The organism is Nocardia pseudovaccinii NBRC 100343 (genome assembly GCF_001613225.1).
In the GTDB taxonomy this organism is placed as follows: Bacteria; Actinomycetota; Actinomycetes; order Mycobacteriales; family Mycobacteriaceae; genus Nocardia; species Nocardia pseudovaccinii.
On record NZ_BDBY01000018.1, the window covers coordinates 1 to 45,315 of the forward strand.

Sequence of the window (45,315 nt, forward strand, 5' to 3'; positions counted from 1 at the left end):
GCGCCTACGGCGCATGCGCTTCGAGGACTCGGACTCGGGACGGGCCGCGAACGGTCGCTCGTAAGACTCGCTCCGTCGTGGTTGCGATCGCGATATTCGTTGCTACCTGGGCTTATTCGCGCGACTTGCTAAGTGGTCAGCTGTTCCACCAACTCGGCGGCGGTATGCACACCGTCGAGCAGCTTGCCGACGTGGGCCCGGGTGCCGCGGCGCGGTTCCAGGGTGGGGATGCGCACGAGCGAGTCGCCGCCCAGGTCGAAGATCACAGAATCCCAGCTCGCCGCTGCGATATCGGCACCGAATCGACGCAGACATTCGCCGCGGAAGTAGGCGCGGGTGTCGGTCGGCGGCTTGGTCATCGCGTCGAGCACCTGCTGCTCGTTGACCAGGCGTTTCATCGAGCCGCGCGCGACCAGGCGGTTGTAGAGGCCCTTGTCCAGGCGGACGTCGGAGTACTGCAGGTCCATCAGGTGCAGTTTGGGCGCGGCCCAGCTCAGACCCTCGCGCTTGCGCATTCCCTCGAGCAGGCGCAGCTTGGCGGGCCAGTCGAGCAGATCGGCGCATTCCATCGGATCGCGTTCCAGCAGATCCAGCACATTGGCCCAGTTCTCCAGGATGTCCTTGACCCGCTCGTCGTCGTTGCCGCTGCGGGCCACGAACTTCTCCACCCGGTCCAGGTAGATGCGCTGCAGCGCCAGCCCGGTGAGTTCACGACCATCGGTGAGCGCGACGGTGGCGCGCAGGGTCGGGTCGTGGCTGATCTGGTGGACGGCGGTGACCGGGCGAGCCAGCTGCAGATCCGACAGATCCTCGCCTGCCTCGATCAGATCCAGTACCAGCGCGGTGGTGCCGACCTTGAGGTAGGTGGACATTTCGGCGAGGTTGGCGTCGCCGATGATGACGTGCAGGCGGCGGTATTTGTCCGCATCGGCGTGCGGTTCGTCGCGGGTGTTGATGATGCCGCGCTTGAGGGTGGTCTCCAGACCGACCTCGACCTCGATGTAGTCGGCGCGCTGGGACAGCTGGAATCCGGCGTGATCACCGGACTGGCCGATGCCGACCCGGCCGGAACCGCAGATCACCTGGCGCGAGACGAAGAACGGGGTGAGCCCGACGATGATCTGGTTGAACGGGGTGTCGCGGCTCATCAGGTAGTTCTCGTGGGTGCCGTAGGAGGCGCCCTTACCGTCGACATTGTTCTTGTACAGCTGCAGTCGCGGCGCACCCGGCACACTCGACGCGTGCCGCGCGGCCGCCTCCATGACCCGTTCGCCGGCTTTGTCCCAGATGACCGCATCCAGCGGATCGGTGACCTCGGGTGCGGAGTACTCCGGATGGGCGTGGTCGACGTAGAGCCGGGCGCCGTTGGTGAGGATCATATTGGCCGCGCCGACCTCGTCGGCGTCGATCACGGGGGCCGGACCGTTCATCCGGCTCAGGTCGAAGCCGCGGGCGTCACGCAGCGGCGATTCCACCTCGTAATCCCAGCGCGTGCGCTTCGCGCGCGGTACCCCCTCCGCGGCGGCATACGCGAGAACCGCTTGGGTGGAGGTGAGAATCGGGTTGGCCGACGGCTCGGTGGGTGTGGAGATGCCGTATTCGACCTCGATACCGATGATGCGCTGCATACCGTCGAGCCTAGGCGACGCGTGCCTGCCGCCGGTCGCGACCGGCGGCATCGGCGATCTCGGGTGATCTCGATGTCATACCGATGGTCGTACTTCCGGAGGATACGGGCAGGCCGCGGCGGCCGGGATATTCGGAATATGACCGATTCGATCGCCGAAATAGCGGAGCGCCACCGCAAGTCGGATGAACCGAGCGTCACCCAGCCGAAGAATCCCGCGCGGTTGGCCGCCCTGGACGTATTGCGCGGCATCGCGATCCTCGGCACGCTCGGCACCAATATCTGGATCCTCACCCATCCCGAAGGCATCGTCGGATACATCGACGAATTGGGCAGCCCGGCGACCGGCTGGATGTGGTCGGAGCGAGTACTGCAGCAGCTCGCGCAGGGCAAGTTCCTCGGGCTGCTGACCATCATGTTCGGCATCGGCCTGGCCATCCAGCAGGGCTCGGCGGTGCGGGCCGGTCGACGGTGGCCGGGCAGCTATCCGTGGCGGGCCGGGCTGCTGTTCCTCGACGGTGTGCTGAACTTCGTGTTCGTCGCGGAATTCGATGTCCTGATGGGTTATGCGGTGACCGGATCGGTCGTCGCCTTCATTCTCGCGACAAGTGAACGCGCGCAACGTCGTTGGCTGACCATCGCAGCCGGATTCCATATTGCCGTACTGACACTCATCGGCATCGCGATGACCTTTGCGAACCAACGGGATTCGACCCCGCGAGCGCCGCTGGATCCGAATCCCTATGCGGACGGGTCGTTCTGGGATCTGGTGCTGTTCCGACTGCAGAACGCGGGCATGTTCCGGTTCGAGCCGATCTTCATCTTCCCGATGTCGATCGCGCTATTCCTCGCGGGTGCGCAGTTGTTCCGGGCAGGAGTGTTCGGACCGGAGGGTGCGCGGATACGTGGGCGGCTCATGATCATCGGATTCGCTGTCGCCGCGCCGATCGATCTGGCGGGCGGTGTGCTCGGCGGCGATCTGGTCTTGCTGACCAGGTACGGCACCGCCCCGTTCGTCGCCTTCGGCCTGCTCGCGCTGGTCGCGGAGTTCTACCTGCGTCGTCCGCGGGTCGGATTCGTCGGCAGGCGGCTCACCGAAGTCGGGCGGACGGCCCTGAGCTGCTACATCCTGCAGAATCTGGTCGCTTCCGTGTTGTGCTACGGGTGGGGTTTCGGGCTTGCGGCTGGCGTCTCCCCTGACGCTCGGGTGCCGTTCACCGTGGGTGTCTACCTGCTGGTCGCGCTGATCATCGTGACCCTCGCGCACCTGTGGTTGCGCCGATTCGAGCGCGGTCCGGTCGAGTGGGTGTGGAATCTCAGCTACCGCGCGCTGGCCCGCGAACACTGAGCCACCGCCCATTTGCGCACATCGCCGCAGTTCAAGACCCGAAACCGGTGCGTATGCGACCCGATGCGGCCGAGGAGAACACGAGTAGCGGACTACTCGTGTTCTTTCCGCGTCGGTGCTGGATGCTGACGCGACGTCACCGAACTGCGTCGGCGTATCGATTTCAGATGCACAGGAGGTGCGTGGTGTCGGAACCGGCCCGAGCAATGAGTAAGGACCACGCGTTCGCCGAACTCGAACGTCTCGCGAACGATGACCTGATCCGTTTCGACGGGCCCGCGTCACCGACTCTGGTCGGATTCGCGGGTTTCGACCCACACTCCGGTCGGCCGCTACCGGGCAGTCTCGCCGGGGTGGTCATCCGCCACGGCAACACCCCGCGGGCACCGCAACATCTCGATTCGCGAAATGCGTTGGCACTGGTGCGATTCTGCCGATTCCTCTCGGCGAATTTCGGCGTCACCGAGTTGCACACCCTCGGGGTAGACGGCCGCGGATCGCATTCCGACGACTGCCACGGCCAGGGCCGCGCCGTGGATTTCGCCGGTGTCACCATGCCGGTCGGGGACGTATCGCGCAGAATCACCGTGGCAGCGCATTGGGGCACCGTCGAGACCGCCCTGACACCCGGCGGAACATGGCCGCGCGGCACCGGATCCCGGGTGCGCTACCGGCTCGACGAACCCGATGCGAGTCCGCTCGGCGATCCCGACGGCGATCTGTTCGTCGCCGACTTCTTCCGCAGCGTCTACGATTTCGCGGCGGGTGAATGGCAGGACTGCTCGGACAGTCCCGATCCCGCGACTGCCATCTCCGGCATCGGCGATCCGAGTTTCATCCTGCACCCCGACCATCCGGACGACCATCCGCTCCCGGCCACGTCCGGTCGCGCGGCCCATATCGATCACGTCCACTTCCAGATCGGCAAGTCCGGGACCGAGTAGGTCGACTAGCGTCGTCGGCGTGACACTCGCCGACCGATATCCGTTGCTGCACACGCCAACCCGCTGGGAATGGGGTGGTCTGGATGTGCGGTTCTCCACCGAGTTGCCGCCCGACGAACTGATCACCAATATCCACGTCATCTGCTTCGTCGGCGCCGATATCGTGCTGTGTCGCGACGATCGCGATATCTGGATCGTGCCCGGCGGCACCAGGGAGGCAGACGAAACTGTCGACGCCTGCGTGCGACGCGAACTCATGGAGGAGGCCGGTGCCCGCCCGGTCGGATCGGTGCGGCCGTTCGGCGCTCACCACACGACCACCGATCGCCCTGCACCGCACTTGCCTTGGCAGCCGCACCCGCACAAGGCGTGGCTGTGGTGCACGGCGGATGTGGCGCTCGAATCCGCGCCGACCAATCCCGAGGATGCGGAGAATATTCTCGAGGTCCGCGCCTTCGCACCCGAGGAAGCAATGCACCTGTCACGCACCGACGGTGATTACATGGCCGAATTACTCGCCCTCGCAATCGAATTCCACCGGGGCTGATCAGCCGAGGGCGGTACGGAATCCGGTGAGCAGTCGCGCGATATCGATCGGCGCCCGCTCCGGTCGCAGCGGTGCGTGTTCGACGAGCAGGCGGTACCAGAACGGTCCGAAGATCAGATCGGTCGCGTACTCGATATCCAGGTCGGCGGCGAGTTCACCGCGCGCCACACCGCAGATCACTATGCGCGCCACTACATCTCGCCGAGTCCGCACCCAGTCGCGGAACGGTCCTGCGAAGTCCGGGTCCAGCTGAGCCTCGGCCATCAATCCGCGTAATGCCTTGACCCGCAACGGATATTCCACGACACCGTAGAGCGCCTCGAGGAAGACGGTCAGGTCCTGTTCGACCGATCCGGTATCCGGATCCGGCATGCGCTGGGTGACCACCATGCCTTGGGCGTCCATGACCAGGACCGCCTTCGATTTCCACCAGCGGTAGATCGTGCTCTTGGCGACGCGCGAGCGCGCCGCGACGCCTTCGATCGTCACCTTGCCGAAGCCTTGCTCCTCCAGCAGTTCGGCCGTCGCACGCAGTACCGCGTCGCGTGCGGATTCGCTGCGGGTTCGACCGCCGGACCGCGGTGTCGCGGCACTTCCCGTCGCCATGGCGGTCAGTGTATTCGTCTGCTATCGTTTTGCGAAACGCTACGTAGCGTTTCGATTTAGGAGATGAGTGACAGTGAGTGCGATCGTGGTGAACCACGGCCTCGGAGCCCGCGCAGACAGCGTCTGGTTTCCCCATTTCACGGCGGAGTTGACCGCGCTCGGTCATTCCGTGACGATCCCGAACCTGCCCGATCCGGACGCACCCCGACTGGACCCGTGGCGCAAAGCCTTCGCCGAAGCGGTGGCCGCGGCGGGCCCGGCCGGCGATACCGTTCTGGTCGGCCACAGCATCGGCGGGGTCAATGTGCTGCGCATGCTCGAGCAGCACGATGTCGCCGCGGCCGGGCAATTCGCCGGAGTGCTACTGGTGTCGACCGCAGCACATGAGGTCGGCTATGACCTGTTGGCCGAATTCTTCGCCGAACCGCTCGACTGGGCACGCATTCGTGGTGCGGCGCGCGAGTTCCGGGTGCTAGCGGCCGCCGACGATCCGGTCAACGTGCCCGATCCGGTCGAACACGTCGGACTGCTGGTGCGCGGCCTGGCGGCCACCGCGGTACTCACCGCCACCGGAAGCCACCTGGGCAACTTCCCCGACGATCACATCGAACTGCCCGAGGCCGTTCGGCTGGTCGATGAAATCCATACGGCCACACGATGACTCGGCAACAGGCAGAGGAAAGCCGCAGCTCTGCCGCGCAACCCGCGGCTCCGGCCAAATGGAAGCTGTGGCTGTTGACGGTCATCGGCATCTATCCGCTGCTCACAGTTCTGGTGACAATCTCAGGACCCCTGCTCGAACCGCTGGCACCGCCACTGCGGCTGGCGGTTATCGTGCCGATCGCCGTCGCGGCCATGGTGTGGGTCGTGATGCCATTGCTCACCCGCCGATGTGCGGGGTGGCTGATGCGGTGACAGATTCTATTGGGACCGTACGGGTTCCGCGCGGCTCAGCAGGTCTTTGACAATAGTGTCGCGTTCCAGCGGAACTCCGAGGCTGCGCGCATTGCCTTCGAACAGCGCCAGCACCGATTCGGTCAGGATGCCTTCGACTTGATCGCAGGACAGTGTGGTCCCGGCATCGGAGCGCCAGTTGTTCACGAAACCGTCGATGAAGCCGATGATGCCGAAGGCCGTCGGGCGGGCGCGATTCGGATCGATTCCGAAGCGCGCCAACGATATTGCGAACATGTCGGCGAGCCGACCACCGATGCGATCGCGCGCACCGGCCAGCGCCTGTGACGAATCCCCGAGCGGTGCGGCATCACCCAGGAATCGGTGCAGATTCGGATGACGCCCGACCCAGCCGATATAGGTACCGATCGCGCCCCGTACGGCATCGCGCAGGGTGCCGTCGGGCTGCAGGGTCGGCATCAGTGCGGTCAGTAGTGAATTCAGGATCTCCCGACGAATCTGCTCATCCAGATCGGCGCGTCCGTCGAAATGCCGGTACACCACCGGACGCGGCAGCCGCAGCCGGTCCGCGATCGCCTGTACGGACACTTCGACACCCTGCTCTTCGATCACCGTGATCGCGGCATCGATGACGTCTGCGCGGCGGCGGGCCTTGTGGCCGCGCCATCGGGTGCTGCGACCGTCCGACGCGGCGGGATCGCGCTTTCCCGCGGTACTGCTCACCAGCTCACGATACCTGGAACAGCTATTGACCGTGACAGTCTGTCTCACTAATCTGAGTGTTACAGCTTGTATCAGGTATTCGAGAGTTGGAGCCGACATGGGCAACGAGGCCGCAGTCATCCCACAGGAATCCTTCGCACAGCGCCTGCTGACCGGTTCGGTGAAGAAGTCGTACGAACCTGCCATCGACATGGACTGGGACGCGCCGCTCGATCCCGACAAACTGTTCCTGCCGCCGGAGGTGGTTTCGCTCTACGGCACCGCACTGTGGGAATCGATGACCCCGCAGCAGCGCCGGGAACTGTCGCGCCAAGAGTTGGCCAATGTATTGTCCGTCGGCATTTGGTTCGAGAACCTGCTCAACCGCCTGCTGCTGCGGGAACTGATGCGCGATGATCCGACCACCCGGCATTCGCACTACACCCTGACCGAAGTGGGTGATGAGTGCCGGCACATGATGATGTTCGGCAAGCTCATCGACCGGATCGAGGCGCGGCCGTACTGGCCGCGGCTACCCGGCCGGCTCGCCATCGGGGCCCTGCCACTGTTCCTGCGCGGGTCGATGACCTGGGTGGGCGCACTCGTCGGCGAGGAGATCTTCGACGCGCTGCAACGGCGCACCCTCGACGATCCGGAGTTGCAGCCCTTGGTTTCTCGGGCGATGCGGATCCACGTCACCGAGGAGGCGCGCCATATCGGATTCGCCCGCGACGCACTCGCGCGTCGGGTGCCGACCATGTCGCGGGCCGAATTGGCCTACACCCGCTTATGTGTCGCGGTGGCCGCACCGCTGTTCGTCTACCTGATGACCAACCGGCACATGTACGACCGGGCCGGGCTGGACGGACACACGGCACGCCGGATCGCGACGAACAACCCCTATGCCAAGAAGGCGCTCGGCATCGGCGCCGCGAATCTCGGTGCGTTCCTGGACAAGCAGGGCTTGATCGGTCCGTTGGGCAAGCGAATCTGGCGCTGGCGGGGACTCTACGCATGACCGAACCCGAAATCGTCATCGTCGGAGCCGGTTTCGGTGGTATCGGCATGGCGATCGAGCTGCGCAAATCCGGTGTCGACGACTTCGTCGTCCTGGAGAAGGCCGAGCCGGAGATACCGGAGTATCTGCGTCGCGCCGTGGACAAGTTCGATATTCGCAGGCATATTCGGCTGCGGTCCGACGTCGTCGCACTCGACTTCGATGACGAGAGGGACCGCTGGCACGTGCGGACAGTGGACGGGCGGCATTTCCAGCCGCGCGCAGTGGTGCTGGCGCCGGGGCCTCCGCACGAACCGAGCGTGCCGGACTTCCCGGGCCGGGATGTGTTCCGGGGATGCAGCTTTCACTCGGCGCAGTGGGATCACGATTTCGAAGCAACCGGCAAGCGGATCGCCGTCATCGGAACCGGCGCCAGCACAGAGCGATTCGTACCGCAGATCGTCGAGCAGGCCGAGCAGGTGACGGTATTCCAGCGAACACCACAATGGATCGTGCCTCGGCCGCTATCGCCGGTGGCGCATCGGATGTTCCGGTATTTGCCTGGGGCGCAACGGCTCTACCGCTGGGCGGCCTATCGGGATTACGAGTCGTCGACCACGGCGCTGCAGCGGGAGAATGTCGCGCTGGTGACCTCACCGATCGCCGCGATCACCGAGTCCGGGATCGTCACCGCCGATGGTATCGAGCAGGAATTCGACGCCATCGTCTACGGGACCGGGTTCGAGATCTCCGACTGGTTCGCCGATCAGCACATCGTCGGCGCGAATGGGCTCACTCTCCAAAAGGCGTGGCGCACTGGGATGGGAGGGTTCCTCGGTGTCACCGTGCACGGTTTCCCGAACCTGTTCCTCATCATGGGCCCGAATTCCGGTGGCGGAAATCAGTCCATCGTCTTCATGATCGAGGCGCAGTCCCGCTATATCCGCCGATGCCTGGAGCTGCTGCGCAAGACCTCCAACAGTCGGATCGAGGTCCGTGCCGCGACCCAGCACGAATTCAATCGGCGGGTGCAGTCGAAACTGGCTGGCGTCTCCTACTGGCGCACCATGCGCCGACCCGACCCCGGCCACTACGACCTGACCGTGCCAGCGGATCGTGAACCGGCACACGAGTATTCGGGTCCGGCGCTGCTCGACGCCCCGGGCGTCGAGGTTCCGGTCGAGGTCACCCTCGGCGGGCATCCGGATCCGATCGACGGCCGCTACCACTGGTACGGACGCGTCGCCCCGAGCGACGGCCACGAGTTACCCGATCCCGGACGCGCCGCGGTACTGCTCACCCTGCCCGGCGGCGTGCCGACCGCTGGTCGCCTCCAGGAGCGCGACCCCTGGGGCAACCTCCGCATCGTCGGCACCGGCACCCCACCCTATCCGCTGACTGCTGTCCGAGTGGCCGGGCGCAGCAGCCAGGCGCGCAATGCCTCGGTGACCTCGTCGGGGCGTTCTTCCATGATGAAGTGATTGCCGCCGTCGATGCGGACCAGCGTGGCGTAGGGGATTGCTTCGGCCAGTTCCCGGGCGGTGCGGAACGGGATGGCCGGGTCGCGGTCGCCCCAGATGACGGTCGTCGGGCAGCTGATGGCACCCAGTCCGGCAGCCAGTTCCGGGCGGATCCGGACGCGATAGCCGGACCAGAAGTGGGCGTTCCAGCGGCGACCCGCCCCGGTGTCCAAGACGGCGAGGTACCGACGCAGCTGTTGGCTGTCGAAGGATCCGTTGCGCACATACGGTGCGAGACCGACTCGATGCACCCATTGGATTGCCCGTGCGGTGACGAGCGGCCGCAGCAGTGCGGTCCGTGCCAGCACCGTCAGCAAGCCGAACAACACGTAGTACGGCGGCGTGAAAATGCCCTGGCCGCGTGAATTCAGGATCGCGAAGCGGCGCACCCGTTCCGGATGACGCTGCAGAAACCCCAGTCCGAGGAACCCGCCGTAGTCGTGACACGCCAGATCGACGCGCTCCAAGCCGAGCGCGTCCAACATGCGCCCGATCCGCTCTACCTCGCTGTCGTAATCACAACTCAAATTCGTGTCCCGATCGGAAGCACCCCAACCGAGCCAGTCCGGTGCGATGACCCGCCGCGACAAAGCGAGCGGCCCGATCTGGTGCCGCCATGCGGCGTGGCTCTCCGGCCAGCCGTGCAACAGCACCAGCGGATCACCCTGCCCGACATCGACATAACGCAGCCGCGCGCCGTCGACCGTCACCTCCCGCAGCTCGAAGGTCGATTCCGCCTGCCCGTCCAGCTTCATCCTGATCTCCCGTCTGTCCTGCGACTTTCTGTATCGTCGCGGATATGGCGCGGTCAGCACTTCCAGAAACGTGCGCTCCCGAAACGGCGGTCACCTCCGCCCGGCTCTGGCTGCGACTCGGACACGCGGTCTACATCGGGCCCGGGATGGCCCTGGGCGCGCACTCCACCGCGATCGCCGGTCTCGGGGTCGGACTCGACGCCCCGTTCCGGGTCCGGGTCGCGGACGCTGCGGATATCACCGCCCGCAGTTTCCTGTTCCGGGCCCGCGTCACGCACCACATCCTGGACACCGACGTGCCCAAGCTCTTCTGCTTCTTCGACCCGACCTCGGAGAATATGGCCCGCTGCCTCGGCGGTATGCGCCGCACCGTCAGCGGATACAACACCGACCATCGCAACGAGGCCGAACTGATCGAACTGTGCGCCGACCCGGCACCGGATATCGACCGTCTGCTCGAGCTGGCCAGTATCCCGGTCCCCACTATCCGCGATCCCCGCATCGCCGCCATCGCGACGGCCATTCGCGCCGACCCGACCCAGCAGCAGCGCGCCGCCGAAAAGGCAAGTGCCGCAGGGCTGTCCACCTCATACTTCCTGCGCACCTTCGCCGAACAGACCGGCACCAGTTTCCGCCGTTACGTGCAGTGGGCTCGGATGCTGCGCGTCGGCAGCGCCTATGCCGCGGGCCACGACCTCACCCGCGCCGCTGTCGACGCGGGTTTCGCCTCCCCGTCACATTTCAGCGATACCTTCCGCGCCATGTTCGGCCTCACCCCCACCGCCTTCCTCACCATCAACGGCGAGCTGCACATCGGCTGACCTATACGTCGAAGTAGAGATCGAATTCGTAGGGGTGCGGGCGGACATTGATTTCGGAGATCTCGGTATCGCGCTTGAGCCGGATCCAGGTTTCGAGCAGGTCGTCGGTGAAGACATTACCTTCGGTCAGGTAGTCGTTATCGGCTTCCAGTCGGTCGATCACGCTATCGAGGCTGGGTGGGGTCTGGGTGACCTCGGCGGCCTCCTCCGGGGTGAGCTCGTAGAGGTCCTTGTCGATCGGGACGGGGGGTTCGATCTTGCGGCGGATGCCGTCCAGACCGGCCATCATCATGGCGGCGAAGGCCAGGTACGGATTGCCCGAGGAGTCGGGGCAACGGAATTCCAGACGCTTGGCCTTCGGATTCGCGCCCGTCACCGGAATGCGCACGGCCGCTGAGCGATTGCGCTGACTGTAGACCAGATTGACCGGTGCCTCGAACCCGGGCACCAGGCGCTTGTACGAGTTCACGGTCGGATTGGTGAATGCCAGCAACGATGACGCGTGCAGTAACAGTCCGCCGATATAGTGCCGGGCCAGATCGGATAGACCCGCATAACCGGCTTCGTCGTAGAACAGCGGTGTGCCGTTCGACCACAGGGATTGGTGCACGTGCATTCCGGAACCGTTATCACCGAACAGTGGCTTGGGCATGAAGGTGACGGTCTTGCCCTCGGCCCATGCGGTGTTCTTGATGATGTACTTGTACAGCTGCAGGTCGTCGGCAGCGGCCAGCAACGTATTGAACTTGTAGTTGATCTCGGCCTGGCCCGCCGTACCGACCTCGTGGTGCCCCTTCTCCAGTTCGAAACCGGCGTTCTGCAGATTCGTGCACATCCGATCGCGCACATCGACGTCGGCGTCGTACGGGGCCACCGGGAAGTAGCCGCCCTTCGGGCGCACCTTGTACCCGCGGTTGATCGTGCCGTCGGGATTATATTTGACACCGGTGTTCCAGTCGGCGGAGGACGAATCCACCTCGTAGAAGGCGCCGTTCATCTTGGTGTCGTAGCGCACGGCGTCGAAGATGTAGAACTCCGCCTCCGGCCCGAAGTACGCGGTATCGGCGATGCCGGTGCTCTTCAGATACTGCTCCGCCTTGCGTGCGATATTGCGCGGATCACGGCTGTAGGCCTCGTGCGTGTGCGGATCGTGCACGAAGCAGTTCAAATTCAGGGTCTTCGCGGCACGGAAGGGGTCCAATTGCGCGGTGCGCAAATCCGGGAGCAGCAACATATCCGATTCGTGGATCGACTGGAAACCGCGCACCGACGAGCCGTCGAAGGCGATCCCGTTGTCGACCAGATCCGCGCCGAATGTGACGGCCGGTATCGAAAAGTGTTGCTGCACACCGGGAACGTCACAGAATCGAATATCGACGTATTCGACTTCCGCGGCGCAGATGTATTCCAGAATTCCGTCGGTGGTGGCAGTCAAGGCTGCTCGCTCGTCCAACACGGCTCCTCGCTTTCGCGGCGCAGGTCTATCCGCGGGTGGCGAGGCGACCGTCCCTGACGACCGCACCCGTCCATAGGGGCACGGCCGGTCCTGCTCGCCGAGTCTCACGATACGACTTGGACATCACTGACGGACCCGAATCCGGACGATAACGGACCATCCGGCGTGTCCGCAGCGCCCCGGGCAGCCACACAAAGATCACGTGCGAGCTTCGGCTGCCGAGTCGAGCCGAACCCGGCCTGTGCGCGCGGCCGCCGCGCCCGGCGGAATGATACGGAGGCAACGCTTTTCAATGATCGCGTTGGGCCACTGGCGGGACTTCGACCCCGGATTGGATCCTCGATATCGGCGGTGGCCGCCTGAACAGCGTGGGCCGAAACTACCCGTCCCCCAACGCTGCCGAATTCCGGTCACCTCCCCGTCGCCGGATTGCGACTGAGCGGCGTTATCCGAAAGGATGGCTTGTCGATTTGTCACAGCTGACGTGAGCCAGCACGTCAGCTGTGGTGTTATCGACCTGTCGACCCACGATCTTTGGTCAAATGCACAAGGTGAGGCCTTGCAGTCTGCTCGTTTGTCGCTAGCGCCACGGTTCGTCGACGCGTTGTGCTGATAGGTGACGACGAGATTGCCTGCGCTGCGGTGTGATCTCGACACCATTGAGCAGAAGGTTGGGTCTTGGTTTCATCGACAGTCCCGGCGAGTAAAGCCCGTCCGGACACGCTGTGCGCGGCCTTCCGAGCGAATGCCGCGAAGTATCCGGACGTGGTCGCGCTGCGCACCATGGGCGGCGCGGTGGCGATCACCTGGCGTGAGTACGCCGACCGGGTACGCGCCATCGCGACCGGCCTGGCCGCCCTGGGTCTGCGCCCCGGCGACACGGTGGCCTTGATGATGACCAACCGACCCGAATTCCACCTCTGCGACTCAGCGGTACCGCACGCGGGCGGCACCCCCTTCTCGGTCTACAACACCAAACCCGTCGAGCTGCTCGCCTACCAGTTCGGCAATGCGGGCAACAAGATCGTTATCTGCGAGCGCCGGTTTGCCCCGCAGATCCTCGAGGCCACGAAAAAGGCGGCGGCCCAAGGCAGTCACGTCGAGCACGTGCTCTGCGTCGATGAGGCACCGGCGGGCACGATCGCGCTGTCGACGGTGGAAGCGGCCGAGGCGAACGGCTTCGACTTCGAAACCACCTGGCACAGTGTGAAATCCGAGGACCTGCTGACCATCGTCTACACCTCCCGGTACCACCGGACCGCCGAAAGGCGTCGAACTCACCCACACCAACTTCATCGAAAACGCCCGCGTCATCCAGACATTCGGCGGTGGCAGCGGCCACGATCCCCGGATATGGGTGAAGGTGAAGGGCGCGCTGGAGGAGCGCTTCGCCGCCGAACCGAATCCGATCAAGCGCGCCCTGGTCCGATGGGCGGTGCGCACCGGCCGCACCAACGCGCGGGCCACTTCCGACGGCCGTGCAGCGGCGGCTTTCGCCCAGCGCAACCGCCTCACCCCGACCACCGTCGCCGAATTGGCGAAGAATCCGGAGGTCTTGGCCGCAATCGAGCAAGGTGTGGCCGCCGCCAATGGCAAACTCTCCCGGGTGGAGCAGATCAAGATGTACATCGTGCTACCCGAGGTGTGGGAGCCAGGAAGCGATGTTCTGACGGCGACCGGCAAACTCGAGCGCACCCCGATCGCCACCCGCTACGCCGACACGATCGAGAGCTTGTACTCGTAGTGCGGGACGGAGAAGTTCAATGACGCAAACGCGGAACCGGGTCGTCGACGATCTGCACCGAAGAGCCGCGTCACTGGTCGACGGGTTCTACGGGAGCCTGCCGCCGTACCCGCGGATACCTCAGTCACTGGTCGAGACCGATTTCGCGCACGGCACGAAACTCAATGTCGACCTGTTCTTCGAATATCTGCGCCGGGGCACCGACCCCTCCGAAGAGGACACCAGGGAACTCGTCGAGCTGGCCATGGACCGGCTTCGCGACGGCACGCCACTGACCGAGGTGCTGGACCGATATCGGCTCGGCTCGGCGTTCATCTGGGACCGGCTGCGCGAAGCGGCCTCCCCCGCCGAGCAGGAACTGCTGCTCGACGCCTCGCTGGTGCTGCTGAAGTACATCACGCTGGTCATGACGCGCATCGCGGGCGCGGCCACCCAGCGCTCGCACGATCCGCGCTGGGAACTGCTGGAGCGTCGCCGAGGTATCGCCGACGCCCTGCTCACCGGGCGCGATCCGGTGGAGTGGGCCAATGATCCGGTCATTCCGGTCGCGGACGACTTCCTCGTCGCGGTATTCCGCCTCTGCGGCACCCGCGGCGGGCACGCTTCGGCGCTGCGGCACCGGGTCGAGGCGATTCCGGGCGTCTTCCTGCGGCTGGACGCGGGCGGGTGGACCGCATTGATCCCGCTGCAACCCGGCGATGACGGTTCGGCCGCGATCACCGGTCTCACTGCGCGACTACCGGCACAGCAGCCCGATCGAACGCCGCCCTACTGGGTCGGTATCGGTGCCGCGGCGAGCAGGGCGGAGATACCGGCGATCTTTGCCGAAGCGCGGGTGCTGGCCGAACTGGGGCGGTGCCTGACACGTCGCGAAATACTCTGCCGTAGAACGGATTTGCAGTTCGAATACACGGTGGCGGTCAGTGACGCGGCACGGCCCGGGCTGGCGTCGGTGCTCGCGCCCCTCGATACACAGCCCATGCTGGCGGAGACCCTCGAGGTGTTCGTCGACAGCGGTTTCAACCAGTTGGCGACGGCGCGTCAGCTCAGCGTGCATCGGAATACGGTCACCTACCGCCTGTCCCGCGTACACGAACTCACCGGCCTCGACCCGCATCGCCCCGCCGACGCCATGACCCTATCCGCGGCACGACTGGCCCGCCGCCTCGAATCCGCTGTCTTCGCCCCCTGAGTTAGGGCGACCTTTGATCACCGGGTTCGGCGATCGCGTCGCCGTTACCCTGACAGCGGCCGTGCGCCCGGGATAGTCTCCGTGACGGATCCGATTCGGGATTCGCAGTCACCCGGGAGCATCCGATGATGAAGGCTCTGGTTACCGACGGGGCATCCACCTCGCCCCGATCCGTGCACTATGTCTCCGGGTCGCCCGGTGAATTGCGTTGGGAGGGTACCGCATTGCTGCGCGCGGGCGTGCTCGCCTTCGGCGGCAGCATCGGCCCCACCGCATTGCACGCCCATCACGCCGTCCAAGTGGTCGCCGCATGTACTCCCGTGGTCGTGGTGGACGCGAGCGGTATTCGGCATCGCGGCACCCATGTCATCGTGCCCGCCGACGCACCGCATCGCATCGCCACCGGAGCCGAGCGCGGCACCGCGATCTATCTCGATCCGGAGTCCGTCGCGGGCGCGGCCGCCGACCGCAGAGCCCACACCTACGGGTGGGCCGATTGTGAACATTCCCTGCCCATCGATCCGGAGCGGGAAACACTCGCCGAACTGGTCGCCGAGGTCGTCGATGATCTCGAACGCGACAATTCGCACAGCATCGAGGACGAGCGCCACGAGGCGGTGACCGAGGTGCTGCGGCTCTTGCCTTCCATCGTCGGCGACGGTCCGATCCGCGGCGCGGATGTCGCGCGCCGGGTCGGCATTTCCGCGACCCGACTCACCCATCTGTTCACCGAACAGGTCGGAATTCCATTGCGACCCTATATTCTCTGGCTCCGACTACATGTGGCGATCACCCGCGTCCGCTCCGGCGACGACCTCACCGCCGCCGCCCACGCCGCCGGTTTCGCCGACAGCTCCCACCTGACCCGTACCTGCCGTCGCACCTTCGGACTACCGCCCTCGGCCCTCAACCGAGGCGTCGATTGGGATCTCGGCGACGCCCCCTAGGTCCAGCCGAATCGTTCAAGTCATTCCGGGCACGGCCGACCAGGCTTGCCCCCATGACCACCATTACCCGCACGCCCGCACAGCGTCTCGCGCGCTACGGCTATGCGCCCTTCATGCTGATCGGCCTCAACGGCGCCGGTATTGCGCTGAGTTCCTCTGGCGCGCCGAAATTCTCGTTATTGCTCGTACTGGCGGTCGCGATCGTCGTCTCGTTTCTGGTGGAGCGGCTGATTCCGTACCAGGCCGACTGGAACCACGATCTCGATGACACCGTGCGCGATCGCATCCATGCCTTCGTCAACGAAATTCTCATCCTGCTCAGCGTCGCGGCGATTCCGCTGCTGGCGGTCATCGTGCCCGCTCCGGACAGCTGGCCGATCTCGTGGCCGTTCCTGTGCCAGGTTCTGCTTGCCATCCTGGTCGCCGATTTCGGCATCACGACGGTACATCTGGCCAGTCACAAAATCGGACTTCTGTGGCGCTTCCACGCGGTGCACCACAGCGTCAAACGCTTCTACGGCCTCAATGGTTTGATGAAACATCCGCTGCACCAGACCATGGAGATGGCCGCCGGTGTCGCACCGCTCATCCTGATCGGCCTGCCATCGAATGTCGCGGCCACCCTTGCACTCTCGGTCGCCATCCAGCTGCTGCTGCAACACTCCAATGCCGACTACCGGATCGGGCCCGCCAAATATCTGCTGGCCTCGAGCGAGGGCCATCGCTTCCATCATCTGAAGTCAGCTGGTATCGGCGACGTCAATTTCGGCCTGTTCACCCTGATCTGGGATCACCTTCTCCGCACTTACTCCTACGATCCGGCTCGACGCTTCGGCACCGACGATCTGGGTATGGCGGCCAAACCCGACTACCCAACCGGCTATATCGACCAGTTCGTCTATCCGTTCACACCGGACGGCGGCTGTGCAATGTAGTCGGTAAGCTCTTGGCATGTTCTCGCGGGTACACCTCATGGCGTTTGCGGTCTTCGCACTCGTCGTACCCGCGCTCGCCCTGGCCGCGGCACCGTCGAATGAACCGGCGGCACTGGCCGTCTTCGGCGTCATCGCCGCGTCGCTGACCTTGACGCTGCTCGCCCTGCAGAGCACTCGACGTATCCCGATGGCCCTGGCCCACTCGGGTCCGCCGCCCTCGGCGCAGCGTCGCCGACGGGGTTCCTTCCTGCGTCAGAGCAATCCGGACACCGCTGGACGTCCGCGCCCACGAGCACCTGGTTCGGTCACCGCTTAGCGATCACTCGCCGCCTGGTCTCCAGGCGATTCGGCTGACCTTTCCCATCGACGTGCGTATCCGCGCGTTCCCACAGTCAGGTGCTCTCATGCTCGACTTCATCTATTACCCGGTGTCCGCCATTCTCTGGGTATGGCACACCGCCTTCGCCGCCGTCCTGGGTCCCGCAAGCGGACTCGCGTGGGTACTCGCGGTGATATTCCTCGTGCTCACCCTCCGCGCCGCGCTATTCCTGCCATTCCTGAAACAAGCGCGCACCCAGGCGGCTATGCAGCGGCTGCAACCACGCGTCAAAGCCATGCAGCAGAAATACAAAGACGATCCGGTCCGCAGGAATACCGAAATCCAGCAACTCTACAAGGACAACGGCGTCAATCTCTTCGCGAGCCTGATTCCGATGATCGCCCAGGTCTTCGTGTTCATCGGCCTGTTCCATGTGCTGCGTTCATTCGATCGCACCGGGACCTTCGATTACCTGCCGTTCGGACGCACCGCGGCAATGACGCCCGAACAGAACGCCGCGACCGCGAATTATCTCTTCGGCCCGAGTGATGTGCAGTCGTTCCTGCGTGCCGATCTGTTCGGCGCACCCCTCTCGGCAACACTCGCCGGTGCAGGCGAACTGGCGTCGACCGTGGCGCTCGTCGCCCTTCCACTCATGCTGATCGCCGCTGTCGCAACGCATTTCACCGCGCGCGCGTCAATGGATCGGCAGACCGGGGCGACGCAGTTGCCCTTTATGCGCACGCTCAGCCTGTGGGTCTTCCCGGCGGCCGCGATTCTCGGCGGCGCATTGCTGCCGGTGGCGATCCTGCTGTACTTCGTCACGAACAATGCCTGGACGCTCGCGCAACAGCATTTCGTCTACCGCCGCCTCGATGCCGAAACAGCCACCGAGGCAAAGCGAGTCGCCGCGACCCGGGCGAACGCCGCCCCCAAACCGGGCGTGAAACCGAAGCGGCGATAAATCATTCGCGTACCCGTACCGCGAACCCTATGGTTGTTCCAGGTCGAGTCAAGGGGCGCAGCGGAATCTCCGCACCCGCGTTCCCCGTGTCGGGCTCGGTCTCGCACCTGGCGAAGGGCTCCAAGCCTGGATGGGTTCGATTCCCACTGCGATGTCACCCGGTTCCGGTCGGATACGGCAAACGGCTCTGCGGGCTCCGCGGCTACGGCCGCGGGACGCCCCCGCCGCGAACCCGTGACCGGAACCGGGTGACATCCGAAACAATCAGGTAGCCAACGACACACGGTACGGGAGGAGTGAAACATGTACACGACGGTCATGGAGTGGCAGCGAACGCTGCTGTACCGCGACGGCACACTCGAGCGAGTACTCGAGCCGGGACGCCACCGCTACGACGCCAAGCGCTGCACGCTGATCGTCGTCGACATGCGGCCCCGGCTGCTGAATGTCGGCGGCCAGGAACTGCTCACCCGCGACGGACTCTCACTGCGGGTCAGCTACGCACTGAACTGGCAGGTCACCGATCCAGAGGCGTTCACCACCGGTGCGCAGTACCCGGAAAGCGTGCTGTACGCGGCGGTGCAGGATGCCGCCCGCCGGGCCGTGGCAAGCCATTCCCTCGACGAACTCGTCACCGACCGCACGCTACTCGTCGGGGACATCGCCGAAATCACCACGACCGTAACAGGACTCGGCATGCGCATGGACGCACTCAACGCCCGCGACCTGATGCTGCCCGGCGAACTCCGCAAGGCAGCACTGGAAACCGTGCTCGCCAAGGAACGCGGCCGGGCCGAGCTCGAACGAGCGCGGGCGGAAGCGGCCGCACTACGGTCACTGGCCAATACCGCGCGACTGCTCGAGGAACACCCGACACTGCTGCGACTGCGCACCCTACAGGTCGCAACCACTCCGGGAACACAGGTCGTGCTCGACCCGCGCGAGCGCACGTGAGCTGAAAGCCCTTATGGGGCGCCGGAATGGACAAGCGGGCAGCAGCCTGTTCGCGGCCACCCTACACTCGACGCACATGGATGCTCTCGACGGAGGTGATCGGCGGTTGAACCCCAGGGACCCGCGCGACCAGCACACCGCACATTACGAAGCGGGTTATCAGCCGGGGAACTACCGTGACCCCGCGTACGGCCAGGATCACGGATACAGCCCAGACCATGGATACGGCACGTATCAGCAGTCCGATTATCCGGACCGGCAGTCTCGGCCACAGCAGGGGCCCGACGTCAACATCGGAATGTTCGTCGGTGGTGTGTTCGCGGCGGCGGTCGTGACCGCGCTCGCGGCTTGGCTGTGCGCCTGGATTATCGAGATCATCGCCACCCGGGTTACCGAGACCGGCAGTTTCGGGGTGTGGAACCCGATGTCCCAGGACGCGTACTGGTTCGCGGCGGTGGCCTTCATCTGCACGCTGCTGGCCGGGGTGCTCTGGTATCTGCTGCGCCTGGGCACTCCGTCACCGGAATTGTTCTTCAACTGGATCGTCGGAATCCTCACCGCCGCAGCGGTGATCATTCCACTCGCGCTGTCGAGCCACCTCTGGGTGGGTATCTCCACGGCGGTCGAACATTTGGTGATCGGGCTCCCCATCCTCAGCATGGTGGGCATGGTGGGGGCCAAGAGCGTCGTAAACCAGCGATGACCGGTCCGCTTGAAATGCTGAAATCCCTTGCAGTACAAGGGATTTCAGCATTTTTATTTACATCGCCAAAGGGACGCCGCAGCTGATCGTCTTACCCGGTCGGCTACCAGCTGTACTGCGCCCCACCTCCATCAGGCTGCGTCGAGGGCCGCGGTGATCTTGCGGGCCATCACCGCCGCGGCGGGGCTGGTCTCACCCTTGCGGGGCCCGGCGGCGGCTTCGACGGCGACCAGGACCGTGTCGCGGAAATTGCCGGCCTCGCGCAGGTCCTGCTTGCCAAGCAGGCTCGCGGCCGCGGTCAGGGCGGGCAGCACCTGGTCGGCGAGTTCGGCGACGGATTTACCTTGCAGGTGGATGTCTTTGGACTTGGCGGCGAGCACGTGTCCGACCAGCCCGGTCGCCGAGGTCAGGGCGATCGAGGCCTGCGCGATGCCCTTGTGCGGCGCACCGGAGGCGGCCATCAGCGACACGGCGCCGTAGGCGGCGGTGCGCAGGGTGCTCTTGTCCTGGTCGGTCAGGGTGATAGTGATCGACATGTCGTGTACTCCTCGAAATCGGTTGTGGCGCCGACTGGAACCCTGTCGGTGCCGGTCGTCTTGTTCGATGTGAACACTGTCGCCGGGCTGGCTGACACCGACCTGACACACACCTGACACTCCCACTGACACCGCGATCGAGCAGTTCCTCATGCTCGAGTACTGCTCGTCGGCGCCGCTCCCACCTTCACACAAGATTCGGCAGCGCCGCGGGAAGCATCGAATCATCAAATGGCTGAAGGGGTTTGATCAGCGGTGCGAGCAGCTCACCGGCACGCTGAGCGGTGAGTACCTCTTCGGGGGCGAGTTCGATGAATTCTCGCTCGGATGTTTCGAACTCCCACACATCCTCGCCGATCAGCCTGCAGCGATCGTCATAGGGCCACAGCATCATGCTGGAGGTGCGAACCAAATACATCGCATCGGGGTCGATGCCGGAAAATCCCTGAGCAAGTTCGGCGCCGACGGTCTGCTGGTAGATGATGGCCCGCGAGACGACCATGTGGTCACTGACAGCGACCTCTTCGTTCTCTGCATAGAAGACGCATTGGTCGGTTTCGGTCCACGCCCGGTACACGGCCCGCACCTGATCGACGCCCTCGAGTCGCAACTTCTGCCCCAAAAGATCGAATCGGTAGACAGGGTTGCCGACGGTCATCTCCGGCTCGAAGATCTCCTCGAAGCGCCCGGCCATCTCCAGATAGCGATGCCGGTTGTACGCCTCCAGCAGGTAACGATGCCTCGGGTTCTCGGTCGACGCGAGAGCGCGATCGACCGCGACATTCGTCTTGGTGATGTCCATATCGAGCATCGATGGGGTCCTTCTGTTGCTGGGTTCTGATGTGAAGCGATGCCGGTGAACTGGACGGCTGACGAGTGCCCTGCCGCGTCGTCCGTGACGTGTCCGCGGGTACCGCCGTGCCAGTCGATCGCTGATGTCGAAGGTAGGAGACTTGGCTCACATCCTCTCGGCCCACCGCGACAACATTGCGGGCACCATTTGTGGCGCCAGCACAGTTCTCCGGCCACCACCGCCGAGGTTCTCACGCCGCTCGTCGGCGTCGCCTGTGCCTCGGATGGATGTCGGGGAAGCCTCCGACGAGTCCGACTCCAGCGTGGTCGACCAGCAGATCCACATCGTCGAATCGAGCGCGGGCGGCCACGGCGAACTCGTTCATCTGATCGGAATCCGACACGTCCACCCGAGAGGTGACGACCGCACGCCCGACGCGCCGAATGGCGTCAGCGGTATCTGGCCAGGCCCGCCTCGTTGATGTCGCACAGTGCGAGGTTCGCGCCCCGATGGGCACACAGGAGAGCGAGTTCGCGGCCGGATACCGCTGCCGACGCCGGTGATGGCCACGACCCGGCCGGTGAGATCTGAGGTATCGATCCGCGATGGAGAGCCGAGCATGTTCGGAGGCTAGGGCGCAGCCGCGGCGGTCTGCTCGTATGCCAGCACCAGGATTTTCGCTGCTCGTTGTTGCGGGGCGACAATCGCGCGTACATCCTGCCGTCATGGAGGTCGAATGGCCACCGGCACGTGAACCAACCGGGCAGCGGGCCTGGCGGGATGTGCTGCGACCGGTTGCGGTCGAGATGACCGCAACTGCCGGTGATCTCGCACAGCGCGCGGTCGCACGGATGCAGGCCGAGTGCCCGGAGCTGTACCCGGACGCGCAGACGGTCGAGGAGAATCTGGGTCAGCACCGAGGCGAGCATTCGGCAGCTGGCCGACATCATGGAACTCGCCAAGGATCCGCGGCGGGTGGAGCTACTGCCGGACAGCGCGCCGACCGGCCGCTGGATCTTCCGCGCGGCCTCCGGGTGGCGGTCGGCGAGTCGGACCGAGGACTGGACGGCTTCCGCCGCACCTACATCGAGGCCATCCACGCGCGGCGGGTTGCGTCGCTGATCGGGCCGCGTGCAGACACGCTCACGCACTGTCGCAGCGTGGCCGTCGCGGCGCTCGGTACCGCCGATCCCGAACTCGCGCTGGCGTTCGTCACGGATGTGCTGGGGTCGTTGGCCGACAACGACGACGCCACCCGCCGCATAGCGATGACGCTGTCGGCCTATCTGGGAGAGAACCGCAGCCGAAACCGTGCCGCCGATCGCCTCTCGATCCATCCGAACGCGGTCAGCTACCGAGTTCGCCGAGCCGAGGAACTCCTCGGTCGCAGCGTCGACATCGACACCCTCGACCTCCGGGTGGCCCTGGCAATGCTGCCCGGCCTGACCCGGCCCCGGGCGACCGAACTTTGACAGACCGCCCGGCGTCCCCCGGCTGGCCAGACCCTCGCGCCCACTGTCCTGGCAGGAAATCCCTGGTCGGGGCTCACCGCCATGACAGACTGCATCTTGGAGATGCCTTCTGGGAAGGACCGGAGGATCGGAGCGGAGTTGGAACCGACGACGAATGAGTCGGATGCTGTCCACCGAACTCGCACCTTGCTGGCATCGGTTGTCAGGCGGTTCGCCGACACCTGGGATGAGACCGGTGCACCGCCGGACCTCGCGGAATATCTGCCGGATGCGCCCGGATTGCGGCGGATGTGTCTGATCGAGCTGATCAAGGTCGATCTGGAGTACCGATGGCTGCGCTACGACCATCCGAAGCGGCTCGCCCAGTACTGCGCCGAATACGCCGAACTGAGCACCGGGCCGACGCCACCCGATCTGGCCTACGAGGAATTCCATGTACGACGCCGGTCCGGACGCGACCAGGATCCCGACACGCAGCCGACCGAAGTGGATGCCACTGCGCCGACCGGGTCCGATATCAACTACCGCAGCACACTGATCGCCCCGCCGCGGTCTCTGGAAGCGCTCAGCGGGATCAGCGCCGGTGCGAGCGTGGACGACTTCGACCTGCTCGTCGGACTGGGCAGCGGCGCCTTCGCACGGGTATTCCTGGCGCGGCAACGGTCGATGCAACGGCTGGTCGCGGTGAAGATCTCGTACAACCGCGGCACCGAGCCGGAGACGCTGGCGCAGCTCGATCACGAATACATCGTGCGGGTCTTCGATCATCGGCTGATCGAGAACGGCGAGCTCAAATTGATGTACATGCAGTACCTTCCGGGCGGCACGCTGCTCGGGGTGCTGAATCTGGTGCGCGCCCGATCACCGGACCTCCGCAGCGGCGCCCTCCTACTCGACGCCGTCGATCACGCCATTCAGGACCGAGGCGGCATCGTCCCAAGTGAGACGGGTATCCGCGGCGATATCGCCGGATACTCGTGGCCGGAGACGGTGGCGTGGCTCGGCAGTAGGCTCGCCGAAGCACTCGACTACGCCACACGCAGCGGGGTGTTGCATCGCGATATCAAACCCGCCAATGTGCTGCTGACCGCGGAAGGCATTCCGAAGCTCGCCGACTTCAATGTCAGCTTCAGCAACCACGTGGCCGGAACCAATCCGATGGCGTACTTCGGTGGGTCACTGGCCTACATGTCCCCCGAACAACTCGCCGCCTGCCATCCGGAGCTGCCGACCACCGCCGAAGATCTGGATCTGCGCAGCGATATCTACGCGCTCGGCGTCATGCTGTGGGAACTGCTGACCGGCCGCAGGCCCTTCGACGACGAACCACTGGCAGGTGAATCCGAAACCTCGCTGGCACGCATGCTGGAGCTGCGGCAGCAAGACATCGAACCACGATATCTGTCCGAGCTGCCGCCGGACTGCCCGCCGACCCTGCGCCGAGTGTTGTTGAAATGCCTTGCGCCACAGCGGGACAACCGCTGGTCGAGCGGCGCCGAGCTGGCACAGCAGCTCGAGCTTTGCCTGGACCGTCGCGCCCGCGATCTCGTCGATCCGCAAGGAAGCAGTCTGCGTTCGAAAGTCGGTCCCTGGTCGCTGGGGGCGATCGTCACCCTGGCCAGCGCGACCGGAGGGTTCCTCGGTGTGCTGTACGGCAACGTGCACAACAGAGCCTTGATCGAGGCGTGGATTCCGGACGACCAGCGACAGTCCTTGCGGGCCATCAACCCGGTGCTCGAGCTGATCATCCCCCTGCTGGTCCTCATCGTGACGAACTACCTGTGCCGCAGGGTCTTTCTGGTGGTGTGGCGCGGACTGAGAAAGGGCCGGACGTTCACCCCTGAGATTCTGGCACTGGCACGAAGGGACACCCTGTCGGTCGGTGACCGAGTCGCCTGGGTCGCATTCGCCGGGTGGAGCGTCAGCGCGATCGTGACCACGATGGCACTGCTCAGCGACACCGACCTGTCCCTCGGCCAGGTGGTGCACTTGTCCGCTTCACTGCTCGTCTCCGGCGCGATCGCCGTCGCCTACCCGTTCTTTCTCGTTACCCTGTTCGTGGTCCGCGCCATCTACCCCCGTCTTCTCCCGTACGGCAGCACACCCGAGGACCACGACAACCTCCGCGCCCTCAGCCGCCGCAGCACCCGCTACCTCGTAGTCGCCGCATCTATTCCATTGATCGGCGTCATCCACGGCCTGATGTTCCTGAAACCGGACGAGGTCGCCCTGGTCACCGATTCGATCCGCTGGCTCGCCATCGCAGGTGTCTTCGGCTTCATCGGCAACTATTGGCTGCACCGGAAACTCGAGGATGACCTGCAAGCATTCCAACGCACCCTGTCCGGCAGCTCGCGGCAGAACCAGCGCTGACCACCGTGCCGATACGCCAGAACAGCGCAGCGACGCCGCCAGTCCTATAGCACAGCAGGTGAGAGACGAGAGCGGTTTGCGAATGTTTCCCGCCGTCGCTCGGCGCGACACCTCGCCAGGTAACGCCGGATCGCCGTGATGCCAGCGAGCCCCGAGCGCGTCGGCGGCTCGAGGTCGCGCCGTGCCGGGATCGAAGGTCCGCTGCGAGATCGGGTCCGCCGCACGCCATTACGCGGCACCCTCGATGAAATCAACCGAATTTGATCATGGAATTCACCGCCGGAATGAAGATCAAATGTGTTACATCGGTATTATTTATCGTTAGCCGATTATTAACGGTGATTATTCACACAATGAGAGAGGTGGATTTGCAGATTTCTTCTTCATAACATTTGTGGTGCACGCCGTGATGGCGTCGTTATCCATCTGTGAAAGGAAGCTCCGTAGATGTTCTCTCGCAAGGCCCTGGTCGCCGCCACCACCGTCTCCGCCGCCGCCCTGTTCTTCGGCCCGGTCGCGATGGCCTCCGCCGCTCCCTCCGCCCCCTCGGCTGGCACCGGCTCCGCTGGCACCGGCTCCGCCTCGGGTTCGGCCGACGGCGGCTCATCCTCGGGTTCGGCCGGCTCGTCCTCCGGTTCCGCCCTGTTCGACTCGGGCAGCTCCGCCGTCGACCACGGCACCACTGCCATCCTCAACATCATCAATTCGATCACCGGCGCCAGGGACCTGACCCAGCCGAAGCCCGCCTCCTGATTCGGTCTCGGTAGACCACCGCTTCGTCCGAGTCGCCTCTCGAGGCCGGGATTTCCTTCGTGCCGCTACGCTACACATCGGCGTGTACGCGCTATTGCAGTGAATTTGCCGGAATCAAACCGTTCATTCGCCGTGTCGAGTAGCCACGGCTGGGTGAACTGTGACTATTCCTTTTGCCTGCCAACGAGATAGCCCTCCGCGCGGTGCGTGCGGGGCTTCCTTGAACACCGGGTTTCGTGCCGTTCGGAGAACTCGCCGGACGGCCCGAAATTTCCGAAAGAGTTCGAAACGCAACACATCGTGGAGGGACGCGCGTCCCGCTCAGCGGTATCCGCGCGCTCGCCTGTTGCGGTGCCGTCAATCCGAGTTCCGCACCTGGGTGCCCAGCACGGTTGTGGGGACACCGTAGGGCAGGAACCGCACGCGACGGCGTTCGTCGGTATTGTCGCGATGCGCACGCAAAGCCTCGAGCTCGCTCGGAAAAACCTGCTCGACCCTGGCCTCGCTGGCATCATCGATGCTGTAGATGACCCACACTCCACTGTTGGTCTCGCCGGTGGTCTCGCCCTCCGGCTTCGGTGGCCGCGTGCGCTCCGGCTGAACAAACTGTCCCAGCAGCGACGCCAGGGTACTCCCGCTGGTGCGATCGATGTATTCGCTGGCCTTTCCGAGCAGGTCACGGAATTCGATCCCCGCCTCTCGCAACGCGCGCTCGAATTCTTCCGGATCGAACCCAAAAGGCCTGTCGGGTGCCATCACATTGCTCCTGGAGTCGACTTCGGCGCTACGCCTTCAGTGTCCTCGCGTAATTCCGACTTCGCCACGTCCGGCGATGATCACCGCGCGACGCGGCGAACTCGTCCCACCGGATCGGCTGTACCAGGCCGTGTGTTCGAGGTCGCACGGATTTGCTTCGGCACGCCCGCATTATCGCCCGCGCTCCGTAGACTTCGGCCGTGACCGATATCGCGGACTTCGCTCGGCTGATCGCCGGTGATCGTGGCCTTTGCGTCGTCTCGACGTCGCGGGCCGATGGCACTGTTCAGTCCTCGCTCGTCAACGCAGGAGTGTTGGCGCACCCGCGGACCGGTGAGCCCGTAGTGGGCATGGTGATCCGCGGTGGTACACGCAAATTGGACAACCTCCGTGTTCGGGCGCGGATGACGGTTGTCGTCCGTGTCGGGTGGGTGTGGGCGACTGTTGAGGGATCGGTGTGGATCGCCGGTCCCGACGACCCGGTGCCGGACATCGACGCCGAACGGCTGCGGCAGTTGCTGCGGGAGGTTTTCACTGCGGCGGGTGGCACCCACGACGACTGGGACGAATATGACCGGGTCATGGCTGCCGAGCGCCGCGCAGTCGTTCTCGTCGTCCCGGATCGCATCTACGGCAACGGCTGAGGCGCTATCCGCTGCCGCCGCGGTAGATAGTCGGCATGGAGCCCAGGTCGGCGAAGTTGAGCTTGTTCTGGCCGTCGGTGCCGAACCAGGCGACGTAGGTGATCCCGTTGACGGTCGCGACCGCGGGTGGCCACGGGCTGGTATCGGCGAATTTCCACCGCTGCGCTTGCCCCTCGTTCAGGTTGTCGATATCGAAGAGCATGTAGATATTGGTGTTCTTGCCGGTGTAGCCCGCCACGTAGCGGCCGGCGAGGGTGAAAAGGTTCGGGCCACCGATGAGCCGATCGCTGAAGGTGGCCCGACCGGGCGGGACATTGACGCCGATGTAGCGCGCGTTCAGATTGTTCGCGCTGTCCATACCCGTCCATGCCAGGAGCACCCCCTTGGCCGGATGGATCACCAGCCCCGGAGTATCCACGCTTTGCTCGGCGGGTTCCGGGGTCATCCCGTAATAACTGAACGGTGGATTCTGCGATTTGACCGCGCTGAGTACCAGGTTGCGCTGTGCGGTGTAGCTCAACCACAGTGAGACGTTGTCGGACTGCATCGCAGGCCCGCCGATCGATGGCTCCAGCCACTCGCGTCGATCCTGGTAGTCGACGCCATTGTTCGACCACGCGAGCCACATCCGACCGTCGGTGCGCGTATAGCCGAGGTAGAGCAGCCCGGTGTGGGCATGCGAAGCCAACGCTGGGCGCTGCAGGCTGAAGTCCGACGGCAATGGCTTCGCATTGACAACTCCGTCGGCTTCCATCCCCGACGCTACATACATGGTGCCGCTCTGTGTCGCCCACACCAGTACCAACTTGTTGTTGTATACCGTCAACGCGGGCGCGGCTGTCGGCTGATCAGACGGCCACAGTGTGCGTCCTGTGAACATGAGTTCCCCCAATACATTTCCGGAGTCCGAACCACTCATGGGGCAGCGTAGGTTCCGCTGCGTGCGAAGTCAGGATTTCGTGTCGGCCAGCGGACCGCATTCATGGAGAGAGCGGTCGACATCGGCAATCCGCACCGTCGGTGCGGTCGGCGAGCAGCAGCGCCGTCGCTCGGACTATTCGGTCGAGCACGACCTTGCGGCTTGCAGGGTTGACCATGATCGGGTGCGGCCAGTTCGCGCCGACCGAACTTTCCTTGACACAGCAACATTTCAGCATCATCGGTTTAGGTGAGTCGTGCGTGTGTGGTCGCGTGACAAGACGCGCCCGCACGGAACAAGCCAGCACGACGTCACCGGCATTTCGGGTCACAGATTGGTGTCGACTGTGTACTTCTGCTGAATTGCGTACCAGCACCGCCGGATTCGGAGGCAGCAACCTCGATCCCGTGCGACGCTGTAGGCCCCCGAGGCTCGAGCCGGGGAACTATCGCAGTGTTCGAAAGGGCAGACAATTATGACAACGACCGACGACCGGGCGCACACCACCGACGACGCCGAGGAGGAGACGACAGCTACCGACGGCGAGGTGGCGGTGACCGAGCCGGAAACGGCCACTTTGGCCGAGGTCGAAGTGCCCGCAGCGGGCGAAACCGCGCTCGCTGGGGATGAAACGGCGGCTGAGAGCGAAGCGGCGGATGCTGAAGCTGAAGCAGCCCAGGAGATTACGGTCTCGGTTGCCGAGCACGATTCGGCAGCCGAGCGGGAGCCCGCAGCTGCGACCGAGGGTACCGAAGCGCCGCAGGTCGAATCCGCATTTGCTGAGAGTGAACTGGCGGAGGGTGAGACCGTTGCCGACGCCGAGGCGGAACCCGTAGCTGAGGCACCCGAGGCCAGTGAATCCTCCGCCGAGAGCGATCTGGTTGCCGAGGGTGAGGTGGTCACCGAAACCGCGGCAACCGAGGGTGAGGCAGCCGAAGACGAGTCCACAGCCGAAGACGAAGTGCCGCAACCCGACTCGACAGACGAGGCCGGAGACGAGGTTACCGACTCGGAAACGGAGGCGACCGCCGACGAGGGCGCAGCCGCCGAGGCTCAACCTGAAGCTGAGGCCGAAGCTGCGGCGTCGGTGGCGGAAGCCGAGGGTGAGGCAGCCGCCGAAGATGAAGTGCCGCAACCTGACTCGACAGACGAGGCTGGAGTCGAGGCTGCCGACTCGGTCCAGGAAACGGCGGCGGCCGAAGACGAAGCCATCGCCGAGGCTCAACCTGACGCTGAGGCCGAAGCTGCGGGGCCGGTCGCGGAAGCCGATGCTGTTGCCGACGAGGCTGAAGCTGAAACAGCAGGCGAAGATGAAGTGCCCCAAGTCGAGGCCGCGGATGCGGCTGAGGAAACGGCGGCGGTGGACGCCGAAGACGAAGTCGCTGCCGAGAGTGAAGCCGACGACGCCCAACCTGACGCTGAAGGATCAGCCGACGGTGCGGAGTCGGTCGCGGAGGCCGCTGTCGCTGCTGCGACTGAGGCCGAAGCAGTCGCCGAAGGTGAAGTGCCGGAAGCCGAACCGTCAGTTGAAGCCGAGATCACGGGGAACGCGGACACCGGCGAAGGCGGAGTGACGGTGGCCGACGAGGAGATTGTCAGTGCCCCCGGCGAGGTAGCTGAAAGCGGTGCGGACGTCACGACCGAAACACCGGCCGAGACGGACGTCACCGCGGAAGACGGCGATGCGGTAGTCGCCGAGGTGGAACCGACCGTTGCGGAGGATGCGGCGGCCGAAGAGGAGCAGGTCGCTGCGGCGGAGGTGGTCGCTGGAAGCGAGGCACCCGCACACGGCGAGAAGGCGCCCGAGGCTGAAGCAGTTGTGGGCGCAGCCGACGAAGAACATGCGGCCCCCATCCCCGAGGCGGAAGCGTCCGACGTAACAGAGCTGGCGGACGAGGCAGCCGTGGCGGAGTCACCCGATGCCCAAGCCGCCGGGGTCTTCGAAGCGGTTGAACAGGGACAGGTAGCAACCGAGGGTGAGCCACCAGCGGCGGCCGAAGCCGAAGCGGAATCTGCCGCAGTTGGTGTGGAAGCGGACGAATACGCAGCAGCAGCTGACGACGAGGAGACCGAAGCCTCCGCCGAGGCGGTCGCTGCCGAAACCGACGCACCAACCGAGGACCACACGGTGGCCGAGGTCGGTGACATCGCGGTAGCTGAAGAAGAGAGCGTGACCCAGTCCCCCGAAGTGGAATTCGCCGCCGAAGCAGACGCGATAGCCGAGGAAGAACCCGCGGTCGCGGAGACACCAGAACCAGAAGCCGAACCCGTGGCCGAGACCGAACCGGTGACCGAGGAAGAGCCCGCGGTTGCGGAGACACCAGAACCAGAGACCGAACCGGCGGCTGAGGCTGAACCCGAAGCGGAATCTGCCGCAGTGGGCGTGGAAACGGACGAATACGCAGCAGCTGACGACGAGGAGACCAAAGCCTCCGCCGACGTCGCCACTGCCGAAACCGGCGCACCAACCGAGGACCACACGGTGGCCGAGGTCGGTGACATCGCGGTAGCTGAAGAAGCGAGCGCGGCCCAGTCCCCCGAAGTGGAATTCGCCGCCGAAGCAGACGCGATAGCCGAGGAAGAGCCCGCAGTCGCGGAGACACCAGAACCAGAAGCCGAACCCGTGGCCGAGACCGAACCGGTGAGCGAGGAAGAGCCCGCCGTTACGGAGACACCAGAACCAGAGACCGAACCGATGGCTGAGGCTGAACCGGTGACCGAGACCGAGCCCGAGGCAGAGGTCGGGGTTGCGGAACGTGAAGAGGCAGCCGCGGGCGAAACCATTAGTGAGGTCGAGCAAGAAGCTGAGGACGCGGGCAGTCCCACCGAGAGTGACGTAGCCGAAGATGCGATAGCGACCGACGTCGAGACAGGCGTCGAGTCCGAAGAGGAAGTGGGATTGGTGGCGGTCGGAACAGAGGATCTGGTGACCTATTCGAGTTCAGTCGTCCTGGCCACCGAGAAACCGGCATCCGCCGGTGAGGGTGCAGCGGCGAGAATCAGCGATCATGCGGCGATCATCAGCGATCAGGCGAGGATCATCGCGAAACTTCGGCGAAGGGTGACGGTTCTCGAAACCATGATCAAAGCGCAGGAGGCCCAAGCCCACTCGCTGGTCGGACTCGCGACAACCTACAAGAACGAATTGTCCAGTCTCGCAGCAGATCTCATGGATCTCTGACCTGCCACCACGAAAACACCGGGAAGCGCCTGCACGCTGTAGAGCCCACGGCGCTTCTCGGCCGATCCGGCGAGGGACAACACGATCTCCGCGCACACCACGATCAGGTGCGCGGCCGCCACCGAAGTGACATCGGCGGTGCCGATGAACACGGGATCACGGGCACGAATCGATGCCAGGCCGCGCACGTAGTGGTCGAACTCTTCCGGACACAGTTCGACACGAAAGCCGTTGCACTGCAACGGCTTTCGCTCGTCTTCCGGCAGGGACCCGGCACGATCGGAACCGGTCACCGAATCGGACCCGCCAGCGCGATCATCAGCACCGGGCTGCCCGAACCGGCGTCCCGCATACGGCAGCAGCCTCGATTCCCCTTGCGCGCGGATCAGCCGAGTTCGAACGACCGACTTCCCATATTCATACGCACATGCTTACTATATGCACATGCGTACTATCGACATTCCCGAACAGCCATTCGCGGACGGCATCGTGCTCATGCCGTGGAAACCCGGTCCGCGCCACGACATTTCCGGGCGTGTGTTCGTCAGCGTGACCGACTTCCTGGCCCGGTCCGAGGAGGAAGTCCGCAGCATCTACGAGATCGGGCTCGAACTGGGCAACACCTGGCCGGTCATGCAGGGCGCGGTGGGCCTGTGGCTGTGGGGCAGGCCCACCGCCCGGCGCGGCGGATCCATCACGGTGTGGGAATCCGAACAGGACATGCGCCGATTCGTACGATGGCCGGTGCACGCCAAGATCGTGCGGGCCTGGCGCGGCAAGGTGGGCATCGGCACCGACTCGTGGCAGGCCGACCACTTCGAACCGCGACAGGTACTGGAACGCGCGCGGAACACACTCGAACTTCCACATCGCAACGCCGCATAACCCCGATTGAAACAACCGCCGTACCGCAGGCCCCTATCAGCCGCGTTCGTAGGTGCCGGTCAGGTCCATGCGCCCGAACGCGAAACCCGAGTCACCGATGACGCAAGGCCTGACCACACGCAAGCCGACGCGTCACAACCCGATCGCCCCGAATGGCCCTCGCTACAAGCAACACCGAGCGCCGACCAGACGTGAGAGCGCTGCGCGCAATTACAACGCGGGAATGCATGCACGCAGGTGGCGCTCGACCCGCGCTACGCCGGATGCGCCTGCAGATAGTCCGTCGCCGACATCACCTTCAGCGCCTGCCGAACGCCGAGTGGCGCCCACGCTGCCGACGCATCGTGCACAACCACCGGATCGATGAGCAGCACGACGGCACCCCTGGCCTCGAGCTCGAAACCGCCCGCGGCCGTGATGTTTTTGACCCAGTCGACATCGCGGCCGTAGGTGAGCGCGATCCGGTACACACCGTCGTTTTCGAACGCCCACACCGGAGTTCTATAGGCCCGCCCGGATTTTCGTCCCTTGTGGACGACCATGCTCATCGGTGGCACTTTCCCGGCCAACCGGCCGAGGATCGGGTTCGTCACGTGCCGGTTCATTTTCGCCAGTGTGCGCGGAAGCACCATCTGGGGCGGTCCTCTCTCAGAGTGGCGTGCGGAGATCAGGTTACTCTCGACCGGTGTTCGTGCACCCTCAGTCGGAGATGATCGCGGTCTATGACGCCACGGGCCGCGAAATCGGCGCGGCCGACCGGGCCACCGTCTATCGCGACGGTATCTGGCATGCCAGTGCGGGTGTGCTCGTTCGCTCCGGCGACGGCGAACGCGTCTATGTGCACCGCCGCACCGATACCAAGATGGTCTTCGCCGGTATGCACGACTGCCTGGCTGGTGGTGTCGTCGATCCCGGCGAGACCCCGGCGCAGACCGCGCTCCGTGAACTCGCCGAGGAACTCGGCATCGTCGTGCCCGTCGACGCACCACCGCTGCCCCTGCGGGCCAGCGCGTCCTGGGACGGCATCTGGCAGGGCGCACCGATGCGCTGCCATCTGTTCGCCTACGAGTTGCGCTACGACGGGCCCATCCGGCACCAGCCCGAGGAGATCGTGGACGGCTCGTGGTGGACCGATGCCGAATTGCGCGCACATCTGGCCGACCCGACCTGGCCGTTCGTTCCGGACACCCGCATCCTCACCGACCAGTTGCTGGGTTGAAACGCCATCGGCCCACCAGGTCGAGGACCTGATGGGCCGATGAGCCTGCGTTCTGTCAGGCGGCGCTACCGCTCATAGCACCCATGACCTGGGTGAAGAGGTTCGCGACGACTTCGAGGAGCTCCATGTACATTCCCTTGCTGGACCCGATATGAAAGCTGCATTCTGCATGAGCTAGGTGTCCAGCAGGTAAGAGGGTCGTGAAAACCGGTGACTAACCCGAGGACGCCACCGACCCCGCCCAAGCGGCGAAGGCGCCCGGATTGCGGGTCTGCAGCAGCACTCGGCCAGGGCCGGTGAAGTCGAAGACGAAGCCCTCGCCCGACTTCAACGACTGGATCGACCGCCCGGATACCGCGCGCCGGATGGTGAAGTTCATGGCCAGGTCATAGGCCACCACATGGCCGGTATCGATGGTGATCGGCTCGCCCGGCTGCAGATCGATCACATCGATCGCGCCGAACACGCCGACGACCACCTCACCTTCGCCGTGCGCGCGCAGACCGAAGCCGCCCTCGCCGCCGAACAGATTCGCGAAACCGCCCCACTTGCCCTCGACCTGCACGCCGTGCGAGTTCGCGATCCAACCGCCGCGGCTGATGAAGAACGGCCGATCGGGGGTGATCTGCAGGTTCAGCATGTCGCCGGGCAGTGCGGGCGCCACATCCACCCAGCCGCCCTGCGGCGGCGCGGTGAAGGTCGAGACGAAAAATGATTCGCCCGCCAGCACCGAACGCTTCAGCCCGGCGAGAATGCCGCCTTCGGCCTTGGCCTGCAACGAAACTCCCGCCGAATGCGCGACCATGGCGCCGCTCTCGACCCGCATCGGCTCGCCGCCGGCCAGGAAGCACCGCGCGACCGCGGAGGCCGGACTATGACGCAGTTGTACCTTCATAAATGCCGACCCTACCGGCTATTTCGGCTACGAAGGGTCCAGCGATTCCAAGGTCTGCTCATCGCGCGCGACGACCGCGCCGCCGTCGGGTGTGAGCACGATCGGCCGCTGGATCAGCTGCGGATTCGCCGCCAGCGCCTCGATCCAGCGCTCCCGGTCCGCGGCGGTGCGTCCCCAGCCGGATATGCCCAGATCCTTGGCGATCTGCTCACCGGTGCGGGTGATATCCCACGGCTCGGCGCCCAGCCGCTTCAGCACGGTCCGCAATTCCGCCGCCGTGGGCGGATCGTCGAGGTAGCGCCGGACCGTGTACTCCACGCCCGCCTCGTCCAAGTGTGCGGTGGCATTGCGGCTCTTGCTGCACCGCGGGTTGTGCCAGATCTCGGTTTGCCCAGATGTCATGGTCGCAGCGTACCTACAGGTGCATCCAGGTCGGCCACACCTGCGACCACCGGTGGCGCAGGCCGGTGCATTTCCACACAGTGACGTTCTGGGTGTTGCCCGGATAGCCGATTCGGCTGTCCACCTTGGCAACTGGTTCGACGTGGTCGAAATCCCAGTGCAGGAAGGCATCGTTCACGCCGACGGCAATGACAGCCGAGGCATTGTCCGGTGGCACGCCGAAGTAGCCGAAACCGCGGCTCGGACTGTAGATCGGTGGGAGGCGATCGCGGTCGAATTGGTCGAGGGCGCTGGCCTGCCAGTAGGTGTCGGTCACGATGACGGCGTCGGCGCCTTCGGCCGCGCTGAGCGATTCATAGGCCTGTCGAACGGCGGAAGTCAGTTCGGGCCAACCGAATTCGCCGTACACGCCGATATTGATGGCGGCCTCGGCGTCATCGGCGGGTGGCTGGACGTGCGCGGCATCGCGCCACGGCGTCGACCACAGCACATAGCCCGTGGCCATGGCGGCAAGTATCACACCGGCCACTGAGACCAAGCGTCTCGGTGCGGGATTCAGGCGATCCGCGAATTCGACGAGACCGACCGCACCCGCCGCGAGCACCACCCCGAACATTCCGGCGACGTAGTAGATCCGGCCACCGATCACCAGGAACACGGCGACGAGACTCAGCAGAGTCACGCCGAGGAACCGGTACGGCCGCAGCGAGGCATTGCGCAGCAGTGCCCATACGCCATAGACCAACAGCACCGCTCCCAGATACCCCGCCAGCAGCACCGCGAGCGGCACGAACAGCACCCGGCCGCCGAGTATGCCCTGTTCGCCGCTGATCACCTCGCCCATCGACAGCTGCGGCCAATCGTGGCGCGCCTGCCAGATCAGCGACGGCGCGGTTGCCGCGACCACGATGACCCCGCCGAGCCACAGCAGCGGCCGCCGGACCAGTTCGCGCGGCCCGAAGATCAGCGAACTCACCGCGACGCCGATCCAGAAGAACGGAATCAGCCATTTCACCTGCATATCGACCGCGGTCACCAATGCGGCGCACAGCAGCAGGCGATCGCGGCGGGTCCGCACCCAGCGCACCACCAGCCAGGTGATGATCACCCAGAGCACGGTGTCGACCGCGTTGGTGGTCAGCATTTTGCCTTGGAGCAGCAGAAACGGTGAGGTCGCGTAGCCGAGGGCGGCCAGCACCTGGGCCGCCGCCGCGCCGCCGAGTTCACGCGCGATCACCGCACACAGCACGATGCCGAGGACGGTCAGCGCGACAACCGGCAGCCGCAGCACGAAGAAGTTTCCGGGTGTGATCGTGTCCATCGACCGCGCCAGCATCGGCAATACCGGACCTTGATCGGCATAGCCGAACGACGGCCGCCGACCCGCCGCCAAAAAGTAGAGCTCATCGCCGAAGTAGTCATAGCGGCTGGTCGAGAACACCAAGACGGCCGCGGACGCGGCGGCGATGACACCGACGCCCACGGTCGCCATCGGCGGGCGCGCCTCGGCGGCGGTCAACTCCTGACGATCGGCGATGCCGGTCACGTCAGCTCCTGCGGAGTTGCGAGGTGGACCGCAGGCGATTCACTCCACGTATTCGTCGGCAACCTCCAACACCTCGTCGACGATCTCCAGCCCCGTGCGCAGCTCGTCGGCCGAGGTGGTCAGCGGCGGCGCGATCTGGAAGCGGTTGCCCGCATTGAACGGCCACAGCCCACGTTCCTTGGCGGCGGCGGTGACCCGATTCATCGGTTCAGCGGCGGGACCAGCGGCCGCGAACGGGACGAGCGGCTCGCGAGTGTGCGGATCGCGCACCAACTCCAGCGCCCAGAAGAACCCGAGGCCGCGCGCCTCGCCGACGCTCGGATGCCGAGACGCCAACTCCGCCAGGCCCTTTCCGAGGACATCCGCGCCGACCGTGCGCACATGGTCGAGAATGCCGTCGCGTTCGAAGACATTGATCGAGGCGATGCCCGCGGCACAGGCGAGGGGATGTCCGGCATAGGTGAGTCCGCCTGGATACACCGTATTGTCGTAGCGCTGCGCGATCCGTTCGGCCATCAGCACACCGCCGAGCGGAACATAACCGGAGTTCACGCCCTTGGCGAAGGTGATGATGTCGGGCGCGACATCGAAGGCCTGGACCGCGAACCACTCACCGACCCGGCCGAATCCGACCATCACCTCGTCGGCGATATACACGATGCCGAATTCGTCGCACAGTTCCCGGACACCGGCCAGATAGCCCGGCGGCGGCACGAGCACACCGTTGGTGCCGACCACCGTCTCCAGGATCAGGCCCGCAATGTGTTGCGGCCCTTCCAATTCGATGACCTGGCGCAAGTGGTTCAGCGCCGCCGTCGTCTCTTCCTCCGGAGTGCTCGAGCCCCACGGGGATCGGTAGGGGTAGGGCCCGAAGAAGCGGACCACGTCGACATTGGTCGGCTCGGCACCCCAGCGCCGGGGCTCACCGGTCAGCCCGATCGCGACGCCGGTGCCACCGTGATAGGAGCGGTAGGCGGCGAGCATTTTGGTACGGCCGGTGTAGCTGCGGGCCAGCCGCACCGCATGTTCGACGGCCTCCGCACCGCCGGTGGTGAACAGAATCCGGTTCAACTCGCCCGGTGCGCGTTCGACGATCAGCCGGGCCAGTTCGCTGCGGGCCTCGTTGCCGAAGGTCGGCGAGATGGTCGCGAGTTTCTGTGCCTGATCGATAATGGCCGCGACGATATCCGGATGCTGGTGGCCGATATTGACATTCACCAGTTGGGAGGAGAAGTCGAGGTAGCGTTTGCCGCTCTCCTCCCAGAACCACGACCCCGACGCGCCGACGATCGGTACCGGATTCAGGGTCGCCTGGGCGCTCCAGGGATAGAAGACGTGATCGACCACCTATTTACCGCCTTCGGTCAGTGTCACCTGCTGCGGTGCGAATCCCGTTCCGGTGACGTCGAGTCCACCGGATTTCAGTAGGTCCAGCGCCTTGGTGACGTATTCGTCGGTGAACGCGCCCGCATCGGGATCCTGCTTCAGCACCGTGACCCCCTCCTGGTTCTTGGTCTCCTTGGCGATCTTCACGGTGCGGTCCCATGCGGACTTGTCGATCATGCCGATCCCGCTGGGCGAGGGCCAGATCAGCTTGTTGACCTCATTGATCTGCCACTGCTGGTGGCTGGCGCCGAGTGTGCTGCCCGCGGTGACAGTGATATCGCGGCATTTGTCGACATTGTCGCGGCAGAACGCCCAGCCTTTCAGCGAAGCCGCGATGAATTTGACGGTCTGGTCCTGGTACTTCGTATCCTTCAGCTTCTCCGAATTCGCCCAGATCGCGTCCTGCAGCATGGCCACGCCCTCGTCGTTCCAGTCGATGGTGGCGAAATCGTCTGCGGTGTAGAGCTTCCCGGTGCCCGGATTCTTCGTCTCCAGCAGCTGGGCGTATTCGTTGTAGGACATCGCCTGGGCGGCAGTGATGTCCTTGGCGAGGAAGGCATTCATATCGAACTGCTGCTGGACCAGCTTGACATCCTTGGACGGATCGATGCCCGCCTTCGTCATGCCCGCGAACAGCTCGAATTCGTTGCCGTAGCCCCAGTTTCCGACGGTCTTACCGCGCAGCGCGGCCGGGCCCGTGATGTTGTCGGACTTGAACGACACCTGCTTGGTGCCCGAGCGCTGGAAAACCTGCGCCACATCGGTAATACCCGCTCCGGCCTCGCGCGAGGCCAGCGCCTTGGGTACCCAGGCGATCGCGTAATCGGCCTGTCCCTGGGCCAGTACCGTCTGCGGCACGATATCGGTTCCGCCATCGAGGATTTCGACGGACAGGCCCTGCTCCTTGTAGAAGCCTTGATCCACGGCGGCCAGATAACCCGCGAACTGCCCCTGCTTGAACCACTGCAACTGCAGGCGCACCTTGGTCAGGCCGTCTGCGGTGGTTCCCGAGCTGTTGTCGGTGGTGCTGCAGCCGGTCAGCGCGGCCGCCGCCAATGCCGCCAGCGCGAGACAAGCGCGTAAACGCCCTGTGGCAGTTCTCATTTCGATCTCCCAAAGATGTCGCGGATCAGGATGGTCCGGGGTCGGCGGGTCAGTTGTTCGAGAATCAGGACGACGGCGAGGAAGAGCAGGCCGACGGTCATGGCGCCGACCACATAGGCCCACGCGCGCGGATAGGCGGTATTCGCCGCGGCGGAGGTGATTCGGCTGCCGAGGCCGTTCTGCAGGCCGCCGAAGTATTCGGCGATAACGGCCGCGATCACCGCGCCCGGCGCCGCGATGCGCAGACCGGTGAACAGGTAGGGCAGTGCCGCGGGCAACCGCACCGTACGGGTGATCTGCCAGCCGCCCGCCGCATACGAGGTCATCAGATCGGCGTGCACCTGCGGCACCTGCCGCAGGCCACGGGCGGTGCTGACGAACATCGGAAAGAACACCACGATGGCAACGACCATGCGGCGCGGGGTATCGGTGGTGGTCGAATACATCGAATTCAGCAGCGGGGCGAGCGCGACGATCGGCACCGCGGCGGCCGCGGCGGCCATCGGCGTCAACAGCCCCTCGACCAGCCGGAACCGAACCGCGACCATGGCCGCCACAATGCCGAGGACCGCACCGATCAGCAACCCGATGAGAGCGTTCGTACCGGTCGCGGTGGCGGCATCGACGATGCGGTCGAAGTTCTCGGTGAACTGTTTCGCGATCGCGGTCGGCGCGGGCAGCAGGAAGGGCGGCACACCCGCCACGACGGTCAGCACCTGCCACAGCGCCAATCCGCCGACGCCGAATGCCACCGGTGGTAGCCACGTCTTCATTGCGGATCCTGTCCCGCGACGATGATGTCGGCGGTCTCGTGTCCGCCACGCAGTGCGGTGCGGACCGCGGCGACGGCCTCGAAAAACGCCTCGCTGGAACGGATATCGTCACCACTGACACCCGCCTCCCGGCCCCATCCGCCGGTCGGCACGATCTCGGTGATGCGGCCGGGCCGCGGTGACATGACCACCACGCGGTCGGACAGGAACACCGCCTCCGGAATGGAGTGTGTCACGAAAACCACTGCGGCACCGGTCTCTCCGGCGATGCGCAGCAACTCGCCCTGCATGCGTTCGCGGGTCATTTCGTCCAGCGCCCCGAATGGTTCGTCCATGAGCAGCAGCGAAGGTTTACGGGCCAACGCCCTGGCGATCGCCACGCGCTGTTGCATTCCACCGGACAGTTCCGCCGGATAGCGGTGCGCGAAATCGGTGAGACCGGCCATCTCGAGGAGCTCCGCACTGCGAGAGCGCCTTTCGGCCTTCGGAACCTTGTGCAGCTCGAGTGGTAATTCGACATTGGCCGCAACGGTGCGCCAATCCAGCAGTCCCGCCTGTTGAAAGGCGATGCCGTAATCCTGGTCGATTCTGGCCTGCCGCGCGGACTTGCCGTGCACGGTCACGGTGCCGCTGCTCGGTCGTTCCAGATCGGCGATGACGCGCAGCAGGGTGGATTTGCCGCAGCCCGAAGGACCGATCAGCGAGACGAACTCCCCCGCAAGGACTTTCAGCGAGACACCCGTGAGCGCGGTCACCGAACCCGCGTCGAAGATTTTCCCGACATCGATGAGGTCGACCGCCGCGACGTCTTCGGCCTCCGCCGCGACGAAACCCGGATCCGGCGCCTGGATCTGCTCGTCGGCCGCATCGCTACCCGTGGTGGCCGATTCCACTTTCCCGGTCAACGGGTACCTCCTGAAGAACCGCGCGCCCCGGCCGGACGGCTGTAACGACGTAGTGCCACTTCTGCCAAGCCGACGACGGCGGTCACGGCGACACCGAGCAGTACGGCGGCGAGAACAGCCGCATAGAGCCGGGCCGCGTCGCCGGTGGCCTGCTGGGAGAAGACGATGATCTGGCGGCCGATGCCACCCGCGGTGCCGGTCGAGATCTCCGCGACCACGGCACCGATCACCGATGCCGCGGCGGCCAGGCGCAAGGCGGGCAGAAAATGCGGCACTGCGGCGGGAAACCGCAAGTGCACCAATGTCTCCCACCAATTCGCGGAGTAGCTGTGCAGCAATTCCACCGATGCCTTGGACGGCGACTGCAATCCGCGCAACATCCCGACCGCCACCGGGAAGAAGGCCAGATACGACGCGATGACCGCGATACTCATCCACGGCCGCCACGGTTCACCGGCAATGACGATCTTCCCGCCCCACCCGGCCACCAGCGGCGCCAAGGCGATCAACGGAACCGTCTGCGAGACAACGATGTAGGGCAGCAATCCGCGCTCGACGAAGGAGAAACGCTGCATCACCACCGCGAGCGCGATACCGACGACCGTGCCGATCGTCAGTGCCAGCAGCGCGAGCCCGAAGGTGAATCCCGCTGTGCGCAGCAGTGTTCCGCCGACCGTGCCTGCGCCGTCCTTGTCACCGAGCACGGTGATGACCGACCAGACGTGCGGCAACGCAGCGTCGCTCGTGCGCGGCAGAATCCGGGTGTCGCCGACACTCACCCCGCGCTCGGGCACGAAGTACTTGACGAGTTCCCACACCGCGACCACCAGCACCAGCGCACCGACCGCGTAGCCGACCTGCCGCGCCCGCAAAGCTCCCGCTCTCATCGATCACCCGCCGACACCGGAACCGGCTCCGCGAGACGCCTCTCGACCAGCTCACAGCACCCCGCCGCTGCCGAGGCGATCACTCGGCACCCGCCGTCGCCGTGACCGGATGCGCCAGCCTGGGCAGCACCGACTCCCCGTACGCGTCCAAGGTGGCGGTCTTGGCATCGTGCTGGAGATAGACCGCGAACTGGTCGACACCCAACTTCTCCAGCTCGTGCAGCCGAGCCAACTGCTCATCGGGCGTGCCGATGACACAGAAGCGGTCCACGATGGCGTCCGGCACGAACTCGGCATGCGTATTGCCCGCACGGCCGTGCTCGTTGTAGTCGTAGCCCTGACGGCCCGCGATATAGTCGGTGAGCGCGGCCGGAATATCGCCGTCGGTACCGTACTTCGCGACGATATCGGCGACGTGATTGCCGACCATGCCGCCGAACCAGCGGCACTGTTCCCGGGCATGCGCCGTCGCGGCATCGGATCCGTCGGTGACGTAGGCCGGTGCCGCCACACAGATTTTCACCGATCCGGGCGCGCGCCCCGCCTTCTCCGCGGCCGCCCGCACCCGGGCGATCGTCCACGCGGCGATATCCGGGTCGGCGAGTTGCAGAATGAATCCGTCGGCGACCTCGCCGGTCAGATCGAGTGCGCGCGGACCGTATCCGGCCACCCACACCTCGAGCCGCGACGCACTCGCCCACGGGAAGCGCACCACGGTGTCGCCGATGCGGGCACTACGACCGTTGCCGAGCTCCCTGATCACCTCGATGGACTCCCGCAATGTCGCCAGCGTGGTCGGTTTGCCGCCGAGGGTGCGCACCGCGGAGTCACCGCGGCCGATACCGCAGACGGTGCGATTGCCGAACATGTCGTTGAGCGTCGCGAAGGTGGACGCGGTCACCGTCCAGTCCCTGGTGGCCGGGTTGGTGACCATCGGGCCGACGACCACCTTGCGGGTGGCGGCCAGAATCTGGCTGTGGATGACGTAGGGCTCCTGCCACAGCAGGTGCGAATCGAAGGTCCATACATGCGAAAAGCCGTGTGTCTCCGCCTGTCTGGCCAGTTCGACCACCCGCGAGGCGGGCGGTGTGCATTGCAGCACCACACCGATATCCATGCGGCACTCTCCAATCAGGTCACATCAGGCCAATCGGGTCAGATCAGGTTCTGCGACAGTTCGCGGGCGATGAACCGGCCGTGACCGGCACTGCCCAGATACGAGCCGTCGTCGATGATCACGCGGCCGCGCGAGAGCACTGTGTCGACGTGTCCGTCGATCTCGAAGCCCTCCCACGCCGAATGATCCATATTCATGTGGTGGGTCTTGCCGAACCCGATGCTGGTGTGCCCGTTCGGGTCATAGATGACGATGTCGGCGTCGGCGCCCGGACTGATGACGCCCTTGCGCGGATACATGCCGAACATGCGTGCCGGTGTAGTGCAGCAGACCTCGACCCAGCGCTCGAGTGATATCAGCCCGTTCTTGACGCCCTGGAACATCAGATCCATCCGATGTTCGACACCGCCGATCCCGTTGGGAATCTTGCTGAAGTCGCCGAGCCCCAACTCCTTCTGATCCTTCATGCAGAAGGGACAGTGGTCGGTGCTCACCGATGTGACATCACCTGTGCGGATATAGCGCCACAGCTCGTCCTGATGCCCCTCCGCCCTCGATCGCAGCGGCGTCGAGCACACCCACTTCGCACCCTCGAAACCCGGTGCGCCCAAATGCTCTTCGAGTGACAGATACAGATACTGCGGGCAGGTCTCACCGAAGACGTTCTGCCCGTTACCCCGCGCGGCGGCGATCTGTTCCATCGCCTGCTCGGCCGAGACGTGCACCACGTAAAGCGGCGCATTCGTCAACTGCGCCAACATGATCGCACGATGGGTGGCCTCCTCCTCCATCTGCCACGGCCGGGAGACACCGTGGTAGTAGGGCGAGGTCTCACCGCGGGCCAGTGCCTGCTCGACCAGCACATCGATGGCGATGCCGTTCTCCGCGTGCATCATCAGCAGCGCGCCCAGATCGGCCGCCGATTGCATGGCCCGCAAGATCTGACCGTCATCGGAGTAGAAGACACCCGGATAGGCCATGAACAACTTGAAGCTGGTGACTCCCTCGGCCACCAATTCGCTCATCCCCTTGAGGGATTCGTCGTTCACCTCACCGATGATCTGGTGGAAGCCGTAGTCGATCGCGCAGTTGCCCGCGGCCTTCTCGTGCCACAGACCGAGGGTGTCCTGCACCCGCTCCCCCGGCTTCTGCACCGCGAAGTCGACGATCGTCGTGGTGCCGCCCCAGGCGGCCGCGCGGGTGCCGGTCTCGAAGGTATCGGAGGCCTCGGTGCCGCCGAAGGGCAGTTGCATATGGGTGTGGCCGTCCACGCCGCCGGGAATCACATATTTGCCGGTCGCGTCGATGACCACATCGGCGGACCCGGCGAGATCCGCGCCCAACGCGGTGGCGCCGGGCTGCAGGACCGCGACGATGGTCTCGCCGTCGACGAGCACATCGAGCAATTGCGATCCGGTGGCCGACACCACCGTGCCGCCGTGAATGAATGTCTTCGTCATATCGATATCACCAGCCTCAGGGAGCCACCATCGGTCCGTAGGCGTCGGGGCGGCGATCGCGATAGAACGCCCAGCGGTCGCGCACCACCTTGATCAGATCCATATCGAGGTCACGGATCACCAGTTCGGGATCGGTGTCCGAGGCGACGTCTCCGACGAATTTACCTTCCGGATCCACGAAATAGCTGGTTCCGTAGAAATCGTCATCGCCGTATTCCTCGATACCGACCCGGTTGATGGCGCCGATGAAGTATTCGTTGGCGACCGCGGAAGCCGGTTGCTCCAGCTTCCACAGGTAACCGGACAGGCCACGCGAGGTCGCGGAGGGGTTGAAGACGATTTCCGCACCGGCCAGGCCCAGGGCGCGCCAGCCCTCCGGGAAATGCCGGTCGTAACAGATGTAGACGCCGACCCTGCCGACCGCGGTATCGAAGACCGGCCAGCCCACATTTCCGGGCCGGAAGTAGAACTTCTCCCAGAAGCCGTTGACGTGCGGAATATGGTGTTTGCGGTACTTGCCGAGGTAGCTGCCGTCCGCATCGATGACCGCCGCGGTGTTGTAGAGCAGCCCGGGCTGTTCCTGCTCGTATACCGGCAGGATCATTACCAAGCCCAATTCCTTTGCCAGGGCGGCGAAGCGCTCCGTCGTCGGCCCCGGCACCGATTCCGCGTAGTCGTAGAACTTTGTGTCCTGCAACTGGCAGAAGTACGGGCCGTAGAACAACTCCTGGAAGCAGATCACCTTGGCGCCCTGCGCGGCGGCCTGGCGTGCGTAGTCCTCGTGCGCCTTGATCATGGACTCTTTATCACCCGTCCAGTTCGTCTGGACGAGCGCCGCTCGAACGATTCCCATGCTTTGTTATACTTCACCGAGATCCAATTCGGTTGTGTTACAAGATTGCGGAAACAGTTTCGTAGCCGTAAACCTTGGGGCCGGTCTTCGTTCCGGCGCTGTGCCCGACGCAGAATGACGCTGTGAACTTCGATCCGACGACCGCGCCGCAGGTGCCCGCAGACGACCTGCGAGACACCGCGCCCGCCACCGGCGCGGCCCGGTCCGGCCTGTTCAACGCGGATCTCGAAGATCGCACCCCCGCCGGAATCGCGGCCGCGGTGAGCCGCCGGATACGTTCCGGAGCAATCGAACCCGGATCGCGGCTGCCGACCGTGCGTGAGGTCGCCCGCGAGTTGCGGGTGTCCCCCGCTACCGTCAACCAGGCTTGGCGCGCGCTGGCCGCCACCGGCGCGATCGTCGCGCGGGGGCGTGCCGGAACCTTCGTCGGCGAACGCAGCGCCACCCGCGCGACCCCGCC

Annotated in this window: 47 protein-coding genes and 1 pseudogene; 26 read left to right on the top strand and 22 right to left on the bottom strand. The window is 65.0% G+C overall.

Translation table 11 applies throughout. From position 1 onward, the window contains the following. Window positions 1–128: 128 nt before the first annotated feature. Window positions 129–1,628 (bottom strand): depupylase/deamidase Dop, encoded by a 1,500-nt coding sequence (dop, locus tag NP3_RS01805; protein ID WP_063037178.1) that lies wholly within the window; start codon window positions 1,626–1,628, stop codon window positions 129–131. Window positions 1,629–1,766: 138 nt separating this feature from the next. On the opposite strand from dop, the gene NP3_RS01810 reads away from it, so the two are divergent. From NP3_RS01810 to NP3_RS01820, 3 genes are all read left to right on the top strand, one after another. Continuing rightward, window positions 1,767–2,975 carry a DUF418 domain-containing protein gene (locus NP3_RS01810; RefSeq protein WP_084508011.1) on the top strand — a complete coding sequence of 403 codons (1,209 nt, stop codon included), beginning with the start codon at window positions 1,767–1,769 and terminating at the stop codon, window positions 2,973–2,975. A 185-nt stretch (window positions 2,976–3,160) separates the two neighbouring features. Then, on the top strand, window positions 3,161–3,919 hold the full coding sequence (locus NP3_RS49750) for a hypothetical protein (protein WP_063037105.1): 759 nt from the start codon (window positions 3,161–3,163) through the stop codon (window positions 3,917–3,919). A gap of 19 nt (window positions 3,920–3,938) precedes the next feature. Next, the gene (locus NP3_RS01820; RefSeq protein WP_063037107.1) at window positions 3,939–4,466 is read left to right on the top strand and encodes an NUDIX hydrolase; all 528 of its coding nucleotides are present in this window, start codon (window positions 3,939–3,941) and stop codon (window positions 4,464–4,466) included. On the opposite strand, the gene NP3_RS01825 is transcribed toward NP3_RS01820, so the two are convergent. Further along, window positions 4,467–5,072, bottom strand: coding sequence for a TetR/AcrR family transcriptional regulator (locus tag NP3_RS01825; RefSeq protein ID WP_063037109.1), 606 nt, complete (start codon window positions 5,070–5,072; stop codon window positions 4,467–4,469). It abuts the gene before it with no gap. A 67-nt stretch (window positions 5,073–5,139) separates the two neighbouring features. Here NP3_RS01825 and NP3_RS01830 point away from each other — a divergent pair, with 67 nt between their 5' ends. Together NP3_RS01830 and NP3_RS01835 are read left to right on the top strand one after the other, a co-directional pair. Then, entirely contained in the window at window positions 5,140–5,733 is a 594-nt protein-coding gene (locus NP3_RS01830; protein WP_084508018.1) for an alpha/beta fold hydrolase, read from the top strand. Beyond that, window positions 5,730–5,987 (top strand): putative antibiotic biosynthesis monooxygenase, encoded by a 258-nt coding sequence (locus tag NP3_RS01835; protein ID WP_063037113.1) that lies wholly within the window; start codon window positions 5,730–5,732, stop codon window positions 5,985–5,987. Before NP3_RS01830 ends, NP3_RS01835 begins: the two co-directional genes overlap by 4 nt. A 6-nt stretch (window positions 5,988–5,993) precedes the next feature. Here NP3_RS01835 and NP3_RS01840 read toward each other — a convergent pair whose 3' ends face one another. After that, entirely contained in the window at window positions 5,994–6,710 is a 717-nt protein-coding gene (locus tag NP3_RS01840) for a TetR/AcrR family transcriptional regulator (protein ID WP_063037115.1), read from the bottom strand. A 97-nt stretch (window positions 6,711–6,807) separates the two neighbouring features. Here NP3_RS01840 and NP3_RS01845 point away from each other — a divergent pair, with 97 nt between their 5' ends. Both NP3_RS01845 and NP3_RS01850 read left to right on the top strand, forming a co-directional pair. Next, the gene (locus tag NP3_RS01845) at window positions 6,808–7,707 is read left to right on the top strand and encodes an AurF N-oxygenase family protein (RefSeq protein ID WP_063037117.1); all 900 of its coding nucleotides are present in this window, start codon (window positions 6,808–6,810) and stop codon (window positions 7,705–7,707) included. After that, on the top strand, window positions 7,704–9,167 hold the full coding sequence (locus tag NP3_RS01850; protein ID WP_063037119.1) for a DUF4873 domain-containing protein: 1,464 nt from the start codon (window positions 7,704–7,706) through the stop codon (window positions 9,165–9,167). The genes NP3_RS01845 and NP3_RS01850 overlap by 4 nt, the downstream gene beginning before the upstream one ends. Here the strand turns inward: NP3_RS01850 and NP3_RS01855 are convergent. Further along, entirely contained in the window at window positions 9,074–9,961 is an 888-nt protein-coding gene (locus NP3_RS01855) for an alpha/beta fold hydrolase (protein WP_063037121.1), read from the bottom strand. The two genes, NP3_RS01850 and NP3_RS01855, sit on opposite strands and share 94 nt — an antisense overlap. Window positions 9,962–10,005: 44 nt before the next feature. Here NP3_RS01855 and NP3_RS01860 point away from each other — a divergent pair, with 44 nt between their 5' ends. After that, window positions 10,006–10,782, top strand: a complete 777-nt coding sequence (locus NP3_RS01860) for an AraC family transcriptional regulator (protein ID WP_063037123.1) — start codon at window positions 10,006–10,008, stop codon at window positions 10,780–10,782. 1 nt (window position 10,783) lies between these two features. Here NP3_RS01860 and glnA read toward each other — a convergent pair whose 3' ends face one another. Continuing rightward, window positions 10,784–12,217, bottom strand: coding sequence for a type I glutamate--ammonia ligase (gene glnA, locus NP3_RS01865; protein WP_063037182.1), 1,434 nt, complete (start codon window positions 12,215–12,217; stop codon window positions 10,784–10,786). A gap of 699 nt (window positions 12,218–12,916) precedes the next feature. Here glnA and NP3_RS51775 point away from each other — a divergent pair. From NP3_RS51775 to NP3_RS01910, 9 genes and pseudogenes are all read left to right on the top strand, one after another. After that, window positions 12,917–13,565 (top strand): annotated as a pseudogene (locus NP3_RS51775) (AMP-binding protein); the annotation flags it as partial. Between the two features lie 30 nt (window positions 13,566–13,595). Then, complete coding sequence (locus NP3_RS51780) at window positions 13,596–13,982, top strand: fatty-acid--CoA ligase (protein ID WP_444980775.1); 387 nt, start codon at window positions 13,596–13,598, stop codon at window positions 13,980–13,982. Between the two features lie 19 nt (window positions 13,983–14,001). After that, entirely contained in the window at window positions 14,002–15,174 is a 1,173-nt protein-coding gene (locus tag NP3_RS01880; protein WP_063037127.1) for a PucR family transcriptional regulator, read from the top strand. Window positions 15,175–15,302: 128 nt separating this feature from the next. Continuing rightward, window positions 15,303–16,121 carry an AraC family transcriptional regulator gene (locus NP3_RS01885; RefSeq protein WP_084508027.1) on the top strand — a complete coding sequence of 273 codons (819 nt, stop codon included), beginning with the start codon at window positions 15,303–15,305 and terminating at the stop codon, window positions 16,119–16,121. Window positions 16,122–16,174: 53 nt separating this feature from the next. Then, the gene (locus NP3_RS01890; RefSeq protein ID WP_063037129.1) at window positions 16,175–17,056 is read left to right on the top strand and encodes a sterol desaturase family protein; all 882 of its coding nucleotides are present in this window, start codon (window positions 16,175–16,177) and stop codon (window positions 17,054–17,056) included. A 16-nt stretch (window positions 17,057–17,072) separates the two neighbouring features. Beyond that, window positions 17,073–17,372 (top strand): DUF6412 domain-containing protein, encoded by a 300-nt coding sequence (locus NP3_RS01895; protein ID WP_063037131.1) that lies wholly within the window; start codon window positions 17,073–17,075, stop codon window positions 17,370–17,372. Window positions 17,373–17,460: 88 nt separating this feature from the next. Continuing rightward, entirely contained in the window at window positions 17,461–18,339 is an 879-nt protein-coding gene (yidC, locus tag NP3_RS01900; protein ID WP_063037133.1) for a membrane protein insertase YidC, read from the top strand. A gap of 303 nt (window positions 18,340–18,642) precedes the next feature. Further along, window positions 18,643–19,293, top strand: a complete 651-nt coding sequence (locus NP3_RS01905) for a slipin family protein (RefSeq protein WP_063037135.1) — start codon at window positions 18,643–18,645, stop codon at window positions 19,291–19,293. A gap of 76 nt (window positions 19,294–19,369) precedes the next feature. Beyond that, window positions 19,370–19,996 (top strand): hypothetical protein, encoded by a 627-nt coding sequence (locus tag NP3_RS01910; protein ID WP_063037137.1) that lies wholly within the window; start codon window positions 19,370–19,372, stop codon window positions 19,994–19,996. 131 nt (window positions 19,997–20,127) lie between these two features. On the opposite strand, the gene NP3_RS01915 is transcribed toward NP3_RS01910, so the two are convergent. Further along, the gene (locus NP3_RS01915) at window positions 20,128–20,532 is read right to left on the bottom strand and encodes a hypothetical protein (RefSeq protein WP_063037139.1); all 405 of its coding nucleotides are present in this window, start codon (window positions 20,530–20,532) and stop codon (window positions 20,128–20,130) included. Window positions 20,533–20,719: 187 nt separating this feature from the next. Further along, window positions 20,720–21,343 (bottom strand): hypothetical protein, encoded by a 624-nt coding sequence (locus NP3_RS01920; protein ID WP_063037140.1) that lies wholly within the window; start codon window positions 21,341–21,343, stop codon window positions 20,720–20,722. A 265-nt stretch (window positions 21,344–21,608) separates the two neighbouring features. On the opposite strand from NP3_RS01920, the gene NP3_RS49755 reads away from it, so the two are divergent. The 4 genes from NP3_RS49755 to NP3_RS01940 all read left to right on the top strand — a co-directional run bounded on the left by NP3_RS49755 (window position 21,609) and on the right by NP3_RS01940 (window position 25,923). Then, entirely contained in the window at window positions 21,609–21,806 is a 198-nt protein-coding gene (locus NP3_RS49755) for a hypothetical protein (RefSeq protein ID WP_063037141.1), read from the top strand. A gap of 244 nt (window positions 21,807–22,050) precedes the next feature. Then, window positions 22,051–22,797, top strand: coding sequence for a PucR family transcriptional regulator (locus tag NP3_RS01930; RefSeq protein WP_063037142.1), 747 nt, complete (start codon window positions 22,051–22,053; stop codon window positions 22,795–22,797). A gap of 81 nt (window positions 22,798–22,878) precedes the next feature. Continuing rightward, window positions 22,879–25,170, top strand: coding sequence for a serine/threonine-protein kinase (locus tag NP3_RS01935; RefSeq protein ID WP_444980774.1), 2,292 nt, complete (start codon window positions 22,879–22,881; stop codon window positions 25,168–25,170). A gap of 447 nt (window positions 25,171–25,617) precedes the next feature. After that, window positions 25,618–25,923, top strand: coding sequence for a hypothetical protein (locus NP3_RS01940; RefSeq protein WP_063037143.1), 306 nt, complete (start codon window positions 25,618–25,620; stop codon window positions 25,921–25,923). Window positions 25,924–26,280: 357 nt separating this feature from the next. On the opposite strand, the gene NP3_RS01945 is transcribed toward NP3_RS01940, so the two are convergent. Continuing rightward, on the bottom strand, window positions 26,281–26,679 hold the full coding sequence (locus tag NP3_RS01945; RefSeq protein WP_063037144.1) for an Rv0313 family protein: 399 nt from the start codon (window positions 26,677–26,679) through the stop codon (window positions 26,281–26,283). Window positions 26,680–26,879: 200 nt separating this feature from the next. Here NP3_RS01945 and NP3_RS01950 point away from each other — a divergent pair, with 200 nt between their 5' ends. Continuing rightward, on the top strand, window positions 26,880–27,323 hold the full coding sequence (locus NP3_RS01950) for a pyridoxamine 5'-phosphate oxidase family protein (RefSeq protein ID WP_063037146.1): 444 nt from the start codon (window positions 26,880–26,882) through the stop codon (window positions 27,321–27,323). Window positions 27,324–27,327: 4 nt separating this feature from the next. On the opposite strand, the gene NP3_RS01955 is transcribed toward NP3_RS01950, so the two are convergent. Next, on the bottom strand, window positions 27,328–28,242 hold the full coding sequence (locus NP3_RS01955) for a hypothetical protein (RefSeq protein ID WP_157123991.1): 915 nt from the start codon (window positions 28,240–28,242) through the stop codon (window positions 27,328–27,330). Between the two features lie 475 nt (window positions 28,243–28,717). Here NP3_RS01955 and NP3_RS01960 point away from each other — a divergent pair, with 475 nt between their 5' ends. Further along, a complete protein-coding gene (locus NP3_RS01960; RefSeq protein WP_063037150.1) occupies window positions 28,718–31,423 on the top strand; it encodes a midas domain-containing protein in 2,706 nt (901 codons plus the stop codon). On the opposite strand, the gene NP3_RS01965 is transcribed toward NP3_RS01960, so the two are convergent. Continuing rightward, on the bottom strand, window positions 31,375–31,716 hold the full coding sequence (locus NP3_RS01965) for a hypothetical protein (protein ID WP_063037152.1): 342 nt from the start codon (window positions 31,714–31,716) through the stop codon (window positions 31,375–31,377). The two genes, NP3_RS01960 and NP3_RS01965, sit on opposite strands and share 49 nt — an antisense overlap. Before the next feature lie 151 nt (window positions 31,717–31,867). Between NP3_RS01965 and NP3_RS01970 the strand changes: the two genes are divergently transcribed. Then, entirely contained in the window at window positions 31,868–32,308 is a 441-nt protein-coding gene (locus NP3_RS01970; protein WP_157123992.1) for a hypothetical protein, read from the top strand. 254 nt (window positions 32,309–32,562) lie between these two features. On the opposite strand, the gene NP3_RS01975 is transcribed toward NP3_RS01970, so the two are convergent. Continuing rightward, entirely contained in the window at window positions 32,563–32,940 is a 378-nt protein-coding gene (locus NP3_RS01975; RefSeq protein ID WP_063037156.1) for a nitroreductase family deazaflavin-dependent oxidoreductase, read from the bottom strand. Window positions 32,941–33,017: 77 nt separating this feature from the next. Between NP3_RS01975 and NP3_RS01980 the strand changes: the two genes are divergently transcribed. Further along, complete coding sequence (locus NP3_RS01980; protein ID WP_063037158.1) at window positions 33,018–33,527, top strand: NUDIX hydrolase; 510 nt, start codon at window positions 33,018–33,020, stop codon at window positions 33,525–33,527. Window positions 33,528–33,741: 214 nt separating this feature from the next. Here the strand turns inward: NP3_RS01980 and NP3_RS01985 are convergent, their stop codons facing one another. The 11 genes from NP3_RS01985 to NP3_RS02035 form a co-directional block, all read right to left on the bottom strand. Next, window positions 33,742–34,422: a TIGR00266 family protein gene (locus NP3_RS01985; protein ID WP_063037160.1), complete on the bottom strand. Its 681-nt coding sequence runs from the start codon at window positions 34,420–34,422 to the stop codon at window positions 33,742–33,744. A gap of 27 nt (window positions 34,423–34,449) precedes the next feature. Next, the gene (locus tag NP3_RS01990; RefSeq protein WP_063037162.1) at window positions 34,450–34,824 is read right to left on the bottom strand and encodes an arsenate reductase family protein; all 375 of its coding nucleotides are present in this window, start codon (window positions 34,822–34,824) and stop codon (window positions 34,450–34,452) included. A 13-nt stretch (window positions 34,825–34,837) separates the two neighbouring features. Further along, entirely contained in the window at window positions 34,838–36,370 is a 1,533-nt protein-coding gene (locus NP3_RS01995) for a glycosyltransferase family 39 protein (RefSeq protein ID WP_084508020.1), read from the bottom strand. Between the two features lie 39 nt (window positions 36,371–36,409). Further along, complete coding sequence (locus tag NP3_RS02000; RefSeq protein ID WP_063037164.1) at window positions 36,410–37,717, bottom strand: aspartate aminotransferase family protein; 1,308 nt, start codon at window positions 37,715–37,717, stop codon at window positions 36,410–36,412. Then, window positions 37,718–38,860, bottom strand: coding sequence for an ABC transporter substrate-binding protein (locus NP3_RS02005; RefSeq protein ID WP_063037166.1), 1,143 nt, complete (start codon window positions 38,858–38,860; stop codon window positions 37,718–37,720). It abuts the gene before it with no gap. Then, window positions 38,857–39,633, bottom strand: a complete 777-nt coding sequence (locus NP3_RS02010; protein ID WP_063037168.1) for an ABC transporter permease — start codon at window positions 39,631–39,633, stop codon at window positions 38,857–38,859. Before NP3_RS02010 ends, NP3_RS02005 begins: the two co-directional genes overlap by 4 nt. Then, the gene (locus NP3_RS02015) at window positions 39,630–40,538 is read right to left on the bottom strand and encodes an ABC transporter ATP-binding protein (protein WP_245720764.1); all 909 of its coding nucleotides are present in this window, start codon (window positions 40,536–40,538) and stop codon (window positions 39,630–39,632) included. Before NP3_RS02015 ends, NP3_RS02010 begins: the two co-directional genes overlap by 4 nt. Then, window positions 40,535–41,425: an ABC transporter permease gene (locus NP3_RS02020; RefSeq protein ID WP_063037170.1), complete on the bottom strand. Its 891-nt coding sequence runs from the start codon at window positions 41,423–41,425 to the stop codon at window positions 40,535–40,537. The genes NP3_RS02015 and NP3_RS02020 overlap by 4 nt, the downstream gene beginning before the upstream one ends. A 79-nt stretch (window positions 41,426–41,504) precedes the next feature. Continuing rightward, entirely contained in the window at window positions 41,505–42,542 is a 1,038-nt protein-coding gene (locus NP3_RS02025; RefSeq protein ID WP_063037172.1) for a TIGR03842 family LLM class F420-dependent oxidoreductase, read from the bottom strand. Window positions 42,543–42,580: 38 nt separating this feature from the next. After that, on the bottom strand, window positions 42,581–44,002 hold the full coding sequence (hydA, locus tag NP3_RS02030) for a dihydropyrimidinase (RefSeq protein WP_063037174.1): 1,422 nt from the start codon (window positions 44,000–44,002) through the stop codon (window positions 42,581–42,583). Window positions 44,003–44,018: 16 nt separating this feature from the next. Then, window positions 44,019–44,855: a nitrilase-related carbon-nitrogen hydrolase gene (locus NP3_RS02035; protein ID WP_063037176.1), complete on the bottom strand. Its 837-nt coding sequence runs from the start codon at window positions 44,853–44,855 to the stop codon at window positions 44,019–44,021. A gap of 122 nt (window positions 44,856–44,977) precedes the next feature. On the opposite strand from NP3_RS02035, the gene NP3_RS02040 reads away from it, so the two are divergent. Next, on the top strand, window positions 44,978–45,315 hold a 338-nt coding region (locus NP3_RS02040), incomplete at its 3' end, for a GntR family transcriptional regulator (RefSeq protein WP_245720765.1).

What these genes read in the sequence shown, in the direction of transcription:
- yidC (WP_063037133.1), top strand. Translation starts at nt 17,461, where the DNA reads ATGCTCGACTTCATCTATTACCCGGTGTCCGCCATTCTCTGGGTATGG.
- NP3_RS01955 (WP_157123991.1), bottom strand. Translation starts at nt 28,242, where the DNA reads ATGAGTGGTTCGGACTCCGGAAATGTATTGGGGGAACTCATGTTCACA.
- NP3_RS01880 (WP_063037127.1), top strand. Translation starts at nt 14,002, where the DNA reads ATGACGCAAACGCGGAACCGGGTCGTCGACGATCTGCACCGAAGAGCC.
- NP3_RS01810 (WP_084508011.1), top strand. Translation starts at nt 1,767, where the DNA reads ATGACCGATTCGATCGCCGAAATAGCGGAGCGCCACCGCAAGTCGGAT.
- NP3_RS01945 (WP_063037144.1), bottom strand. Translation starts at nt 26,679, where the DNA reads ATGGCACCCGACAGGCCTTTTGGGTTCGATCCGGAAGAATTCGAGCGC.
- NP3_RS01905 (WP_063037135.1), top strand. Translation starts at nt 18,643, where the DNA reads ATGTACACGACGGTCATGGAGTGGCAGCGAACGCTGCTGTACCGCGAC.
- NP3_RS01930 (WP_063037142.1), top strand. Translation starts at nt 22,051, where the DNA reads ATGGAGGTCGAATGGCCACCGGCACGTGAACCAACCGGGCAGCGGGCC.
- NP3_RS01985 (WP_063037160.1), bottom strand. Translation starts at nt 34,422, where the DNA reads ATGAAGGTACAACTGCGTCATAGTCCGGCCTCCGCGGTCGCGCGGTGC.
- NP3_RS01975 (WP_063037156.1), bottom strand. Translation starts at nt 32,940, where the DNA reads ATGGTGCTTCCGCGCACACTGGCGAAAATGAACCGGCACGTGACGAAC.
- NP3_RS01980 (WP_063037158.1), top strand. Translation starts at nt 33,018, where the DNA reads ATGATCGCGGTCTATGACGCCACGGGCCGCGAAATCGGCGCGGCCGAC.
- NP3_RS01895 (WP_063037131.1), top strand. Translation starts at nt 17,073, where the DNA reads ATGTTCTCGCGGGTACACCTCATGGCGTTTGCGGTCTTCGCACTCGTC.
- NP3_RS49755 (WP_063037141.1), top strand. Translation starts at nt 21,609, where the DNA reads ATGGATGTCGGGGAAGCCTCCGACGAGTCCGACTCCAGCGTGGTCGAC.
- NP3_RS02020 (WP_063037170.1), bottom strand. Translation starts at nt 41,425, where the DNA reads ATGAGAGCGGGAGCTTTGCGGGCGCGGCAGGTCGGCTACGCGGTCGGT.
- NP3_RS01845 (WP_063037117.1), top strand. Translation starts at nt 6,808, where the DNA reads ATGGGCAACGAGGCCGCAGTCATCCCACAGGAATCCTTCGCACAGCGC.
- NP3_RS01885 (WP_084508027.1), top strand. Translation starts at nt 15,303, where the DNA reads ATGAAGGCTCTGGTTACCGACGGGGCATCCACCTCGCCCCGATCCGTG.
- NP3_RS01915 (WP_063037139.1), bottom strand. Translation starts at nt 20,532, where the DNA reads ATGTCGATCACTATCACCCTGACCGACCAGGACAAGAGCACCCTGCGC.
- hydA (WP_063037174.1), bottom strand. Translation starts at nt 44,002, where the DNA reads ATGACGAAGACATTCATTCACGGCGGCACGGTGGTGTCGGCCACCGGA.
- NP3_RS02005 (WP_063037166.1), bottom strand. Translation starts at nt 38,860, where the DNA reads ATGAGAACTGCCACAGGGCGTTTACGCGCTTGTCTCGCGCTGGCGGCA.
- NP3_RS01825 (WP_063037109.1), bottom strand. Translation starts at nt 5,072, where the DNA reads ATGGCGACGGGAAGTGCCGCGACACCGCGGTCCGGCGGTCGAACCCGC.
- NP3_RS01940 (WP_063037143.1), top strand. Translation starts at nt 25,618, where the DNA reads ATGTTCTCTCGCAAGGCCCTGGTCGCCGCCACCACCGTCTCCGCCGCC.
- NP3_RS02025 (WP_063037172.1), bottom strand. Translation starts at nt 42,542, where the DNA reads ATGGATATCGGTGTGGTGCTGCAATGCACACCGCCCGCCTCGCGGGTG.
- NP3_RS01855 (WP_063037121.1), bottom strand. Translation starts at nt 9,961, where the DNA reads ATGAAGCTGGACGGGCAGGCGGAATCGACCTTCGAGCTGCGGGAGGTG.
- dop (WP_063037178.1), bottom strand. Translation starts at nt 1,628, where the DNA reads ATGCAGCGCATCATCGGTATCGAGGTCGAATACGGCATCTCCACACCC.
- NP3_RS01850 (WP_063037119.1), top strand. Translation starts at nt 7,704, where the DNA reads ATGACCGAACCCGAAATCGTCATCGTCGGAGCCGGTTTCGGTGGTATC.
- NP3_RS01970 (WP_157123992.1), top strand. Translation starts at nt 31,868, where the DNA reads ATGCGTACTATCGACATTCCCGAACAGCCATTCGCGGACGGCATCGTG.
- NP3_RS01990 (WP_063037162.1), bottom strand. Translation starts at nt 34,824, where the DNA reads ATGACATCTGGGCAAACCGAGATCTGGCACAACCCGCGGTGCAGCAAG.
- NP3_RS02010 (WP_063037168.1), bottom strand. Translation starts at nt 39,633, where the DNA reads ATGAAGACGTGGCTACCACCGGTGGCATTCGGCGTCGGCGGATTGGCG.
- NP3_RS01960 (WP_063037150.1), top strand. Translation starts at nt 28,718, where the DNA reads ATGACAACGACCGACGACCGGGCGCACACCACCGACGACGCCGAGGAG.
- NP3_RS01910 (WP_063037137.1), top strand. Translation starts at nt 19,370, where the DNA reads ATGGATGCTCTCGACGGAGGTGATCGGCGGTTGAACCCCAGGGACCCG.
- NP3_RS01935 (WP_444980774.1), top strand. Translation starts at nt 22,879, where the DNA reads ATGACAGACTGCATCTTGGAGATGCCTTCTGGGAAGGACCGGAGGATC.
- NP3_RS02035 (WP_063037176.1), bottom strand. Translation starts at nt 44,855, where the DNA reads ATGGGAATCGTTCGAGCGGCGCTCGTCCAGACGAACTGGACGGGTGAT.
- NP3_RS01835 (WP_063037113.1), top strand. Translation starts at nt 5,730, where the DNA reads ATGACTCGGCAACAGGCAGAGGAAAGCCGCAGCTCTGCCGCGCAACCC.
- NP3_RS01860 (WP_063037123.1), top strand. Translation starts at nt 10,006, where the DNA reads ATGGCGCGGTCAGCACTTCCAGAAACGTGCGCTCCCGAAACGGCGGTC.
- NP3_RS01920 (WP_063037140.1), bottom strand. Translation starts at nt 21,343, where the DNA reads ATGCTCGATATGGACATCACCAAGACGAATGTCGCGGTCGATCGCGCT.
- NP3_RS01890 (WP_063037129.1), top strand. Translation starts at nt 16,175, where the DNA reads ATGACCACCATTACCCGCACGCCCGCACAGCGTCTCGCGCGCTACGGC.